This is a genomic window from Chryseobacterium sp. MHB01 (assembly GCF_034651565.1).
GTDB classification, from domain to species: Bacteria; Bacteroidota; Bacteroidia; order Flavobacteriales; family Weeksellaceae; genus Chryseobacterium; species Chryseobacterium nepalense.
Map to the genome: position 1 here is coordinate 461,372 of NZ_JAYEDA010000002.1, position 57,671 is coordinate 519,042.

The window sequence follows — 57,671 nt, forward strand, 5'->3', positions numbered from 1 at the left end:
GTCACTCTCGGCAAAAAAGGAAATATATTTATCCATTGCGATAACAGTTTCCTCATTATAATTGTCATCTCCCTCCATTTCTGAGGGCTTGTTTGCATTATTATAGTGGGCATTTCTGAAAATGCTTTCATTAGGGTAATCACAATAAAGTTTAAAGGTTTTTTCTGCCAATTGAAGGCATTCTTTATCAAACCTGTTTTTCGGTATAAAACGTTTCAAGCGTTGCTCAAAAAAAAGAAGATTCTTAGCATTGGAAATTTTTTGTCCCATCATATCTCCGTTGATTTCCGCCCGTTGAAGTTCTTTTTTGCAGATGTGGTTATCTTCTATTTCTTCGTCCTGCTCTATCCAATCAGTAAGCATTTCGTAATTCCAATAGAGATAAGAATCTTCCTGTCTGTAATATGGAATATCTACATTTCTATACAGATAAGTGCATACGGACAATAGTAAGCAAGCTGCTTTTCTGTGTACCTTATTGCGGAGCAATTGATAAAGCGGTACGACGGGAACATAAAACAAGGTTGCCCCTGTGTTGCATCTTTCTTCTATTGCAAAGCAAGTCTTACTCCCTTTTTCTATCAGCCTAACACTCTGCCAATTTTCAGTCTTGGTTTTCAACTGCGTTTCAATATCTCTCAAAGCAAGGCTGATATTGTATGGATAATTAAAATGCTGTGTCGGCATTGGGGTTATATCATAATGCTTTGCTAATTGAGAAAGGGACTTATAAAAATCCCTTTCTGTTTTAGCAGACTTACGTTTGCCCTGTGTTATTGTTATTTCATTCTCCTTTAATTTCGGCATAAAGCAGGTTCTCAGAAAAGCATTGGAAGTTGGGAGATTGGAACGGATTTCCGTTGGTCTTTCTGAACTTCCGAACTGTCTTTTATCTGATGCATCCATTGTGCGTATTCCCTCAATTGTAAGTGAAGTTGCCTTTGTTTTTTTTCTTCGGGAGGTTGAATTGTCCCCGATATGGTTTTTCGTTGCATTCATTTTATTTTTGTTTGTCAGTTTATGGTTGATGGTTGTTAGCTTTTAGATTGTAATTCTATCAACTGTCAACCAAAAACCATCAACTATTTATTATCCTTTTGTTCCCATCACACTTTCAAATTGATATTCAACAGCATCATCCTTGATTTTCGGTGCTGAAATTTTTGAAGTGGTCAGTATCGGGTACGTGTTGGCGTAAAAGTTCATTACTGATTCTACGCTCCATTTTGGTTCAGGGTCAGGTAAACGTATTTCCTGTCCGTTATCTTTGAGTATAAAAACTCGGTCTAATAGGGTTGCAAGTAACATTTATAATATTTTTAAGATTCAACATTTTCATTGGTCGTTTCAGAGAATAGGCTTGGTGCAAAATGTTTCTCATATTCATCCTGCTTTTTGCGGATGATTTCAGCATAATCGGGAAATTCCGATACTTTTGGAAGAGCTGACCACGCTTCTTTGTATTTGCCGTCTTTTTCGAGTTCTTCGGCTTTTTGCAAGGCTTCTTTGTACTTTTTATCTTTGCCTTCCTTTTCTTTTTTCTCCTTGTCGGATTTCTCCTTTTCCATTGCCGATTTCTTCTTGGCTTCTTCGACCTGTTTCATAAAACTTTCCATATCTACCATTAAGCCCGATGCGGTCTGCAATGGTGTCGAAATACTTTCAAAAAATCCGTTGTCCAATTCTTCCGCTGTCCCCCTTAAATTGAGTGGCGGAATCGTTTTCCTTGCCTCGTCTCCGCATTGCTCATTGTTGAGCAATACGGAAAGAACGAAACTGTTTTCTGCCCCTTGTCGGAGTGTGATTTGCAAATCTCCTGTAAGATTGAGTTTGCCTATCTGTCTGAAAAAATTGGTTTGCATAATTTTGTTTTTAAAATTGATTTTTTACTATTTCTGTTATAATTAATTTTATATTCATTATTTTGAATAATGCTCTGTAATAGGTTTCTTGCGTTTGTGGCATTCCAATCATCTTCTTTGGTCATATCCAAATAGTGTAATTTTTCATATTGTTTTACCATTTTGGCAATAATGTTCAATGCTTTATACTCCGTTTTGTCTGCGAGATTGCTCATATTGTTTTGATTTTAGTAGTTTTCCGTACATATCTTTCCAAAACCTTCTCAGTCTTTTATCTAATTCTGAAAATTCTTTGTTTGTATGTTCATATTCCTTACTCTGCTGTAATTTGGATAGCTTCATCAAGATTGGTTACTTTAATCTTGCAACCGTTTAAGTCTGTTACTCTCATTGTTGTTGAGTTAATTGATATAATGAAAATTCTTCTGTCCAAAATTCTTCGCCTGTCTGTTTTCCAAAAGCGTTGTAAATGGCATTTCCGTTTTTATAGACTTGCATTTGGTAGCAATTCAGATTATTTTCGGGTTGCAAAAATTTTTTCAAATCCTCTTTTTCCAATTCGATAAAAATCCTGCTTCTCTCCGAAAGCCATTCTTCAACTTAGGGATAATTTTCTTCCGAAAATTTGAAAAACTCTACATTGGTATCGGCATAATTCAGCCATTTTAAATCATAGTCATTTTCCAAAGGCTTTACGGCTTCGAGCCTTTTCTTTTGGATTTCTTTCCATTCTCCCGTAATGTGGATAATGGCAAAATCGCCATTATCCCATTCACTGTTGGTCATTGATTTTATCAGTAAATATTCTGTTTGTTGAAGTGATGTTTTCATTTATGCAATTTTTTGTTTGTTATTATTTATTTTCCTGTCTAATAGGATTCTCATAATCTCCTCTTTGTAATCGTAATTTTCACCTTCGAATTCGTAACAATCTGTATCTACATTGTAGATGAAGTCTTGAAAGTCACATTGATTGAGAAAATAATCCTGTAAGATTTGGTTTTCGCATATGGTCTTGCCAAAAACCATACAGCCAGATTCTTCGTAATCCAATACAAATCCGACATCGTAATGATTTGCAACAATCCATAATGCTTCGATATTTGGGCTCCATCTTGTCTCATAATGGAAAGAACATTCATCTGTTTCACTTCGATAAATTTCACAGAAGTAACCGTTTTTGCTCTTGACAAAATCGGGCAGTTGCCCAATATTTCCCTTAGTTTCCTTTTCTATCATTTCTTGAAATACATTCGAGACTTTGTCCAAAACCTCTCGATTTCCTGTGAATGTTACTTTATTGTTGCACCAATTTGCCATAATATTTGTTGTATAATTGTTGTTTTCGTAAATGTATGTTCCGCTTGTTTTGAAAGGTTCTTTTCCCTCTGTAAGGCGGATTTCTGATTTGAATTTTCTTGAAAGACTTTTTGCATACCGTATTGCTGTCGTTCTCTCGCAATAGAATTGGGAAAAGATTTCCACCTTTTCCCAATCATTCTTATCACTTTTCGGCTTCATTTGAAAGTTATATTGTGCTTCCATATTTTGAATGCTTTTAGAATGGTAAATCATCGTCCGTATCTTCCGCAAAAGCATTGGATTTCTGTGGCTGTGAAGCTGGTTGTTCTTCTGTGTCAGACTTTTTTCCGCCTCCGTGTACTTTGATGTTAGAAGTATGGAAATTCAACCCCGATTTTATTTCTCCATCTTTTCCAATCCACGCACTCGCACTTGCTCTGCCTGTAAGCTCTACTAATGTTCCCTTCGTTAAAATCTTAGCTACGTTGGCACTTAGCCAATAGGAGCAGTTATAATAAGTGGTCTGTTCTCTTAGTTCGCCTTGTTTGGTTTTAAATCTGTCATTAATGGCTAGTGAAAAATTCACGACCTGTTTGTCATTTTTTAAAGTGTTGATTTCTGCGTTTTTTGTAATTCTGCCTACGATGTTCATAATGTTAATTTTTGATTGTTAATAATTGATTTTCGAGTTTGTTAAAATTTTCGATTTGATTGATTTGGTTTCGAGGACACTCGTTTTTTTTTCTGCTTATATCCAATTGGAAAAGCAGAATTATTTGTTGTTTTATTTTGTTGTTTTTTCCGTTGATGTCAAAGACCGTCTGCGATTTAATTGATTCGTATAACTGAGGTTCCGTCTTTTTCTTTGCCGATGATCATAGGAAAGTATCAGGCATATAAAACCACAATCCTCCAAAGCTTTGGAGGATTGTGGCTCGAAATATTTTTGTCCGAAGGATTCAGGAGTGTCTGAAAAAATTATTGGAACTCGTGGAAAGAATTTTTATAGAAACCCAAAAATATTTTTTTAGGTGAATGATGCTGTCCTACATTTGCAATAGTAAAAAGCCAAAAATCAGTTAGAAGTGATTAAATAGAGGGTTTTGATAGTAGGAAAAATGTAAAATTAAACATTAGGTAATCTGTTTTTTTTAAGGTTTAACCAGTTTATGATTTTTAAAATTAAATTTCTCTTTAAAATCATTTTCAGAATTTTTACATTTTACTTTGTTGCACAAAACCACTCGTTTAAATCCTTAAAATCTTTGTACAACAAAGAACAATCTTCAACATTTTTATAGTTTTTCCGGATAACCTGTTTGATTGTAATTCCATTATCATCATTATCTAGGAAAAGTGAGGTTTTATAATATGCTCTAAGTTCTTTATCGACTTTGAAAAGCATTGCCGTAGAATTGAGAATCAAACAATCTGAAATTGAACTTTCTGCACTTTCCAAATTTTTAAAAGTCAGATAATCAAAAAAACCTTCAAAAACTACAATTTCATTGGAAGTCTTCAAATCATTTTTTATCAAAGTCACATCTTTTTTGCCCAAACATATCTTTGAATATTTATTTCGGATTTCAACGCCTCCGGAATTATTAAAAAAGCCAATTCCGAAATATTTCTTACCATTCAACATATACTCAATTTCTTTTACCAAATCTTTTTGTTCACAAACTTTTCGGGATTTTAAATATTGGATTAAAGCTGGGTGCTGAATTTCATTTACTTTTATGATTTGATAATTTTTGATTTGGACAGATTCTTCAATCTGAGTATTATTTTGAACTGAGAAGTCAAATTTATCAAGGTACTTCAAAGCATCAGAAACTGAACATTGATTCATTTGCTGAACAATTGAAATAACATCATAACTTTTCCCGGTTCCGAAATCAAAAGCTTTATTTTTCACAAAATCAACAGACAAACTCGGGATTTTTTCCTCTCTGTCGAGCGCAAAATAAAATGCCGTTTTTCGGTTTTCTTTCACGGGAAAGAGATTGAACGATTCCAAAACTGTTCTAATATTTACTTTTTCTTTTGCTTCTTCGCAATTCATTTTTTTCTTTTTTAAAGCAAATTTTTTATCCACATTTTCCTTTTAAATAAAAAAAAACTTTTTAATTACTTTTATAATACTTTTAATGATGCACCGAATCGCCTTATGGTAAAGCATTTGAACCCCATTTTCGGTGAGTGCAATTCCGAATTTCAGTGAGTGCAATTCCGAAAGTGGAGTGAGTGCAATTCCGAAAAAACAACTCATTTGTGGTGAGTGTAAATCCGAATTGTATTTTCTACTTTCATTGATTTTTCGTTTTTTTTCACATTTTCTTACAGTTATCCCTATTTTTAACGGGTTTTGAATTTTGGAGTGAGTGCAATTCCGAATTCTCAATCAAAAATTTCAATATTTTAACATTTTCTTAACTTCAGTGAGTGCAATTCCGAATTTTGGGTGAGTGGAATTCCGAACTCAAATAATTATTGGGTAGCCATTTGGCAGCAACTCTCCCATTTTTGTATTCCTGTAAATCTGTATGATGTGTTCCTGAATTTTATTTAAAAATTCGGTTCCTTGAAATTCTGTCGATTTAATTCCTTGCAATCGTGCTGTTCTAATAAATTCTTCAAAAGCTTTCTCTATCAATACTCTGGTTTGCGGAATATATCTGTATTGATGCGAAAACTGAATCATTTCACTTGTCAGCAGACCATATCTTTTTCTAAAGTAGATCAATCTTCGGCTGATTTCTTGCTTTTCATTAGGATATGCTTTTCTTAATTTCCGTTCTTCGTTACTGTTTTCAGATATATGATCATCTTCCTTCTTTTTTGTCAAACGCGGTATTACAAAAATTGAATCTCTTTTGTACTTATAATCGAAAGAGACCGTATTGAATGTATTAAGACTGCTTCTTGCAGGTTTTAGAAACTTGAAACAAAAATCCTTGGCAGTTTGATAATTCAATCCAAATTTTTTGTTCAGTGTTGACAGTTTTAATACCGTTCCATTTTCAGGGATTTTCGAAAGCCAGATAGCAAATATTATATGTTTGTTGTTTCTTACATTATAGACCAGATTGTACAGCACATAATTATATTCCGGAATGACCATCAATTTTTTCAGCCAATAACTGCTGATTAGAAAAGTGGTGTACCCTCTTTTATCGTAACTCGGTGTTGAAATGAGTCCACCGAAAGTTTTGATTTCTCTTCCTTTAGAATTAAACGATTTATACCAGCTCATTTTGAATTTTGCGAGAAATTCATAAGCATCTATCACTTGTTTTGTGGAACCGCTAGGAGAAATTTTGCTATTTCTGATTTTTATAGAAGCGAAAATATTGTTTTCGGTTTCAAATTCTTCATCAAAAAGTGAAAGCTGTTTTGGTCTGTCTTCCGGACGGAATTGTTCATTGCTGATGATGGAAATAATATTGAAAATCACCCGAAGTGCATTGATAGGAATATCGGCAGCTTCATGATCTTCAAAAATGAAATCGTCCACGAAATGGTTCCCTATTCTGATTTTTTCGGGAACTCTTTCGCTTTTATTGTCAAATTCCTTTCGGATAAGTCTTACATGCGGATCCCCCATGCTGTACATCTTTTTTATGTGTTGAATTTTTTATTTTAGTATTACTTTCGGTCTGGATTTTTAGGACGCTTTATATTTGGAATGCTTGATACGGAAAGCTGAAGGTTTGTATCCTCATTTTTTATGAACGGCAATATACTTTTTAGGGAAGATTTCCAGTTGGTAATACGTCGGTTTGAACTATTTTGCCAATCATTACGTACCCAGACTTCGTACTTTTTTTCTATGACGGAATCTAATTCAGATTCATAAGTTTCTAATGTTTGGGCATATTCAATAAATTCATCAAAACTTGGAATGTTCTTTTGATTGATTACAGGTGGTGATGGCTGTTGTTGTTGTTGTTGTTGTTGTTGTTGTGATGGAATTTCTACACTTCCTGCTGTAAGAAAATCTGAACTTTTTACAATTTTAGCTTTCTTTATTTTTTCGGGTTTAGCAATTTTCAAGGGATAATCTAAAAGCAATCTGTAGTAACATGGAAGTCCGTTCTTGGTTTGAAATTCAATTAATCCAAAGTTCTGGAGTTTCTCTTTTACAGATTTTACGGTCTTTCGGGTTAATCCCAACTCTTTACTCACTGCAACATCAGAAATCTGGAACTCATACCCGTTATTGTCATATCCAATTTTAAGCAAATACAGATACATCGAAATTCCCGTAGAACCTATTTGATTTATTTTATTAAAATCCCAAAATCGGTGTATCAATTCAAGATAAGTCATCTTTATTTTTTTCCGAAAAGCGATAATGCTTTTTCTTTGTCTATGATGATAATGTTTCCGTTTTGGATGATGGCTTCATCCAATAACCCCGATGATTTTACTTCTGAAGCTTTTGAAACAGAACATCCCAATATTTTCGCTAAACCTTTCAGACCATATTCATATTTCTTTTCAGAGTTGACACCGCTCGAAATTTCTAAGAATTCTCCAACAGTCAGTTGCCAGATCGGAGTTTTAGGATCAATTTCTTTCATTAGTTTTGGTTTTGGTTTTGGTTTTGATTTGAATTTTTCAGCTTTGAAATCCAATTTCTTGCTGCAGATTTCCAACACTTCATGGGTTGATCATTGCACAACTTCCAATCCTTAGATTCGTATAATGAATAAAATTGATTCGCTTCTTCAGATTGAAAATCACACTCGTTAAAATATAGTTCAACCTCATACAGCATCGGTACAGAAAAGGAAATCTTTTTGTCGGGTACTATTTTTTGGTCATGTACTATTTTACTTTTTTCAAAATCTTCACTTTCAAAATCAATAATTTCGATTAAGCTTCCTTCATAAGGGTGATAACTAGGGGAATAAATGATAAACCCTGCGCTATGCAGTTCTTTTATACATTTGTGGTAAGTCGCAAAAGATTTTATTTTACCGAGCTTCATCACCTCTTTCCGACTCACACGAAATGGATTTTGGTATTGATGCCTACTCCACAACTGGAAAAGCGAAACATATAAACTGATGTGCGAGGGAACCATCCGATGATCCCTAATGACATTTCCAAAAAAATCAATAATTTTATTAGACTGCTTCATAACTACCGATTTAATGTTTGAAGTCTGTCAGTAGTTTCTCAATGTCTTTGTAATTGTAGTACAGAGTCCCTCCTACCTTACTGTATGATAACGTTCCGTTGATTCTCAGATTTTGTAATGTTCCTGATGAAATGTTCAACAGCTTTTTGACCTCGGAGGTCCGAAGCCATAATTTTTGTTCTGTTGTATTATCGTGTAGTAATTCTTTAATCCCTTCCAGCAATTCAACTTTAAACTGCTGAAGATCTTCTTTGGTGATAATGGATATTGCCATGATTTCAAATTTGTTTTGTCTGACAAATTTTCGAAATCACGCAAAATATCTTTCGGTAGTTTGTCGGTACTACCGAAAGATTCCCTTGTGAAACCTATGAATAAAAGGTTTTAAATTAAAGATTACAATTTGTTTTATCTATCTTCATCCAAATCACACATCTAAATTATCCAGATATTGATCTAAATTCTTTTGAAGCAATGACAAAAATTTAGTTCTTTCCGTTTTACGTAAGCGTATTTCACCTAAAGTTTTATGATAATTGCCTAAATTAATATGAAGTGAGTTTTCTGCCCACCTGAAAATTTCAGCCAGATCTGAGTGACCACCGTTGAAACATTTTGTTTGGTGAAGCGCATACAACAACTCAATCAATGCAACTTTAGGAGCTGTCCATTCCAGATTTCTGATATGTGCGATTGAATTTTCTCTGACTTCTTTCGAATTTATTTTATTAGATAAATAGTGATCCAAAAGATCATTCGCTAAAATCTGAGATACCATATGATCATGGGATGTCGAAAATTCTTCATCATAGCTGTACAGTTCGGGGCTTAACTTCAACTTAAAGTCGAATTTGAACCTGACGAAATATTTCTTATCCAGATAGGTAGATTTTCGGCGGTAGTAACTAATAAATTCTCTCTGCTCATTATAAAAATACAAAAGATTGCTTCTCTCATTTTCGTAGTAGGATTGTAAGGCTTGAGGATCTGCATAAGGTTTTGAGGCTTCTATAGCTAAAACTTTGGAGTAGTAAATATAAACTGCTATGAATTGCGGTTTGGTATTTTTAAAAAAGTAGATTTCATCACTCCAATCTGAAAATTGATATTGCCGAAGGTGATCCTTCAATTGTCTAATGGCAATGTCTGTTTCCATCAGAATCTCTTCAGAACGAATGACAATGTCATTTTCGCTCCTGTTGATCTGATCTACAGTTGTTGTAAGATTTTTCCAAAGCTGGTCATTTTTTTTTCGGAAATTTTGTCCGTTCATACGTATCATTTTTTTGGTAACGTAAAAATCGGGCTAAAAAATAAAAAATCACTTCTTCTGTATTTCATCCAGTCTTTTCCGGATAAAATCGGTAGGTCTGATTCCGTTGATTTCCAAGAAATGTGCTGAAAAGATTTGCCGGTTTGCCATTCCGCATTTTTCCGCCAGGCTGTCAATCTTAAAATTAAGATATTTACTGTCTTCTAATAGTAAATTGGTGATATACCTGATTCTTAAAATTTTTAAATACGTGGTAAATGTTACATCAAGATGAACATTGAGTACGTATGATAGATGGGTACGGTTGCTTCCAATCATTTTAGCCACAATCGGAAGCGTTAAATTCTGCTTCAAAAAGTTTTTTCTCTCTTCAAAAATCTTGAGATTTGCTTTTACTTCTTCAATAATTTCTGCGCTGTAAATATTTTTTTCTTCGGAAGAAACAGGTTTCGATTCTAAAAAATGATCTGTAGGTTGAGAAGTATTAAATTTTTCTAACAATTCCTGATACTTGATCGTCAGTGCTTTTTCTCTCTTGCGGAACTTCCAGATTGAAAAGCATACTATCATCAATCCAAAACCCATAGAATAATATAAAATAATAAACCCATTTTTGTGAACCCTTTGCAATTTATTCTTCTCTTCTAATAAAGTATTGGTATCGTATTCCCTGTGAATTTTTGAAGAAAGCATGGCAAAATCAGCATTGATAATTGAATCAGCCTTTAACAGCTGATTGGTATAATATAATTGCCTTTCATAATTTTTATTTTGTTTGGCATCTTTAATGAGATATTCATAACCGGATCTGATCTCAGGAGTGACAAACCAAAATTTATTGACCAAAGAATCAACTTTGTTGAGATATCGTAAAGATTCTGCTCTTTTTCTATCTGACCAATACGCTTTTCCCATATAAAAATAAACCGTCATTAATGAAGCATCATCCTGATGGTGACTCAAAATATCCTTTGACTGTTTAAAATATTGTAATGCATCATCGGTATTTCCCAATCTTAACAACTGTACCCCTTTTCCTTTTTGAAAATATCCATACTCCGTGGACAGCTGAGCGGTATTGTGAAGTCTTCTTAATCCTATATTAATCAATGAATCTTCCTTCTGATACAACCGTAAGTTCCGGTAACAGGTACTTAACCGGTAAATACTGTTAAAGTATCCTGATTCGTTATTCAGCCTGATGTTAGGATGAACATTCTCTTTGGATTTTTTTTCAAAATAATCTGCTGCTTCTTCAAAATGTACTGCCGCCTCCTTATAATAACCCAAATAGCTTTTAACCATCCCCAAATGATACGTGATCTTATTCTTGAGGTAATCATCTTTCGAATTCTTGGAAAACTTGAAGGCTATTAAATACTGCTCTAAAGCAGGTTTATATTGTTTTCTGTTATAATAGTATATGATCCCCTTTCCAAGATAAGCCCTGGAAATATCATCATCATTTTTGTTTTGTATGGCTGTGATTATCGTACTGTCTGCATATAATAATTTGCGGTTCACATCTCTGCTGTAGTAGATCGCTTCCTCGTATCCTCTTATGAGCTTTTTATAATTATGATCTTTTTTTGCTTTGCTGATGTACAGATTTACAAACACCAAGGCTCTTTCATCATTCTCGGAATACGAATTAAATAAGCCTGAAATATTCTTGTAAGACTGTTCATTTAGATTCTGACCTTGGATTAATGACAAAAAGAAAGTAAATATTAACAATAAAAAGCGATTATGATAACACATAGAGATAACATATTCACAAATTTAATTAAAAAATCATAATTCAAACGATTGTTTGATCTATTCAAAAGTTTTAATGACCTATGAGCTGATTTACAGCGTTATAAGATTCTATTTTGTGGGAATAATGTATCAATTATTCCCTTCTAATGAATCCATAGACCCGCATAAAGCTTTTCTGAATACCCCAACACTCCTAATTTCGACATCAGAATTCTAATCAATATTTCAAACCGGCCGGGATAACTTTTAAAGCCATTTAAAAAATGAAAAAGTGTATCTCAATTTTAAGTTTAATAACTGTATTGCTTATGCAGTCTTGCGAAAGATCTGATGATGATTTTAATATAACAGAACAAAAAAATCTGAAAATCGAAGTTCAAAACTATAATGAATCTGAAAAAATTGGAAATAAAGAATCCGGAGAAAGTGATTCTGAAAATCTGGATACAGGAGATGATGATGACGATCCACCAAGAGATAAGCAGCATTGGAGGATTGAGCAGGATACCACCAGAAATAGAAACCTCTTTAACCGACAAAGTTTCTAAGTGTGGAAAACCAAAAGGTACTGATAAGCACAGGAAAAAAATGCACTGTGAGCGGTGAATGGGAAATTGAAGGGCGGATCAGTACTTCAGTTTTTGTATCAAAAGGTGAACTTATGCCGGCATATTGCGGAAAGAACGTACAATGGATTTTAGTTAGAAAAGGATAAATATTACGATTATGAAAACCGTCAGAACAAGATTTATAGAAATTGTCAGCTATTTTTTCATCCTGCTGTTTTGCTATGCGAGCATCAGTAAGATGATGGATTTTGAAAATTTTCAGATTCAGATTGCACAGTCTCCCCTATTGAGTGCATTTTCAAATGTTATCTCTTACGGAGTTCTAATCATTGAACTTGCAATATGTATTTTATTGATCTTTGAGAGAACCAGAAAAATCGGATTATACTTTTCTTTTGTTCTGATGGTTTTATTCACTGTCTATATTTACATGATCTTGAACTACAGCGAGTTTATTCCTTGCTCTTGCGGTGGAATTTTAGAAAAAATGGATTGGAAAACCCATCTGATATTTAATATTGCCACAGTTATCATAGCTGCTTTTGCAATTGTTTTATATTCAGGTTCTAAACGACAAGAGATTTTTAAATCTGTAAGTCTGCTGATTGTTTTATCGATTGTAAGTTGTTCAGCAATCATTCTGATGTACAGACAATCAGAATTTATGATCAAAAAGGAAAATAATTTTACACGAAGGTTTTTGCAGCATCCTATAACAGAAAAGAATCGTTTCAATCTTCAGATCAACTCCTATTACCTTGCGGGCATTTCAAAAGATTCAGTATATCTGGGCAACTATACTGCTCCATTTCTACTGACATCAACTGATTTGAATTTTAAAGCAATGAAAGATCACAGGATAATACCGGACAGGTACGACTTTGATTTTAAAAGAGCGCAACTGAAGGTGAATGCACCGGATTTCTATCTGTATGATGGAAGCGTACCTGTTATCTATCAGGGAATGCTGGGAAATCATCAGGCAAAGACCTTGAGCTTAGGACAGGCATATTTCAGCCAATTGGTGAATATCAGTAAAGATTCCTTTGCAATCAGCACTTATTTCAAAGATTCAGAAAAGCAGACCTTAGGATTGTTAAATCCTTTGCAGAAAAATCCTCTGAATCTGAAATCAGGAATTCTTGGAAAAACCAATGACGGAATCTTTGATACTGATGGACAACTGCATTTTGACCCAATCACTCAAACTGCTGTTTATGTACACTATTACAAAAATCAGCTCTTGATCATGGATAACCATCTTACCATCAAAGCGAAGTATAAAACCATTGATACGATAAGCATTCCGCAGATTGAGGTTTCTGAACTTTCGGACGGAAAAAAGAAGATGAGCAAACCTCCATTAAAAGTCAATAAAAAAGCATTTGCGTATGCGGGTCTGTTGTTTATCGAATCAAATCTCATCGGAAAATTTGAAGACAGGGATCGGTGGAAAAATTCTTTTATCATTGATGTTTATTCTACCGTAAAACAAGGATACATCGGAAGTTTTTATCTACCAAATCCCAAAAAGGAAAAAAAGATGCAGTTTCATATTGCAGATCAGCATCTTTATGTATTAACAGGAAATGAAATCATTAAATATCGTTTTGCGCAGAACATCACTCAGCATTTCATTGCAGGGGGAAGCCGAAAACCTGAACTAAGAGTAGGCACCAAATTTAATTTTACATCATGAAAAAAATGAGAAAAATCGCATTGCCCTTAGCAGTATTGCTTTTAGGCGCAGGAAGTGCGTACGCTACAAGCGTTGTGAAAAAAAACAGTTTAGTGGAAAACGGCTATCGTTTTGATCCTCTAGCACCTGTTGAAAAATGTATTATGACAGAAAAATCATGTCAGCCAGACGTTATTACGGAAGTATGTACCTGGTCTGATGGGGTCAACACTCATAATCTATTCCAAAATGCAGGTGGAACCTCTTGCGGGAATCCACTGTATGAAATTCCTAACTAATTAAAAAGGTGAAGGGTGCTACAACGCACCCTTCATTTGTTTATCAATCCATTCAACATCTCTTTTATCTTTTAAAAAATAATCCAGCCACTCCAGCATTCTTACAGATAAATCTTTTTGTTCTGCTCTACCGGAAAGAGAATGTCCTTCATCCTGATAAAACAATGCTATCACAGGCTTGCGGTATTTTCTCAGAGCCACAAATAATGAGCGGGTTTCCTCGCGATCTACATTACTGTCTTTTTCACCTGTCCAAAGTAATATGGGAGCTTTAACCTCTGAAGCAAAATACAACGGATTGTTATCCATATATTTTTGTTTATTTTCTACAAAGCTGCCACCCATACGCATTTGACCATATTCATACCGCCAATAGTCAGGACTTCCAAAATCGTAATTGAAAGAAAACGGAGTATGGATAACGTCAGATACCGATGCTCCCGAAATAAATGTAGCAAAGCGATCTGAGTGCGTTGCGACAAAGTTGGTCTGATATCCTCCGAAAGACTGTCCTGTCAAAGCAATTCGCCTCGCATCTACTTGTTCTATTTTTACCAATTCATCTAATACATTATGGATTGACTCCAGTGCAGACAAACCAGATCCTTTATCTCCGTATGTAATATCCGGAATGAGCACCATATAGCCTGATTCCAATAGCAACCGTACATTAAAGCCTCTTCCGTTTTTAAAGGTCGGAAGCAAAAAGGCTGACATGCCTTTCTGTTGTTTTTCGTAAATATTAAGTACGACAGGATATTTTTTACCCGAATTATAATCATGTGGCAAAAATAAAGTTGCAGTTAAAGTTTCTTGAGTTGCTCCTTTGTAATGCAGCTGAATCTTTCTTATTTTTTCCGCAGTTTTATCATGAACATTGGACGTGAATACGACATGATGTTTCTTTCCTTTTTGTTTAAATACAATGGATGGCGCTTCATTGTAATTTTCTTTAGTCCACACAAAATTTGAATGATTATCTGTAAAGATCAAATTTCGTATTTTATCTGTAGTTTCAGCTATAATTTTTTTTATTGTACGATGATCCCACTCTACGTATGATTTCAGCAAATCACCTTTTGAGAGACGAAATAAATAATTATTTTCAGGTACTGAAATAATTTCTCTAGGCAGCCCTTCCGTTATCTTTTGGTGTTGACTGTTGATAATTTCAACATGGTCACCATCTAAATTCACTTTCCTCACCAGTTTGCCGTTCAAAATATTTTGTTCCCATACCTTATTCCCTTTTACCCAGGTAATCAACTCAGTTCCTTTAAAATAGGGTGAAGCTTCACGATCTGATAATTGCTTTTTAGTTTTAAGGGTAATTGTGTTTAAAAGATTCCATCCATCGTTATCAGCCGTAAGAATCCATTTTCTATCCGGTGAAACATACAGTCTTTCATCAATCACACAAAAAAAACGATGTTCATTTGATCTTGAATTCCATACAAACAAGGAATCTCTTTTGGGCATGAAAAAATCATCTTTCTTATCTACAAATGAATGATCTTTTTTTATCTTCAAAAAATCTCCGGAATTGCCAATCGCTATTTCTGTATGAAAAATCGAATCCATCGGGATTACTTTACCTGTTTTGGGATACCACAAAAATTTTTCTTCAACCTGCATATCTTTAATATGATGAGTGAGATCTTTTTCAACGCCATACCAAAACTCTATCATTTTTTTTTCTTTCGGAATCTTTCTGATCAGCTTGATAAATAATGCATCAGGATCTGATGAATAGTCAAGATTTACATAATGATAATTTTTACTCCGCATCAAATCAAGGTTTCGCGGAATCGGCAAACCATCAACATAGTGCTTTAATGTATATTCATGCTTGTCTTTACCAAAGACTGTATATCCTCCTTCCGTAGCAGTGCCTTTCCAAACTTTCAAGACTTCTTCTGAAGTACTTGCAATCAGTTTTTTATTGCTCCCTTCAATCTTCCAAACTTTAATTTCTTGTGCTTTAGAATCGTTTTTCGTCCATAGAATCAATTCATTGTCAACCTTAAGAAATCGTACGACTTGATCAATCGACTGCAGCTGTTTTCCGTTCTTACCATAGATTTCCAGTCTGTTATTCTGATGCTCATCATAATGAATCAAAAATAAAGATTGCGGTTTCATCTGATCAATCGTCTTTATATGATTTTTTGTTTCAATAGTTTGAGTTGCCAAACTAATCAGTTCTAATCGGTCACCACTCAAAAAGGCAAATTTTTCACTGCCCATAAAAAATGAAGTCCTGATTGATTTTCTTTCAAACTTTTGAGTCTTATCATGTACATTTTGTAAAATGTACATCGGCGATTTACTTTCATATTTCATCAACCAGCTTACCCATTCTCCATCTTCTGACATTTTCAGAAAATCCGGGACTTCGGCTTTTTCTGCCAATGCTTCCAATTTTTTCAGGTCATCATGTTGTCCGTTGAATTGTAACGGCAACAACAGAAAAGTAAACACAATGAGGAGCCCTATTTTTCGAATCGTTTTCATCGTCTTATTATTTTCAGGTATGTCTTCCCTATTCTTCCAATTCTTCGAACTTCTGTTCATTATCAATATCCTGTATTTTGTGGATTAAGATTTGGATTGAGAAGCAGTTCTTTCTGCGGAAGCGGCCATTGGGCATGGTAGTTTTTCCAATTAGGTTTTACCGGAATCAACTGGTCAAGCAGTCCCCATCTTTTCAGATCAAAAAAACGGATGCCGTGTTCCACAAAAAATTCCCTGCGCTTTTCCTCTCTCAATTCTGTGGTTGCCGACGAAACGGATAATGAGGTGCTAAGAGCCGGTAATCCTGCCCGTTGGCGGGAACGGTTGATATACAAAACGGCTTCTCCTGCTTTATTTTGCTCGATCAGGCTCTCTGCCATCATGAAATTGACTTCATCCAAACGATAGATTATTGAATATTCATTAGGATTATTGACCGCAAGGTTTTTATATTTTGAAGAGCGGTAATTGATCTGCTGGTTAAAAGGAACTGCCGTTATATAATACTGTCTCCGCAAATCTCCCACAGAAAAGGTATTGATGAGATTCAAATTGAGGACAAACGATAAAGGTGCTCCCGTAAAGTTGTACAGTGATGCCTCTTTCGTAGCATCATTCGTATTTTTGGGCTTCAACTGCCAAATGATATGCGTGCCGCTTTTCTGAAATACTTTGGAAGGATCTGTTTGAAATGTATATTGTGATGATTGCAATATCGTACTGCAAAGCACTTCTGCTTCCGCCCATTTCTTCAACAGAATCTTCATTTTTGCCAATGCCATATATCCCGCAAATTTGTTGGGATAGATTCTTTCTGCATTTCTGTAAGCGGATGGTAAAAGATTGACCGCCTCAGACAAATCGGTTTCCAGTTTTATGAGGAACTGATCTTTATTCATTCTCCCCAAGTGGCTATTTATAAAATAGTTCGTAGTTTCTGTGTAAGCTATTTCTCCAAAAATCTGATAGAGATTAAAGTAAATAATGGATCGAACCAATAATGCTTCACCTTTGATTCGGTCTTTGGATGCCTGACTTAACGATTTTGAATTCGTAACGCCTTCTATAATGCTGTTGGCAGCATAAATCTGCCTGTAAGCATTCGTCCAAGCCGTCGTTACTACGGTATTAGTAGCAACCTGCTGATTGTTAGCAATATCCAAAATACCGTTTGATCCTGATGTGTACACACAGGTCAGGTCGTCTGTATACGTTCCCATCAATGCACCCATTCCATCAATACCTCCCGAAATAAGCGAGTTCGTCCAAAGTCCTGCATACAGTCCTGCCAATGCCGCTTCAGCGGTTTGCTCGTCTTCAAAAACGACTTCTGTCGGAAGCTGGTTATTGGGAAAATCAGTTTCTACGAATTTTTCACAGGAAATAACGGTAGTCAGTACGGCGGATATTATAGTTGCCACAATAGTATGTTCTATTCTTATTTTCATTTTTTCAATTTTTTAAAGATTTAATTTTTATTCAATGCTTAGAATGTGAAAATTTCACATCATCTGATTTTCAATTTTCGCAATGGAAAACATCCATTCATAAAGTCTCAAATTCTTTAAGGATAAGTCTTACATTAGCTAAAGATTTATTCTTAATTCTTATAAAAACTTTTTTTATAATATGGATTCAATTTTGAAATACTAAAAGCTTAACCCTTTTTAAAAAGTCAACTGAAAGCCCATTGAATAGGTCTTCAGTGGCGGTAAATATCCGGTCAGTACAAATTCAGGATCGACACCGAAATATTTTGTAAAGGTCAAGAGGTTTTGTCCCTGCACATAAATCATTGCTTCTCTGATTCCGAATTTCTGAACGGGAATGCTGTAATTAAGCTGTACATTTTTCAGTCTGATGAATGATGCATCACCAATCGCAGCAGTAGAATTCTGGAATAAAACGTGTGAAGCATTCTTTTGAGCATTGGCTCCCGAACTGTACGGCATATACATTCCAGAAGGATTTGAAGGAGACCAAACATCCAAGACTTCCACAGGCTGATTGTTCATTGATCCCGGCACCAGCATCTGACGGTTGTAATTCCAGTTTCTCTGCTTTACAAATTGCCAAAGAAATGATGCCGACCATTGTCCGTAACGGAAATTACTTGACCAGCCTCCGAAAAATCTCACGCCTATTCTTTCAATCACTTTATTGTCATTGGGAGAATTAATCTTTCCGTCTCCGTCAAAGTCGGTAAATTGGTATAAACCGGTGGAAGGATTTACCCCTTCAAACTGATAGACTTTGACGAGTGACATCGGATATCCTAAAACATATTGATTGGCATACGTTGATCCTTCCAGATTCGGAAACTCCAATAATTTACTCTGTGGTACAGAAAGATTGAATGACGTGTCGTATTTAAACTTGCTTTGTCTCAAAACCTGCATTGATGCCTCAAACTCCCAACCTGTATTCTGAACCTTTGCAGGAAGATTGGACTGTATCGTAGCAAATCCTGTCGTAGCAGGCAGTGGAATACCCACCAATTGATTGGATGATGTATTGTTGTAATATGCTGCTGAAAAATTAATTCTGCTTTTCAGAAATGATAATTCCAGTGCTATTTCTTTCTTTAATGTTTTCTCCCAGCTGAAATTGGGATTATAAAGTCTTGAAGGATTCAGAGCTGTGATGTTGTTGTAGATGTTGGATGAGATTGTATAGGTATTGAGATACTGATAATCTCCGATCCTGTCATTTCCGGAAGTTCCGACACTTCCTCTGATTTTCGCAAAGCTCAGCCATCGAACATTTTTCATCCAGCTTTCTTCTGAAATAAGCCATGCTGCACCTACCGCTCCAAAGTTTCCGAAACGATTGTCGGGACCAAAACGGCTTGAACCGTCCCGTCTTCCGGTAAGGTTGACAATGTATCTTTTCATGAATTGATAATTGATTCTTGCAAACGCAGCATTGTAGTAATACTGATTTCTGACCTGGTCGCTGATGACTTTTGTTTTAGCTGCTCCCAAATTCTGAATCAAGGCATTGCTCTCAAAGCCATAGCCCTGTATAGAACCCTGATTGGTTTCAGACTGCTGTAAGGTTGTTCCCAACAACATTTCGAGGCTGTGGTTTCCCCAGCTTTGATTGGCAACCAATTGCGGTTCCAGAATATAAGAGAATGTGGAAGAATTGTTTTTAAAAGATGTGGAATTGGCACTCGTCAATCCTGATGAGGGATTGTACATCGTGTGGGGCTTCAATGAAAACTCTTCAAAATTCTGATACGTTAAACCTCCGTTGAATTTTAGTGTAATGAACGGAAATAAGCGGTACGAAATCTGCGCTCCACTGTTTAAAAAATTGCTAGAATTGAGATATTCGCTTTTGAAAACACCCAGAGGATTCGTAAACGTATTGTTCTCCCAATTCGATGAACCATCCTGATTGTAGAGTGCTGGAGCATTCGGACTAAGAGTTAAACTTCTCTTTGTTAAATCATCATTCAGGACATTGTTACTTTGAAACGAAAAGGTATTGCTGAGATTGACTTCCAGTTTTTTATCAGGTGTTCTGTAACTGAAATTCCCTGTTAGATTATTAGTTTTGTATCTGAAATCTGCAGGAAATACCGTTGTCTGTTCGTTATGTCCGTAGCTGATTAAGTAGGAGGTGTTTTCAGAACCTCCGCTTAAAGAAAGCTGGACTACAGACGCATCTGCCGTATTACCAATGAGTTCTTTTTGCCAGTCGGTGTTTCGGGTCTGATCCCACACACCGTTGAAATCATACGCTGCCGCAGGAATTGTGGAGATGCCGTCATTCTGAAATGCTTCTTTTCTGATCTTAATATACTCATCAGTGTTCAGCAGCTTCAATCGGTTGGCTACCGTACTGAGAGAATAAGAGGTATTAATCTTGAAATCGGTTCTTCCTTTTCTTCCTTTTTTGGTCGTCACAATGATGACTCCGTTGGCACCTCGTGATCCGTAGATTGCCGTGGCATCGGCATCTTTCAATACCTCGAAGCTTTCTATATCATTGGGATTGATGGAATTTAGAGGATTTATGGTAGCGTATGGTAAAATTGCAGCACTGTACAACGAGGGAGTTTCTGAAAGAATTGGAACACCATCAATAATATACAATGGTTCATTTCCTTCTCTTCGGATGCTGTTCTTCCCTCTGATCTGAATATCAAATCCTCCGCCCGGAACTCCTGAATTTTGGGTAATGCTCACGCCCGACATTCTACCCTGTGCAGCGGAAAGCACATTGATAACAGGTTGGTTTTCGATGTCTTTTGAAGAGACTTTGGCAATGCTTCCTGTTCTTTCTTTGTCTTTGACTTTATAATACCCTGCGTTGAGAACGACTTCCTCTATCTCTTTTTCTTTACCTAATGAGATATTGACGTTTATCCTACTGCCTAAAGTGATTTTTCGTTCGGGATAGTCCGGATGGCGGTAAATAATTACGGGGTTCTCTCCCGATACCTGAACACGGTAAACGCCTGCTGCATTGGTCACAGCCACTTCTTCACTACCCTCCTGGAATACGGAAACTCCTTTGACTGGCTGGTTATTTTCCGAGACAGTGCCTGTAATGGTGCGCATCTGCCCTATTGCTACGCCGGAGACGAGCAAGGTGAAGCCAAAAGCCAATTGAAGATGACTTAGGCTGCAAAAGTTTTTTTTCATACTTTTGAATAGGTTTAATTCGTTAGACTTTGCTCTTTCCTACGCTAGCGGTCAACTTTTGTGGAAAGGGCTTTTGTTTTTCTATGGTTACATTCTACTTTCTGTTTCTTGAATATGTTTTCAGCGTATCTACTTGATGATGCTTGGGAGGAAGCTTCAGTAAGGACATATCAAAACCTCCTTCCCAAGCACATCTTGAAATAATATGAATGAAATTGTGTCCCGTGTAAGCTGTAAAGCCGCAATGAGTTTACTCATTGTAAAGTGTCATTTCTAATAAGAAAACATTCTATTGAAATCTAAAAACAGCCGTAACCATCTGCATTATTCAGACCGTTGAATTTTTTTGTCTTCAGTATTAAATTCCCTTCGTTCTGAAAATAATTTGGAATATCAAAAGAAAGCGAGTACTTTTAATGTGCGAGATTAAATTGTAGTCTGGCTTTCCTTTTACTTTTAAAGGAATTTCGGAGTTTGTCGATAATAGCCAGGTAATACCAATCCAGCATTTTGCAAGCAAAACTGGCATAAAGCCGTATTTTTTTTCTGTTATGCTGGCGGACTACTCCGGTGGGCAAATTAGAAGAATGGTTGAAAATGTCGTCCTCATAAATATTATTTTTATATATGGAACGATGCTTTTAGATATGAGAATTATACGCAAAAATAGCATGCGGCGGTCTCACACTCTAGAATCAGGGCGACCAACCCACTTTAAACCGAAGATTAAAGTTTCCACCTAAAGTATACGTGAGAACCGCTCGCATGCCGTATACAAAAGTAAGAAACTTTTAGACATGGAGCGATTTCACGAGGTTCTCGATGGAAAATTGGTCTTTTTGATTCGAGATACATCGTTCATTTTACCTTGTTGAAGGTTAATGATTTATTCGCTAAAGCAAAAATAATAAATATTTATTTAACACCCAACATATTGGGTTATTTTTTTTAAAAATATATGGAACAAATTACTTATTTAGAAACAACACAATTCGATTTGGATTTTATTAATCACGTAAGAAACATTCGCAAAGCAAAAAAACTAAGCAAAGATCAGCTTAGCCTAAAAATGGGTTTGGCCAAAAGTTTTGTTAGTAATGTGGAGTCATTAACACAGCGACATAAATATTCTACTCGTCATATAACATTACTTTGTAAAGCCTTTGATTTTAAAAATATTTCAGATTTAATGAATTTTCCTACTCCTAAGAATGATAAAATTAAAGTTACAATTAGACAGAAGATGAATGATACAAATACAAAAGTGGTTAGTAGTGAGGTAGTAAAAATCGAAGTTATTTAAAGTTAATGAAAAATAATACGGATAACTAATGAACATATATACATACTCTGGAAATATTGAGCATCTAAAAGCTTTTGATAAGGATTATCAATTAAAAAGTATGTATACTCCTCCAATAAATAATCAAAGGCGTCCTCTAAAAAAAATATCAGAAAGAATCTGTCGCTTCTGTGGTAAAAAGTCCGATGCAACAACCTTTAAAAGCAAGCCTCACATTATTTCAAGATTATTTGGAAATAATTCTGGGGTGTCAGATTACGAATGTGATAAGTGTAACAATCATTTCTCAGGTTTCGAAAGTGATATGGCAAATTTTTTAGGTTTGAATAGAAGTGTTAATGCCTTAGGAGCACAAACTCCTCCAACATTTAAATCATACGATGGTAATATTGTAGCTAAAAAAAATAGTTTTAATGGTTTTCATGGCATTGATATAGAATCAAATAAACAAGGGGTAATTAAAAAAAATTAGATGGAGGTATTATAGAATTTAACGTTATACATAATCCTTATATACCGATTAACATTTTTAAATGTTTACTGAAAATTGCCTTGACTGTAATTCCTGATGTTGAAGTAGACAACTATAAATTCTGTTTTGATTTTCTGATGAGAAATAACAATGAGGCTTATTTTGTACAGCATGCCAAACAGATTCATAGGGGGGCATCTGGTTTTAATGTAAAATTTCCCTATGTATTAATTTTCAAAAAAAGAAATTTAGAAAGTAAATTGCCTTCTCACTGGATTAAACTTTATTACCAAGATTCGTACATTCAGTTTTACATACCTTGCCATAAAGAAGATGAAGTTTTACTTCAGGGTGAAGAATTAATTTATTCACTTTGCCCACCATTAATTTTCGCTGAAACACAGCCACAAGGAATTGCAAAGTATTATGAAAAGTTAGATCTATCTTCAAATGTTATGACTAAGGGAAAGACTTCAAAACTCAATTTAACTTTTGATGAAAATCTTTCAAGGGAAGGGAGTAACAACAATCAGGAAACACACAATTCTGATAATTTTAATTCAGATGAAATTATAAAAGTTTTTCTTACCAAAAATTCAGGTTTATTAGAAGAATAAGACCGGCTCATATTATTACTGTGTGTTACCTTGCATATTAGTAAAACACAATTCTTTTATTTTGCCAAATTTAAATATTCTGGTTGCGTTATTGTCGCGACAAACTTTTTTCATATTGAGAGGAAACCGTAATTTTCTAACAATATCTTTTGTATATTGAGGTCTAAAGTGATGGAGAATATCAATATCGAAAAACACAAGTTGATTGTTTAAAGGTTATCCTTTTAGGTAATCAGAATAGCTTGCAAAATTCTAATTTTCTACATTTTATCAACGAATATTTTAAAAACATCCAAAATCGACTTAGATATATGAAAACATTAGCAATTATAATTGGCAATAACAACTACTTTAAAGGAAATGAATTAACTAACGGAGAAAATGATGCAAATCAAATTGCTGGAATCTTTAAAGATTACAATTATGAGGTAAAATTATATCTAAATATCGATCAAAAAAACATAGTTGAAATTTTACAAGAATATAGCGACTTACTAAAAGATTTTGATGCATCTATTTTTTATTTTGCAGGTCACGGATTCGAAGTAGATGGAGAGAATTTTTTGGCGAGTATCGATTCGCAAATTCCTCCTGAAAATAAATATGTGGCAAAACAAAATTGTATTACTTTAAATGATTTATTTGACATATACAGGCAAAATCCTACTAAATTAAACATAGTGATATTAGATGCTTGCAGAAGATCATTTGGTCGCGGGACTGCACTTGGATTTAGTCCAATTATAGCTCCTAAAGGATCACTAATAGCATTTTCAACATCTCCAAATGAAGGTGCTTTAGATGTCGGATATGAGAATAATAGTATTTATACGGGCTCACTAATAAAGCACCTCTCGTCCGAAAGGATAGCTGTCGAAGATCTATTTAAATCTGTAAGAAAGACAGTTTTTGCATTGTCAGGAGGAAGACAAACAACTTGGGAACACACCTCATTAATTGGTGATTTTTACTTTTACAAACATCAAAAGCTAAATATTTTAAGCCTACCTTATAATCCGAATGTTTTGAAAGATGAAAATTATTATGAAGATTCAGAATTTTACAAAAAAATTAAAGAACTAAAGACCTACAATTGGTACAAACAAAATCCTGCAATTGATTATTTAATAACAATACCAGTAAGTCAATTAGATAAGGACCAAATGTTCATTTTAGGAAGAAATTTATTACAATGCGCTATTGGTGGGGCAAATTCCGCTATGACATTTTTTGAAAATCTTAATAGGTCACTACTAGATTTTCAAATAAACTCCGAGAATCATATTCTAAATGGAATTCTATTTGAAATGTATTACGACAGCAAAGGTGAATTCAGATTTAATAATTTTAAAGGAAATTATAGAGAAGAAATTTTTAAATTAAGAGATAATCCAGCATTCAATCAATCATTCGATTTCATAAATGGTATTTTAATTCAACAGGATTACTCTGTATTATTTTTACCAAATTCGCAGACAATAAATATTGAAATTAAATGCAGCCAAAAAACAACAAACGATGGTTTTGGAGATAGAATAGTCCAGGTGATCGAATCAATAATCTTTAACGGAAATGATATTAAAAAAGAAATATCGAAGTATTATATTGATGGGTATAATGAAAATGGATTAAAGACAGTCCTAGCCAAATATCTTAATGCGCCAGTTGAATCGATAAGAATTAATTCGAATTTTGAACTTAGATACATTAGATTTATTATATAAAAAACACATTAAAATAGTTTAAAATTATTTTATCTAAATCATTGAAGATGCTTAAAGCCGGAAAATGAAAACCCAACTACCTGCATAAAAATAGAATATGAATATTGAAAAATACAAAGAAAATGCCCTGAAAATATTATTTCCAATAAAGCAAGTCGATGATAATACAAAAGCAAACGAAAAACTATTATTTTTTGCTGAAAGAAGTGATGCAGGAAGGGAGATACAGGATTACTACTTAGTTTATTTTCTATTTGTAAATTTATTAGGTTTCAAAGACACAGGAAGATCTGAAAAGCTGGCTTGGTCTATTCCAATTGATTTTAATGGTAAAGCATTTCTGATTGAACACAGGAAAATGGGAGTTGGGGTTTTTATTCAAAATAAGGAAGATGAAGAAGATGCGAAAATAATTACTAAGAAAATTAACGGTGCGATAAAATCTTCAAGACCATATTTTAACCACTTGGCAGCAGAGGCTATCAAGAGTTCCGAAATAAATATTGTAAATAATAATGGATATTTATTTGAACGATTTAACTATTTTCTAAATCTATATAAATCAGAAAATAAGAAACTAGAAAAATTATCTAAAGAAAGGATTTCTATTGATGGCACTTTTGTTCTAGGTTCCAAAAATTACTACAAGATACGGCAAAGCACAAAATGGTTAGCAATTTCAACTATTGAATCATTTTTTAGCTGGACAGAACATCTATTTATTCATCTTGCTATCCTTACACAAAAAATAAAAACAGGGGAAGAAGTCACAAAATTAATCGATGCCGAATGGAAAACTAAATTCAATACTGTCATATCTGACGATATGTTAAAGGAATATTATATTGAATTACTGATGATAAGGAATCAGGTAAGGAACTTTGTTGCTCACGGTGCATTTGGAAAAGACGGCAATGCATTCCACTTTCATTCCGGAGCCGGTGCTGTACCAGTAATGATGAACTTTAATAAGACTAAAAATAGGTTTTCTTTTCAAGGCACACTGGAATTTAAAGATAATGAAGTTATATGTTTGATAGAATCTTTTATCTCTGATATGAATAGCAGCAATTTAAAACCTGCACTCACATATACCCAAGGGCAAGGTTTGATCACAATATTACCTTATGCAAGCAATGGGATGTATGAATCTGCAATGCACGATAATGATATTATGGAAAAATTTTGTGATCATTTGCAGGGAATATTTGATAACTCAGCAAATATGGATTGGTAATCTAAATCTATAAATAAACTTACAAGCCAATGACAAAAATTGAAAGGGTAGAGCAATACTTACACGAATTTTTTACATATAATATTTTTGAGTTCAATGATTTTTATAGGAAGTTTATTACTAGAGACTCGTTGTAGTTTATCTCTTAAAAAAATATTGTGGAAAATTTCAATTTGAACGATTAATATCTCACAGATTTCCTACGATATAAAACCTACTTTATTTTTACAAATATTTTTAGATTATATTAATAATAAAACAGACTGAACTTGAATGATGCCGCAGACGGATCAGTCATCACTCTAACAGGATTTACTAATCTGGAAAACTTTATCAACAGCCTGATCTTATAGCAACATTCAATCATCGTAATTGCCCAGCACATAAAATAAAAGGCAGAGGATCTTCGGATCTTCTGCCTTTATTTCAGACCAAAAGAAAAGAATCTTCAGATCTTTCAATGTGAAAATTATTCTCAAGATAATATGTCATTGCTGTTATGGCATTAGATCCTGTCTCTGTGCGGTTTTTCCCATATTTCTTTGGAACATCCTGCTCGGTGAGGAAAGCAACTTTGTAAACCTTGTCTTTTTGTAAATGTCTTCCCTGAAAATAGATTTCCTGAATTCTGTAACCCGGCGGATTTTCAATGCGCATCAAAATTCTCAATCCGTTGCAACGCTTAACATAACCTCCCATTTGTTTCATCGGCTCTGCGGAAAAGGTCCGCTCCAGATTTTCTTCTAACATTTCAAAGATCTCTTTTCCAGTAAGCTCTGTGGTGGAAATAGGCGGATTCATCGGCACGATTTTGTATAAGTCCCAGAGGGTAATATTTCCGACATTTATAGGTGCACCATAGCGCCATCCGTTGGAAAAGGAGATCTCAACGTCCGTCGCAAAATTGACGGCAGACAGAAGAAAGTCATCCATAGTAGAAGACAGCGTGGAATAGCGGTGCAAAATATGTTCTGTCGTCCCCAATACTGTACTTTTCATTTCAGCAAAAGACTGTAGACTTTTTTCCACCAGATCTTTAACTTCTACATCTTCATCAATACTGTCGTCAGTTTCAATGATCTTGTAATCAAAATGTGTAATCATTCCATTTTCGACATCAAGCTTTAGATTTCCTACAAATGATCCGTGGCAGCCACATTGGATGATAATGCAGTTTCCTGCTTTTTCTGCTTCGTACATCCTGTTATGGGTGTGTGCACTGAGACAAATATCGATTCCTTCCACTTTTTTGAGCAGTTCGATATCTTGCGGATAACCATTGTGCGACAAAAGAATAATAATGTCCACAGCATCCTCTCTTAATTCTCTGACGCATTGATTCGTCTCTTCAATTCCATCGGTCACCGTTATGCCTTCACTGAACTTCTCCGGCATTGTCTTATCGATAATATTGGAACAGATCCCGATTATACCAATTTTGAGTCCTCCAATTTCAGATATTTTGTAAGGTAGTAGAAATCGTTTTCCCTGCTCATCAAAAACATTGCAGCCCAAGACGGGATAATTGAGCTGGCTTTCCAGTTTTAACAGATGTCTTGGTGTATAGGCAAAGTCCCAGTGTCCTACCATTGCATCAAATCCAAGTTGGTTAAGTATGGGAATCAAGACCTCTCCTTTCGACTGTACCACCGGAACTGTTCCGTGAAACGTATCCCCTCCGTCAAAGAGCAATGCGTTCGGATTTTCTGCCCTGATCTTTTTGAAGATGGTCTGAATTCTGGCATAACCTCCTGCACTTTTAACATATTCTTTCTGATAGTCATAAAACAGCTCTGGATGGGGTTCCATATAGCCGTGCACATCGTTGATGAATCCTATTGATAATTTCATAATTTCCAATTTTAGGGTTTAACTATTGCCCATCCTTCATCCTGTCTCAAAATCATTTCCCCGTTTCCGCTGGGGGTGTAATTTACAAACTCAAATAATTCGGACTTTTCGATCTTTTTTTCACGAAGGGTATTTTCGCACTGTACCATCACTACCCCCTTATCTTGCAGACCTGTAAGAAGTTCCCCGTAGGGGTTTTTCTTTCTGAACATTTCCACTCCGCCCCCAAAGGCCAGCAGTTCGACCTTCAGTTTGCCTTTCAGCCTGGGATCTTCCATCGCGTTATTGATATTTCTGATAATGACTCTGATTTTCTGGTCATCACCTTCATTGATCACATACAAAGCCTTGTACTCCTTATTAATAGATTTTGCAGGTTCGTAAACTGTTGCCTTTTGCGCAAAACCCATAAACCCTGTCAGGAAAACTGAGAAGGTCAATATCTTAATTAAGTTTTTCATTATTTTTCATTTAAAAGTTGATTGATTTCTTGATAGAATGATTCTTTGCTGTAGTCTGCCATTCCCGCATGATGCATCCTAATTTTTCCTGATCTGTCCAAAACGACGGTCGTAGGAAGTGAACCATTAAAAAAAGCAGTTGGAATCGAACCTTCTGCAACTAAAAACGGAACAGTGAATTGTTCTTTTTCAAGATACATCTTACCCAAGGCGGTCTGCTCATCCAGATTGACTGTAAGAAAAACAAGATCTTTATTGGATTTAAATCGGTCGTAGAATGTCTGAATCGAAGGGAATTCCGCACGGCAAGGCGGGCACCAGGACGCCCAGAAGTTAATAAATACCACTTTTCCCTTGAGGTCAGAAGTATTGATGATCTCACCTTTATCATTTCTGACACTGAAGTTTTCAGTACTGGACAAAGGAGTCGACTCAACGGCCGGCTCTGTTTCCTTTTCTTCAATCTTTGAGTTCATAAGACCGGTAGAGATGATCTGGCGCATCAGCCAGGCTTTTGCATCGGGACTCACAAGCAACACGATGAATATTGACACCAAAAGTGCCGTACTCCAGTTCTTCCGAAGCCATATTTTAAATTTTTCCATTGTTCTTATTTTAATAAATTATTGTCCGGTTAACTTTTTCAGCGCTTCATAAATCTCAGGTCGGTCAAAATCTTGCCCTCCCTGCATCTGTGCTTCGAGTTCTCCTTTTTTATTAAAGATCAAAGTCGTCGGAATTGCTCCCTGAAAGTACTGCGAAGGAATAGTGTCTGCTGCTACATACACCGGAAGATCGTAGTTTTTATCCTTCATAAATTTCTTAGACTTTGTCAGGTTGGCTTCCACATTGAGAAGGACAAAAACGATATTGTCATTTCCCTTGAATTTGTCTTTCAGGTCTCTGATGCTCGGCATTTCTTCGACACAAGGCCTGCACCATGTGGCCCAGAAATTTACAAAGACCACCTTCCCTTTCAGTTCACTCAAAGCAATTTTCTTTCCGTTCTCATCGATTAAGATGATATCCTCATTATCATTTACATTATTTTGTGGGATGGGCCCATCCTGATTCTCAACTCTTGATTGCATCGCACTCAAAGAAAAAGAAAACAGGGTCATCATAAGAATGAAAATAGGTGTTTTAAATTTTAAGGTCGTTATCATTATTTATTTTTTTTTGGGGTTGATATCTTTCCTTCCTCAATTTCTTCGGAAGGTTTTACTAGAACTTTGTCATGGCCGAATAGTGCACCAAAGACCTCGGTCATTTTTTCGTAGGTGATTCCTTCTTTCACAGCAACTCTGCTTACCGTATTATCATTGAAGGTCATCACAAAGGTTCCGGATTGAGTCTGCAGAATACTTTTCGTGGGTACAAAAAATGTAGGTGCACTTCTTTTCAGATTGAGCTGGACCTGTGCATATTCCCCCCCTTTTAAGACAGTGCCCGGATTTGGAACGTCAAACTCAAGGGTCATCGAACGGTTTTCCTGACTGATAACACCGGAATTCCTTGAAAGATGCGCTTCAAAATTTTTTCCCGGGATAGAGTTGACCGTAAATTGCGCCACTATCCCCTCATTGACACTTGATGCATGTTTTTCAGGAAGAGATACCGTCAGTCTCAGCTTATTTTTCTGAGCAATACTGAAAAGAGCCATTCCTGAATTGGGACCAACCAAGGCTCCTACCGACAGATTCCTATCCATTATCACACCACTGAAAGGTGCCGTGATCCTAAGGTACTGATTCATCTGTGAAGACCTACCGGTGCCCGCTTTTGATGCCTCGTATGTTGCTTTGGAACTCTGCATAATGCTTTTAGCCCTATCCAGTTCTATGTCGGCAACAGCTCCTTTTGTACTGGCCGCGTCCTGCAATCGCTCAAAAGCCTGTTTAGCATAAAGATAGTCGGTGTATGTTTTCTGCTGTGAAGATTTATCGGATAGGTAATCCTGATTCATTTCTGGTGCTTCCAGAACTGCAAGAAGCTGACCTTTGGTCACAACTGAACCTCTGTCAACATAAATTTTCTTGATAAATCCGGCAACCTTCGCAAAGATCTGCACCGATTCATAAGGTTTCAGTTCGCCTGGAACGGAAATCTGATAAGTGGGATTTATCAGCTTGATTTCTGTGGTCACGAAAGACCGAGCAGGCTGAACTGTTTTTTTTGTTTCATTTTTACTTTCCTTTTCGCCCGAGCAGGAAGCCATTCCCAAAAGAACGACCGGAATGAAGATGTATTTTATTTTATTGATGATTTTCATTATTTTTTAATTATTTAAGATTGTACGAAAAATTTACTTTCCTCATCTTCCGGATCCAAGGAAGGATTTGAATGTCCTGCATTGGACATTACTGCTGCAAAAAAATGCGGAACCAAAAGCAGAATGGTAAGAGTGGATGCGATGATACCACCGATAACAGCTCTACCAAGTGGAGCAACCTGCTCAGAACCTTCCCCGATACCGATTGCCATAGGAATCATCCCGGCAAGCATCGCCAAAGCGGTCATCAGTACAGGGCGGAGTCTGGACGCCGCTGCCATTCTCGCAGAATGAAGCGCACTGATATGGTAATGTTTACGGTAGTACTCTGCCTGATTGATAAGTAATACGGCATTTGAAACCGAAACACCGATGGACATAATCATCCCCATATATGACTGGAGGTTGAGCGTACTGCCGGTAATGAAAATCAAAACAAGACTTCCCACGATCACGGAAGGAATCACGGAAAGAACAACAAAAGGTACTTTAAATGACTGATAATAAGCAGAAAGCATTAGGAATATCGCTAGTACTGCCGCCAAAAGTCCCATTGCAAGACTGTCGAGTGTATCATCCAGTAGCTGCAGTGTGCCTTCTGTCCAGACAGAAACACTTTTTGGAGGTTTTCCGGTCTCACTGATGGCATTTTTTACCGCTTTGGAAGCAGAGCCCAGGTCTTTTCCGTACAAATTTCCGATAATTGTTACATATCTCATAGGTCCCTTTCGGTTGACCTGTGCAGGTGCGGTCGTTTTTTTAACTGTAGCGATATCTTCAAGAACGGGTCTCGGGCTGTCTTTTTTCAGTGGAAGTGATTTCAGGATCTCTTCAGAGTTCATTATACTTTCTGGAATCTGGACCTGTGTCTGAAAGACAAGTCCTGATTTTGGGTCGACCCAGAGGTTCTTGTCGGTGTAGCGGGTTGAAGAGGTAGCGGTCACAAGACTGCGTGTCACATCCTGCATCGTCAGTCCGAACTGCGCAGCGAGATTTCGGTCTACGTTGATCTGTAACGTCGGATATTGAAGTGGCTCTGCAATGCGGACGTCTCGCAGGAAATCGTTGCTTTTCAGCTTTTCCTCTATTTTTTTTGCGTGAGATGCCGCCAGTTTCAGATTCGGAGATCCTACCTTGATTTCTATCGGGGTCATCGATCCCTGTCCAATAATTTTTTCGGTAAGTTCCATCGGTTCAAAATTGATTTGTGCTTCAGGATGCTTTTCAGCAATCTTCTTGCGGATCTTTTCTTTCAGATCTTCCATAGACCCTGAAAAGATCTCCTTATTTACAGAAACCTGCAAAACAGACTGGTGTGTTCCGTTGGTGAAAAGAAATATGGGATTGATCGGCGTTGCTGCCGGATGTAAACCGACATAGGCCGAACTGATGCTGACCGCATTTTCCGGCAAAATACCTTCAATATCTTTGAGAATATCCTTCACCAGCTTTTCAGTTTTCTCCAGACGGCTTCCCTGTGGCGCATCAATTCTCATCTGAAAATCACCGCTGTTGGAAAGAGGCATAATATCGGTTCCCAATGAGCGCATCATTAAAAATATTAAAAGGCCCGAGAAAATGATATAGGCCGAAAACAATACCAAAGTCCTTCCCGACCATTTTCTCATTTTGTGACTGTAGCCCGTTCTGAATCGATAGAAAAAACTCCTGTTTTTAACATAATGCTTCTCAATATGCTTATTCTTCATCATCCAGTTAGCCAGGATCGGAACGAAGGTCTGGGATGCCAGAAAGGAAGCTATCATTGCGAATGCAACTGCAAAAGAAAGCGGAAGAAACATATCTTTTGGAATGCCCGTCATAATGAAGGCAGGCGTAAGAACGGCCAGAATACATAATAATATCAGCACCTTCGGAATGGAAATTTCAAGTACTGCATCAAGAATGGCTTTGGGTTTGGTTTTCCTCATTTCCATATGCTGGTGGATATTCTCGATCGTGACCGTAGCTTCATCTACCAAAATTCCGATGGATAGGGCTAACCCACTCAAGGTCATTATATTAATAGTATATCCTGCAAAATAGAGCACACAGACGGCTGTTAATATTGCTATGGGAATTGTAAAGACCACGATCAGTGCACCTCGAAGGTCACCAAGGAAAAGAATAATGACCAGTCCTGTAAAAAGTGCACCCAAAAGTCCTTCATGAATTAGATTTGAAAGGGAACGTTCAATATATTTTGACTGGTCAAATTCATAACTCACCTTCACATCATCCGGAAGCTGATCTCTCAGTTTTGGCATTGCTTTTTTTAGATTTTCAACTGCTGTCAGTGTTGAAGCATCTGATTTTTTGATCACCGGGAGATACACAGAGCGTTTCCCATTGACCAATGCATATCCAGATGTCTGGTCAGCTCCATCCTGAACATTGGCTACATCACCCACGTAAAGAGTTCTACCGTCTTGGGTCTTTATCGGGATTTTAAGAAACTCCGCAGGATCTTTGGCTATGGAATTGATCGGTGCCATATAATTCGTTTCGCCCATTCTGATATTTCCTGCTGGCGAAGGATGGCTGCTTTTTGTGATCGCCAAAGTAATTTCTTCCGGACTTAGTCCGTTACTCTGCATTGCAGCCGGGTCAATATTTACAACGATCGAACGGATGTTACCCCCAAAAGGTGCCGGAGCCGTAATACCGGGAATCTCAACAAACATCGGCCGGATTTTGGTTAGGACCATTGTCTGAAGCTCTGTTACAGAGTGATTGTCACTTTCAAAGACAAGTTGACCGACCGGGAGTGAATTACCGTCAAACCGCACAACCATAGGCGGTACTGCACCGGGTGGTAAAAATCCCATTGCCCGTGAAACCTGCGTGGAAACCTCACCTGCAGCCTGCGCCATATCGGTGCCTGGATAAAAGGTCAGTTTCATTAAGGTCAGTCCCTGAACACTTTTGAAATCAATATTCTTGACACCATTCACAAAGAGTAAAACTTTTTGAAATTCATTGGACATAAAACCATCCATATATTGAGGTGAAAGCCCTCCGTAAGGCATCGCAATATACATTGACGGCAACTCTACCTCCGGGAAAATATCTACTTTTATTTTTTTTATAGCTGTAAGCGAAAGCACAATGACCGACAGGAAAACGACCATGACGGCAATGGGCTTTCTGAGCGCAAAACGTATTAAATTCATTCTAAAATTTTAAAGTTGGGTAAATAAATAATCAAAATCGCCGGTGAGTTCAGCCTTTGCTATGACCTGCTCCCAGAATTCTTTTGCGGCATCGATCTGACTTTTTTCTGCATTTTCAAGAATCTGACGGATCTGTAACAGTTCAGTGAGGGTAATAAGACCACTCTTGTATCTTGCTACATACATTTCGTAGGCATCTGATGCGCCTTTCACAGAAGCACTTTCTTTCTTAAGTTGTTTTTGCTGTTCTACAATCCTGCTTTCAAGGGCTTTAATCTCAGTCTGCATTGATAGCTGATACTGGTTTTCGAGATAACCCAGACGTTCCGCTTCTTTTGACAGCATATTGGCTTTTTGCCTGTTCGTATGAAGACTGCTGATATTCCACGTCAATCCAAGTCCAACAAGAGCATTGTTGGCAGAATTGGAGAAACCATCGGTAAATTTCCCTGAGACATTGCCATATGGATCGGATCCTGAACCTCTGTAAGCATAACCTCCCAAGATCTTAAGCGACGGAAGTGATGATCTTCTCTCTGTTTCCGCTTTGGTCTGATAGTATTCGGACTCCTGATGGATGGACTTTAAAAAAGGATGTGATGGATTAACCTTCTCACTGTTAAAAGAATTTATTTCAGGGTCAAGAAAATGACTGACCTGGTAATCCTCTACTTTAAAATTATCAATGTAAAATTCCTTAAGTTTTTCTGTGGCTGCCTGCTGCTTTCCAAACCAATTATCTTGCATTGCCAATGCCTGAACGTACGATGAATAGGTAAGTACAGAATCTGCTTCCGGTTTGAGACCGGCACGCGAAAGGGCTTTGCTTGAACTGTGGATTTCTTCGAGCCTCGTCGAGTTTCTCTCTGCCCATCTGAGCTTGGCGCCATTAAAGACATAGTCAAGATAACGTTGTGATAGCAATTTTTTGAGCCTCAGCAAATAGGATTCTTTATCTGTCCTGAGCTTTTGTGTGAACTCATTTGCTGATCTTTCCTCGGATCTCTGACGCCCGAAGTTGTAGATCTCGTACTCCGCAATGGCTGAGCCGAAATTGTTTGAGGATAAAGAGGAGCCCGAATTCCTGTTTCCGGAAACATTAAAAAAACCGGACTGTGGGAAAAAACCACCACTGCTTCCCTCTAATGTTCCGTAGGTATTTTGATATTGAAGCTTTACCTGTGGTAATGCCTTGGATTTTACTGTCTCTTCGTTATATTCTGAAGATTCTATTGCAGACTCGGCTGCACGGATCCCTGAATAGTTTTTTTGTGTTTCTGTCCATATTTTACCCAAAAGTGATTCTTGCTGGGCATAAAGGACAGACTGCTGAGTAATCAGCCCAAAAATAAGGACTGAAAGACTTTTTCTTATCATTGTATGAAAGATTAACAGTTACCGAAATGATTCCGATAAGGATTAATAAAAATTTAAAATCAATCGTTTGAGTCTCTACAAGAAGAGACCAATTAAATTTTAAATCAAATGATAAGTTTGCGGTATTGTATGAAGATGGGAACCGTAATTCCAATTTTGGAAGTACTGTAAAATGGATGTTCTCTAAGATTTATAAACAGAAATGCCCCTGCAAATAGAATGAATGTAAATGCAGCAAGCTCCTGAAATTCCGCCACTGAAAAATGGGTATCATTTTTAGCGGTAATTTCTCTTTCCTTGCAAAAGTTGCAGACAGAGGCCGTGGTTGTGTTGGTGGTAAATTTCTCCTTTGGTGCGGAGGTATGACTTTTAGCGGAAGGCTGCAGACTGAGTAGGTTTTTGATACCGTATTTTACAGCGCAGGAAGAAATTAAAATACATATAATGAAAAACATTGCAATAACGCTTTTCATTATATGATTGGTATTTAATTTCTGATAAGTCATTCCTGCAAATATAAATTTTTAATTACTAAGGTCAAAAACATTAACAGAATTTATATGAAATACATTATTGTGCAATCTTGTTTTTCACTTCCTGCTCTGTTGCAAAACCTAAATTATCCCAGACTAATTTATCGTTTTTATACAGCTTCAGGACCGGTAGTGCAGAAACATTCAGTTCTTTGCAGAGTTCTGTATTTGCATCTGCATCTATTCTTAAAATTTTCACCTTATCCGGCATTTCAGCAGCCATCTTTTTAAGGTAAGGCTCCATCTTTTTGCAGGGAGCGCACCATTCTGCATAAAAATCCACCAGAACGGGAGTATTGCTTTTCAACATTTCCTTATACTGGGCAAGACTAATTCCTGTAGCAGTTGATGCTTTGATCTCCGGAAGCTCAGCGTTCCTCCACTTCATCATTCCTCCCTGCATTTCATATACATTTTTAAAACCGATTTCCTGAAGTTTTGCAGCGGCGGCCGTACTTCTGGGTCCGCTCATACAATACACAAATACAGGTTTATCCTTATCGAGCGCTTTTGCTTTCTCTGTGAAGTCATCTGCATTCCAGTCGATGTTCATTGCACTTTTAAGATGACCGTTACGAAATTCTCCAGGTGTTCTTACATCAACCAATTGTGCATCTTTGGTCTGGTCCAATTTTTTAGAAAATTCTTTGGCAGGAAGACTGCTCTCGCTTTTGTTACTCTGAGCTTTTCCGCATCCTGTAATTGCGATGAGAAAAAATACAACGATTAGGTTTTTATACATTTTAAAGGTTTTGCTTGATTAATCTTTCCAGTTCATCCGCCTGAAAAACACCGGATTGTTTCCATTTTACTTCTCCATTTTTCAAGATCATCAAAGTAGGAACACTTCGGATTCCGAATTGCGAGGCAACCGCCTGGTTTTTGTCGATGTCAATTTTAACAATGCTTGCTACATCACCAATATTCTTTTTGAGATCCTGAAGAATAGGCGCCTGCATTTTGCATGGACCGCACCATTCTGCAAAGAAATCTACCAATACGGGTTTCTCCTGACTGATTAGTTCCTGAAATTTATTCATTTTTCAGATTTTATTTGATTTCTTCATATTCAACCTTATCCCCATTTTTTTTTGAATTTCTTGTTGGGACAGAACAGTTTCCCGCAGCACAACAGCCGATATTGAATAGTGGCATTACAACAAAAACCATTCCGACAGCCACCAAAATCCACATTCCAGATTGTGTGGCTTCTACAACAAGGAAAATTCCCATTGCCAGACGAAGCAACCTTACAAAGTTCCAGTTTTTAAATAAATTATCCATACTTTTCTTTATCTTTTTGTACCAAAAAAGCGTACAACCGAAGCTTTTCCTTTGTGATAAGCGCCTTCACTCAGTATGGTTTCGGAAATATATGCTTCCTGAAAATCGAAATCGGAAAAATCAGTTTTCAGTTCTTCTAAATCATAAAGCATTTCCCAATGTTTTGGTCCGCCTGCATTTGGATTTTCGTCTTGAAATTTAGAATGCTCTTTACTGAAACCTTCCAGAATAATTCCCCCACCTTTCTTCACAAGCGATGAAAACCATCTGTGCAAATCCCGCCTCAATATTTCAGGAAAATGGGCAAAAACCATTACTAAAAGGTCAAAACTTTCTTTTTTATAACCTATTGTATCTGCCGAAACCGTTGTGTAATTTATTTTCACCGAGTTTATTTCAGCAAGCTGCATCGCTTTCTTTTTGCCTTCTTCACTTTGGTCAAAAGCCTCAACTTCAAAACCCTGAATTGCCGCATAAACAGCATTCCTACCCTCTCCTTCAGCAGGAAAAAGAGCTTTTCCGGGAGTGAGTTCAGCCAATTTTTCGGCAAAATAGATATTTGGTTGATCTCCGTACACAAAATCTGACTGGCGGTATCTTTCGTCCCAAAAATCTTTCATTATTGTTCCGTTAGTTTTATCATATTCTGTACACTGCCACCGTTGAGAACATTCGTGATTCCGTTTCGTTCCAATGTTCCTTTTGCCATTGCGCTACGGTTTCCACTTCTACAGAAAACAATGATGTTTTTCTTATTCCTGAACTTGGAAATCTGGTCTTTGACGACATCCAAAGGTATATTAACAGCCCCTTCAGCACTTCCCGAAGCAAATTCTACGGGCGTTCTTACATCTACCAAAAAAGCACCTTCTCCCAACGCAGTTTCCAGCGCAGCATTGTCTTTTTTTCCGAATAACATTGATAATAAATCCATCTTAATTTTTTACAGGGTTTGCTTTTTCTGTCCATTCTTTCATTCCGCCAGAGAAATTTTTGACGTTCTCAAAACCGTTTTTCTTCAGTAGAGAATAGGCAATTGCTGCTCTGTCGCCACTTTGACAATGAATTACAATTGGTTTTTCATGGGAAATTTTATCCAGATTATCCTCCAAAGTTCCCACAAAGACATTCTCAGCATTCTCAATACGTCCTGCGTCATATTCGGTTTTATTTCTTACATCAACCACCTGAATATTATCTCTGTTCAGATAAGATTTGAATTCCTCAATATCAATAATATCGGCAGTCTGTAATTCTAAGTCTAAATTTTTCACGTCATCAATATAGCCCATCATTTGATCCATCCCGATTCTCATCAGTTTTCTGGTAAGATCTTCCATTTGTTCTTCCTGAGCAACCAAAATAAACGGCTCGGAATAATTGACAATCCATCCCATCCACGTGGAAAATGAATTATTACCCTGAATATTGATGCTGTTTGGTATAAAACCTTGGGCAAAATCTACTTTATTTCTCGTGTCTATAATTTTAACTCCATTTTGATAAGCTTTCAAAAATTCTTCTTTGGAAAGTTTCGGATGTTTTGGAACTTCTTTTAATAAAGGTCTTTCCACTTTGTTGAGTTTTTTCATCATTGCAAAATATTTTGGAGGTTCCGGCTGTCCTTCCAGCAGATATTCTACAAAACCTTCCTCATCTTCTTCATATTGAAAAGCCCAGTTTCTGATTTTTTCATAACCTACCGTTGAACTCGGAACTGCACCCAAAGCTTTTCCGCAAGCCGAACCTGCACCGTGTCCCGGCCAAACTTGGATAAACTCCCGCAATCTGCTAAAATCCTGAACAGAATGAAACATTTCTTTCGCTCCTTTTTCCTGAGTTCCTGTAATTCCGGCCGCCTTCTCCAATAAATCTGGTCTTCCTATATCTCCCACAAAAACAAAATCTCCTGTAAAAATCATCACCGGTTCGTCCGTTGCAGGATGATCGGTCAATAAAAAGCTGATGCTTTCCGGCGTATGTCCCGGCGTGTGAATGACTTTTAAAGTTAAATTTCCAACTTTAATGATATCTCCATTCGTTAATCCGGTATGTGGAAACTGATATTGCCAATCTTCACCACCTTCATCCGAAAGATACATTTTTGCACCCGTCACTTCCGCAAGTTCTCTAGAACCCGACAAAAAATCGGCGTGAATATGAGTTTCTGTAATATGTGTAATCGTGAGATTATTTTCTTTGGCAATCTGAAGATAGGTATCGATATCTCTTTTGGCATCGATAACAATGGCTTCACCTTTTGCCTGACATCCTATTAAATAGCTAGCCTGCGCAAGGCTCTTATCATAAATATGCTGAAAAAACATAATGTAATTTTTTAGGGTTATACTTTTTTAATATTATAGTACAAATTTCGGGGTTTACAAAGTGTTATACCGCTACTTTTGTTACATAAGTTAAATTTTTCAAAACCAATAATTCGTAATTAAATTTAACTGATTATAATTGGTCTTTTGATAGACTGCAATTGGGTTTGAGCTTTGCAGATTTCTTTTAAAAATGTAAAGCAAATCAACTTCCAGTTTATGACTGACTTTGTAAGCGACAAAGCTATTCCATTGCAAAAAATCATCTGTATTGTACTTATTATTTTTAAAATCATTTTCGGAAACTCCGTTGCTGATGCTAAAATCTGAGTGAGCCGACCATTTTCCATGATGAAATAAGACCGAAACTTTTATAATATCAACATTTCCAAAACCTTCCAATCTGCTTCTCGGAAGCGATGTGAAAAACTGATCTCTTCCCAATTCTTTCGGAAATAAAAATCTGCCGGTATCAAATGCTTTAGAATAAGCAAACTCCAAAGCGAAATTTTTGATCTTATATCGAAACAAAAAACTTGCAACCTGACCGTTTTCATCTGGCTGGACATATCTTTCGTAATATTTTAATCGACTTTGGTAAGAATCCGGAATCTGATAACTGTAAATCAACCCAAAATCCCATTTAGGAAAATTTAAACCCAGCTGAAACCAAGATGTATTGAGTGTTTTATCTAAATGTATGTTGTAAAAATTAATATCTGCAATTCGAAATTTTCTTCCGTAGTGAAAGATGGCAACACCTGTGCTGTTATTTTCACTGAGATAATCTGCTTTTGAGCTGTCTGGTTGAAATCCGTTATCCAATACTCCGATTGCGTCTTTCATTTTTGACCATTCTGAATTTGAACGCATTGAAACAGAATTCAGCAATGCTACATCAACCTGTGATTTACCGGAAGTAAAATTCCAGCTCAATCCGCCATATTCTATAGGTAACATTCTGCCGTCACTTGGATTGATAAGCGGAGAATATTTAATCGGAATTTTTCCTATCGTAAATTTTGATTTCCCTTTCTCGTATTGTAAATACAACTGATTAAGCCTTGAAACGGCATAAAGATTCTGAGGAGAAGATAAGTCAAAAAGTTCCCGTTCCCACTTGGAAGATTTTCCGGATTTCAAATCCTTTTCTTCCAAATCTGATGATGCAACTTTAGAAAGATACGAAGCAGAAACTCCAATGGAAATACGTTTTACGGGTTTGTATTCAACCTTTAAATTTCCTGCTAAAGCATCTGCCCAATAATCGGTACCTGTAAGATTGTCTGTTGACATCAAAAAGTTTCGTAGATTTCCTGAGATGATGACTTTATCACGATTATCTAAATTAACAGATTGCGTTTTAACCATTGAAAAAGCAAACACCAAAATTATTGACGTAACTTTTTTGGTATACATTTCAAACTTCTTTTCCTTTCAGCATTTTGTTCCAATAGAGATACGGGAGAATATATTTCTTGAGAATCCAAAGTCTCCAATGCTCTTTTGAACTGTCTGAAATGAGCATCTTTTTGAGATTCGGGTCTGGTGTGAACTCATTTTTATAGTTAAATTCTGCCAAAACCATTTTTCCGTAACCTGTTACAAGCGGGCACGAAGAATATCCATTATAAGATTTGTTATCTGGTTTTGCACCTAAAATCATATTGATGAGATTAGAAACCACTACAGGAACTTGTTTTCGAATTGCAGCACCAGTTTTTGCAGTTGGAAGTCCGGCTACATCTCCTACTCCGAAAATATTTTGAAATTTATTGTGCTGAAGACTGTTAATATCAACATCAAGCCAGCCTGCCTCATTAGCTAAAACTGAATTTTTAATAAAACGTGGAGCTTCCTGTGGCGGCGCAAGATGAAGAAAATTAAACGGAATCTCAACAATACGATCTTCGTTTTTGAAATAGGCAATTTTATTCACCGGGTCAATCTTAAAAAGTCCGTGCAGTGTTTTTAAATCGATATGGTAACGGTAAATGACTTTCATCAACGTTTCAGCGACTTCTTTTACGCCAAAAATAACACCACCGGGAAGCGCAAAAGTAATTTTTACCTTATCTGAAATACCTTTTCTCCTAAAATAATCTGCGGCAAGATACATTATCTTTTGCGGCGCGCCTCCACATTTGATGGGCGTTGTAGGCAAAGTGAACAGCGCATTTCCTCCTTTAAAGCTCTGAAGAGATTTCCACGTAAACTCGGGATCTATATAGTTACTGCAAACAATACCCGTTTTCACCGCCTCTTCTAAACCTTCTACCAGAGAAAGATTATTCACCAGCCCAGGTGCAACCACGAGATATTCGTAAGAATAACTCGTGCCATTATCTGCAGAAATCTTGTTTTGTTCGGGATGAATTTCTGTAACCTTGTTTTTAAGCCAGGTTACACCATTGGGAATTAAATCTTTTGTCTGTCTTGCTGTGTCTTTAAAATCGTAAGTTCCAGCTCCTACGAGAGTCCACGCTGGTTGGTAATAATGTTTCTCGGAAGGGTCTATGATGAGAACATTGAGGGATTCATTGGTATTTATGAGAGAAGCAGCAGTCATAATTCCTCCTGTTCCTGCTCCGATAATGATGATTTGAAAATGATTTTCCATAGCCAGACTTTTTGATGATTTGTAAAGCTAAATAATCTGATAAAAACAGTAAGTAACATTTGTTACATAAGCTAAAAACTAAGCATAAAATATAAAATAATTTAAAAATAAACTCAAAATACCTCAATATTAACAACAGTCATCAAATAATATTGTAAAAAAGAGACTGATTCAAAATTGAATCAGTCTCTTACGATTAGATTTTTACTGAAAATATATTAGTGGGGCAATTTATCCCTCAAATATCCATAGACCCAAGTTCCAAAAATGGCACTCAGCAAAGTAACTCCAACAGCCAATGCACCTGTTCCAATCTGTGCGAAAAGAGGTCCCGGACAGGCACCCGTCATTGCCCAGCCAAATCCAAAAATCAGCCCGCCATAGATTTGTCCTTTGTTAAATTTCTTCGGTGTAATTGAAATCCTTTCCCCGTAAATTGTTTTGATGTTGAATTTCTTAATAATAAACACTGAAATCATTCCTGTAAGAACTGCACTACCGATTACGCCGTACATAAAAAACGACTGCAAACGGAACATCTCCTGAATCCTGAACCAGCTGATGATTTCTGCTTTTACAAATACAATCCCAAATACAATTCCTACCAAAAGGTATTTAAGATTGTAATACCATTTGTGAGTAAGATGACTTTCGTTGGTGCAAACGCTGTCCTGATGACGTATATCTTTTTCTGTTGCCATATTTTTTTAAATTAAAGTGAAAGAATTATCGGCAAAATCACGTTCGCCATTAGAAAACCTCCTGCCATAAAGCATATTGTGGCAATAAGTGATGGTAACTGCAAATTTGCCAATCCCATAATGGCGTGTCCACTGGTACAACCACCTGCATAACGGGTTCCGAAACCTACCAAAAATCCACCGACAACCATAGTAATGAAACCTTTTATCGTTAAAAGACTCGCAAAATTCATCAATTGAGCAGGAACGAGATTGCTGTAATCGGTAATTCCGTAGGTTGCAAGTTCGGCTTTCAGATTCGGATTAATCGATAATTCTCCAGGATTCATAAGGAATTGAGATGCGACAACTCCACCGAGCAAAATCCCAAAAACGAAAAACAAATTCCAGAGTTCTTTTTTCCAGTCGTATTTGAAAAAAATAATGTTGGCTGGAATACACGCTGCGCAAATATGCCTTAAAGATGAACTGATTCCAAAAGATTTGTTACCCAGTATCAGCAAAGCCGGAACTGTAAGCCCTATTAACGGACCCGCAATATACCACGGCCAGGGTTGTTTTATAACTTCTATCATTTTAATTAATTTATTTCAAAAATATATGTTTAAGATTACATATACGGTTACTTTTGTTACAGAGCAGTTTATTTCTCTTTTCTAAAATACAAAATAGATTTTTCGAATAAAAATAACTGAATTCTTTTATTGAGAATCAGCGAACCTGGATGCAATAATTTTCCGACAAACTCACGCTGCAAAAGATGCTCAAAAGCTACATTAAAAGCTCTCTTACAATAATGTAAATTCCCATTATTAAGATGAACCAGCCGAAAGCAGGTTTGAGTTTTCTACCGTCTATTTTTTTTGACAATTGTGCTCCTATAATAATCCCCACTATGGAAATGGATGAGACCGTTGCAAGTAGTTTCCAGTTGATCGGGACGTTGTGCATTGAAGTGAAAAATCCGATAAGGGAATTCAGGGAAATGATGACAAGCGAGGTACCGATGGCTACCTTCATTGGTGTCTTGAGCAAATTGACGAGTGCAGGAATAATCATAAAGCCACCACCCGCACCGACCAAACCAGTAAGCACCCCGACAACCGACCCTTGCCCTGCTGCCAAAAGATTGTTATTTTTATTAAAATGAATCGATTCTATCTGCGGCGCTACTCTACTTTGAATCATTTTGTACGATGCGAGAATCATTAATAATGCAAAAATCAGAAGTAATAAGATATCTTTGGTAACCACTAAAGTACTGATTGTAAGAACTTCATCAGGAATCAGTGGCAAAATAAAATTTCTGGTCAAAAAAATAGATATTATTGACGGGACACCAAAAACCAAAGCTGTTTTTATATTAACCAGCCCTTTCTTAAAGTAGGAAAATGAACCTACCACACTGCTGATTCCAACTATGAAAAGTGAATATTCTGTGGCTACGAAGGCATCTATACCAAAGAGATATACTAAGACAGGCACAGTAAGAATACTTCCCCCTCCTCCTATCAGCCCTAAGGAAATACCAATAAATATTGCGGCAATGTATCCGAAAATTTCCATCTCTTTAATTTTATATGACAAAAATGGATATTTCTATTTTACTGCACCGCTACTTTTGTTACATAAGAAAATTTTAGTTCAGATCTGAAAAAATAATTTTGTTTCTTCCCAATTTCACTTTTCCAGAATCTTCCAATTGCTTTAGAAGTCGGGAAACAACAACTCTTACTGTTCCAAGTTCATTCGCAAGCTGCTCGTGAGTAACGACTATAGTATTTGAATTTGCTATTTCTGCTTTTTTAGTAAGAAGATTTAGTAGTCGCTCATCTACCTTTTTAAAAGCTATAGCATTAATAATATCCAGTAATTCTTCAAAGCGTTTGTGATATAGTCTGAAAATATAGTCCAGCCATTCCGGATATTCTTTGATAAAGAGCGAAACCTTTTCTACAGGTAAGAAAAGTATCTCGGAATCTTCTTCAACTTCTGCCTTTACAATACTCTTTTCATTATGCATTCCACCAAGAAAAGACATAATGCAGCTTTCACCTGCTTTAATATAGTATAATAATATTTCTCTTCCATCTTCTTCCGTTCGTATTACTTTCAACAATCCCTTCATTACAATTGGTATAGATCGGATCGAAGCATTTTCATCTAAAATGATTTCACCTTCCCGGTAGGTTTTTATATTACCATTTTGGTAAAGCTTATCAAGTAATTCCTGTGAAGAAATGACATCGGAAGAAAATTCAGTATGTTCCATTGCAAAAATATTTCTTCTAATATAATATATTTCTTCTGAATATAAACCGTCAATATGTAACCTAGAACATTTTATTTTGTTGCAAATTGCTAATAGATAAAAAATCTATTTCAAACTTAATTTGTAAATTTGGTATTGTTAGCTATTGTAGGCATAAGATAAATTTTGAATAAGATATGAATAAAGATAAACCAAATCATACCAGTGAACATTTGGCAAATGAAAGAACATTTCTTGCGTGGATGCGAACATCGATAGCATTGATGGGTTTCGGATTCATACTAGTTAAATTTTCCCTATTTCTTAAGCAGATACCTTTAGTTGCAGAAGCTAAAAACACAGTGCACGCTCAAAATGGACATTCCAGTCTTGTAGGGATTGTAATTGTCATTGTTGGAGCTATAGTTTTATTATTTTCATATATTAATTACTACAATAACAAAAAACGTATTAATAATAATACATTTTACGAGAACAACATTTTCTTGCTCATAGTCACCACTGTTTTATTTTTGCTGAGCATTTTTTTAATACATTACTTATTAAATAACATATAAATGATACTCACAGATTTCAATTAATTAGCTATTATAAATCAATAAAAATCGAAAGAGTGTTTCACATAGATGATGGGAAAACGCAGTCCGATTTCCTTGAAATTAAGGTTTTTTCCAGAGTTCAGTAGATAATCTTTATTATTACAATTATCAAGAATCCTTCAGCAAAAATGAGTTACCTAAAAAATTACAACAATTTCCTTATTAGTAAATTTTTGCTTCAATTCCATCATATCCTCACTGACTTTTTTATCAAGTATTTTCGCATAATGCTGTGTTGTCTTAATGCTCTTGTGACCTAGCATTTTACTAACACTTTCAATGGAAACCCCATTAGATAAAGTTATCGTTGTTGCAAAGGTATGTCGTGCAATATGATAGGTCAATTCTTTGTTAATTCCGCACAGGTCGGCAATCTCCTTAAGATATGCATTCATCTTTTGATTACTCAGAATAGGCAGCAACTTTCCATTATTAAGACATACTGGATGATTTTTGTATTTTTCAATAATTTTCTCTGTTTGAGAAAGTAAGGGAATATTAGAAGTAGTTTTAGTTTTCTGACGTTTTGTATAAATCCATTGAGAGCCATCAAGTCCCAAATTGATATTTTGATATGTTAGTTTTTGAGTATCAATGTACGCTAGTCCGGTGAAACAGCTGAACAGAAAAATATCTCTTACCAAAGACAATCTCTCATTTTTAAAATCTTTGGCAAAAAGTACTTCTATCTCCTTTTCATTAAGGAACATTCTTGTCACTTCATTAAACTTAGAATGATAGTTCATAAAAGGATCTCTTTCCATCCATCCATTTGCAAGACAGATACGTATAATCTTACCAAAATTCTTGATATATTTTACTGCAGAATTATTATTACAGGATCTTTCAGTCCTTAAAAAAAATTCAAAATCGTTTAGAAAAGCATAATCGATCTTTTTTATTTCAATGTCGGTAATACTATATTTCCATTTCAAAAAATCTTTGGTATGTTTCAGACAGGTCTTATAACGGGTTAACGTTCCTTGGGCAAATTCTTTGTCTATAAGTTTCTCCATTCGATCATTATGATCCTGAAAAACGGGAATGAGTGTTCGGGTTATTCTACCTCTACCTACTAACTTATTCTTAATAGCCTCAGAAGTTACGGCTTCCTTATCTCTGATTAATTCGTGATAGGTATCGTAAACTTTTTGCTCAAATGTTTTCAAATAATAATTAAGGGATCTGCATTCTTCCGAAGAGCCACTAACCTTCTGCATTGCAGAATTCCATTTCGTAGGCTTTACTGTACGCTTTGTGCTTATTTCGGTTATTTTGCCGTCGATGGTAATCCGCAAATAAATAGGAGACTCTCCTACAGAATTGATTTTCGATTTCTTCACATAGAAAAGTAAATTGAATGTCTTGTTCATATCGTTTAGCTTTTGAGATTTAAAATTAACCTTAGTAAAAACTTAACACAAGATGTTCAGTTGCTGAACCAGCTGCTGAAAAGGGTTTGTCTGAATTTCCAGTGACCTTTTTAACCTATTTCAACAGGTCACTGAATAGGTCACTTTCAGATTATGCTTTTTTAGTTCTCTTTGAACAGACATAAAACAAAAAAAGCTTTAAAACATACGTTTTAAAGCTTTTTGTACTACTTTGATATTGTAGTTGCGATCCGGACGGGACTCGAACCCGCGACCTCCGCCGTGACAGGGCGGCATTCTAACCAACTGAACTACCGGATCAATTTTTTAAAGAAATTGATAAAACTTCTGCGATCCGGACGGGACTCGAACCCGCGACCTCCGCCGTGACAGGGCGGCATTCTAACCAGCTGAACTACCGGATCATTTTTTAAAGAACGTTGTTTCTTTTTTGTGATTGCAAAACTACAACTTTTTTCCTTTCCTGCAAATTATTTTTGAAAAAAAAGCCTTCCAAAAGTGGAAGGCATTCATTATCAAACTTATTATTTTACAAGTGTGCGCTTAATTTTTGAGCGATCACATCCTTTGGAGCTACACCAACTAATTTATCAACAACTTCACCATTCTTAAAAATAAGTACTGTTGGAATATTTCTAATCCCATACTGCATTGAGATTTCCTGGTTGTTGTCTACATCTACTTTTCCCACTACCGCTTTCCCTTCGAAATCTGTTGCAACCTCTTCGATAATTGGTCCCAACGTTCTACAAGGTCCGCACCATACTGCCCAAAAGTCTACCAATACAGGCTTATCTGATTTTAAAACCGTTTCCTGAAATGAGCTGTCTGTAATTTCTAAAGCCATTTTAATTTCTTTTATTTAATTAATATTATATTCTTGTTTACTTATAAACTATCACCAAAATTACGCCATTTGAGTAATAGAGTTATCTATGCTCAACATTTGTATTTTCTATAACAAAATCTCTGGAAATTTCATGCAAAGCATCCGCTAAGGCATCAATATCTTCGGTAGTAGTCATATGGCTAAATGAGATCCGTAAAGGAGTACAGTGGTCCATTTCATCTTCAGAAAGTACCATCATCATTACCATAGATGGTTTGGATGCTCCTGAAGAACATGCGCTTCCCTGAGAAATTGCTATTCCCTTCATATCCAGCTGAAGACCAATTAAAGGATTTTTATATGGTAATAATGCGCTTAAAACAGTATAAAGACTGGTGTCTTTTTCTGCGCTTCTTCCATTAAATTTAATTCCGGGAACGGTTTGTTTAAGCTTTTCTACAGCATATGCTTTAATATTCTCCATATGAGCTGCATATTCTTCCAAGTAATTCAGAGAAAGTTCCAATGCTTTTCCCAATCCTACAATTCCGGCTACGTTTTCTGTTCCGGCTCTCAGGCTTCTTTCCTGCGGACCTCCGGTAATAATTCCTTTTAATCCGCTTGATTTTCTGATAAAGGCAAAACCTATTCCTTTCGGCCCATGAAATTTATGCGCACTGCATGATGCAAAATCTACCTGAATATCGGAAAAGTCCAGCTGCATATGTGCCATGGTCTGTACCGTATCCGAATGGAAAAGTGCATTATTGGCTTTACAAAGTTCTGCCACCTTTTTAATATCGGTAAGATTTCCGATTTCGTTATTGGCATGCATCAGGCTTACCAATGTTTTTTTATCTGAAGATTTCAGTAATGCTTCCAGCTTTGTAAGATCAATGTCTCCTTTCTCATCAGGACGGATGTAGTTTACTTCTACCCCTTTTCTGTTTTTCATATCCAGGATACTCTCGGAAACACATTTGTGTTCCAAAGGAGAACTGATAATTCTCTGTACTCCAAGATGATCAACGGCAGATTTGATAATCATATTATTTGATTCCGTCCCGCAGGATGTGAATATGATTTCGGCCGGAGTAACATGAAGATAATCTGCAACCTCCCTTCTTACGTTTTCGATAAGAATTTTTGCTTCCTGTCCGAAACTGTGTGTTGAAGACGGGTTTCCAAAATTCATTTTCATGGTATCTACCATTGCATCGATAACTTCTTCTGCAAGAGGCGTTGTAGCAGCGTTATCTAAGTATATTTTATTCATTTTACTTTGAAGATTTTATTTCTACGGAATCAGTTTATTACCGAAAACAGCAGGTTAAGGATTTATTTTTCAGCTTTAAAGCCTAATCCTCATGCTGAATTTCATTTCCCAAAATTAGTGAAAAAATTGATAATGTCCTTCATTTGCCCATTGAAGCATCTGCCTGTCTCCTGAGGTATCTCCGAAAGCAATGATTTTATCATATTTACGGTTGGTAATTTCCGCCTGTATGCGAATAAGTTTTTCTTTCCCGTTACAGTTTTTTCCTAAAAAATTACCCGTGAAAACCCCGTTTTTAAATTCTGCTCTTGTTGCTACAAGCTCCATCTGGAAAGCATCTGCAAAGGGTTTTGCCCAGATATCCAATGAAGCGGTTACCAAAAGACTGTGTGTATGCTCACGATCAATATTGCTGATAAAATCCAAGGCATTTTCGCGAATAATTTTCGGGTAGTAATGCTCAAAAAACTGGTTGGATTTTTTTTCTATTTTTTCCTGCGTCTGGCCTTTAAGAATAGAACCTATAAAACTTTTTTTCACCTTTTCGGTATCGGCAAGTTTTAATTTAAGTAAAACAAATAGCGGAATATGTTTCAGAAACTGCAATCTGAATTTTACAGGATCATAAAACCGCAGGTACATAAACATGGTGTCTTTGTAGGTAAGTGTCCCGTCGAAATCAAAACAATACAATTTCTTCATTGAATTTTCTTTAATGTATCTTAACGCAAATGTCGGAAAGATATTTTTAACTGTACATAATTTAGAGCTTAAGCTTTTTAAATATAAATTCCGGAATATTCCTGATGATGAGCATAATCACTCCCCACACCGGCAAGACGTACATTATATTTTTTCTTTTTTTATAGGCTTTGAAAATATATTCAGCAGCCTGATCAGGACTCGCTGTAAGTGCGGGATTCAGGGGAAGCCCTTCGGTCATTTTAGTAGCCATAAATCCGGGTTTCACAGTCATCACGTGCACTTTTTTATCTGAAAGATAATTCCTGAGACCGCTCAGGTAAGCCGTAAAAGCTGCTTTTGCGCTGCCGTAAATAAAGTTGCTCTGTCTTCCACGATCACCGGCCACCGATGAAAGCCCGATAATTGTTCCGGATCTTCTGCTTTCAAATTTCTGTGCAAAATAATTAAGTACCGGAACAAGTTTCGCATAGTTGATGTCGATGATTTTTCCCGTATTCTTATTATCGTATAATCCCTCTTCGGTTCCTTCGCCCAAATATCCTACGGCACAAAACAAAAGATTGGAATTGATCTGTTCAAATGCATTGTAATCTGCTTCTTTCATCAGATCCATCCCGATTACTTCCGCCTGCTGAAGAAATTTCACATCAATATGCCTTGCAAATCTTTCTGCGGTTTCCACATTTGAGGTAATAAGATAAATTTTTTCAAACTTTTCTCCCTGTTTCAGGGCTTCTTCCACAAATGCCTGTGCTACTTCCGATGTACTTCCTAAAACGATCATCTGGGTTAACTATTATTTATGATTCTTTTGTGCTGTAAAGACACAAATTTTGAACTCTGAACATTCTTGAGGTAATTAGTAAGCGATGATCTGCTCATGCTATCTTTCGTAAGATAAATCTTTCCATGATATTCTTCTACGATATCATCCAGCCTGTCGATTAACTTTCTTAGTTTTGAATTTACTTTAAAATCTAATGCTAATGAATAGCCTTCAAAAGGAAAAGAATTATAAGCCTGTGGATTTTCTTTCCCGTACAGCTTTAACACTGCCAGAAATGAGCCGTTTCCGCTATTGGCAATTGTTTCAAGGATTTTTCTCATCCCCTCTTTACCTTTTTCTTTGGGAATCATCATCTGGTATTGAATAAACCCAGATTTTCCATAGATCCTGTTCCAGTCTTTTACAAAATCAAGAGGATAAAAAAATGTTTCGTAATCAATAAAGTCTGTTACTTCTTTTTTAGATTGCTTTTTAAAGTAAAAATAATTAAAGATCTTTACGGTAAAAGCATTTAAAACAAATCCCGGAAAATAAAAAGGGACTTTGGGTTCAAACTTTTTTTTAAGCCTTAGAGGCTGATCTCTGAATTTTTGAGGCAGTTCATGCTGAAAAGCGTGTTCTCCTCTCATCAAAATACTTCTTCCAATATTTTTACCTTTTTGAAGACAGTCGATCCATGCTACATTATAGGTCCAGCTTTCACTTTCTTCGAAGAGTCTGAAAATTTCATCAAGATTTTCCGCTTTAATACTTTCCTGACGAATATATGCCGTCTGAATATTTTTAAGCCTGAATTTTGCAGTAAGAATAATTCCCGTAAGTCCCATGCCTCCAATGGTAGACCAGAATTTTTCAGAGTTTTCCTCTCTTGAGCAGGTAATAATATCGCCGTTTTCAATCATTAATTTAAACTCAATGACGTATTCTGAAAAACATCCTTCGCTATGATGATTTTTACCATGAACATCTGATGCAATGGCTCCTCCTACCGACACGAATTTTGTTCCCGGAGTAACATAGAGGAAATATCCCTGTGGTACGGCAATTTCCAGGACATCAGAAAGCAAAACTCCGGATTCGCATTCGATAATTCCGTTTAACCGGTCAAAGCTTATGAATTTATTGAGCTTTTTTGTTGAAAATATATATTCTCCCAGTGAAGCATCTCCGTAGCATCTTCCGTTGCCTCTTGCGATCACTTCATTATGGGTAAGCACAAACTCTTTTATTTTCTGGAAACTGTCTTCAGATCTCATTTCCTTTTCCACAATGGGATAATTTCCCCAGTTGGTTACTTTCTGTACAAAATCCGGCTTCATTTTTTAAAATATATTTGAATTAAAAATGCAGCTACCCACAATAATAAAGTAACCTGAATATATCTGTCACGATACACAATTTTGGTGGGAGATTCTGTTCTGTTATAAACCAGCGTCTGCTGTAAATATCTTAAAAAAGCAAAAACAACGAAAATTACTGTAAAAAAAACGCGCTGATGAAATTTTGCCTGCACTTCCGGTGAAAGCGTAAACATCAGATAACATACTATAGCAAGCGTTACAGAAATAGAAAGTGCAATATCTGCAAACTGAACATTATATCCGTCCAAAGCTTTTCTTGTTTTACCCGAGATCTGTGCATTGATGAGTTCCCCTCTTCTTTTACCTATAGCCAATACAAGGGCAAGTACGAAAGTCAGTAAAATAGCCCACTGAGAAATACTGATCCCGGTAATATATCCTCCTGCTAAAACCCTGAGTACAAATCCCAGAGCAATAATGGAAATATCAATAATAGGAACGTGCTTCAGCCTGAATGTATAAGCAAGATTCATCAAAAAATAAGAAGCGATGATGGTAGCAAATTTCCATAGATTTTGTTGAAAATAAGCCTGCGAAAAAAACATCAACGCAATATCTGCTGCAATAAGCCCAATAAAAATTGCTATTGCCTGAGATTTTGAAATGGCCCCGCTGGCCAAAGGTCTTCTTCTCTTTTCGGGGTGTTTTTTATCTGCTTCAATATCATTATAATCATTCAGGATATAAACGGCACTTGCTGCCAGAGAGAAAATAATGAAAGCGAAAATACTTTTGGAAAGCAGATCGATATTTTTAATATTACCAGAAAAAAATAGCGGAACAAAAACAAACAGGTTTTTTACCCATTGCTCTACACGGAGCAGTTTAAAATATTTCTTCATTTATGTTATTTCAAATACAAAAATAATAATTTTAAAGAAAGCCAGCATAAAAATACAAAAATAACCGCAAAAGCGGTTATTTAAGAAAATATTTATATGTGATTACTATTGTCCGTTCTGTGCGTCATTGATCATCTTTTCATTCGCTGTGATCGCAAATTCAACCCTTCTGTTTTTTGCTCTTCCTGCATCCGTATCATTAGAAGCTACCGGCATTGCTTCACCTTCTCCTTTAGCAAATAATCTGCTGGAAGCAATTCCTTTTCCCATCAAATAAGATTTTACGGAGCCTGCTCTTCTTTCTGAAAGTGACATATTATAGGAATCCGATCCTTTGCTGTCCGTGTGTCCGTAAATATTGATGTTCGTATCTGGATTATTAACAAGGACCTGTGCCAGCTTATCAAGGTTGGTTTTAGCAGTAGTTGTAAGGGCAGATGAGTCGAAATCAAAATTAACAATACTTTCATTTAAAGTAATTTTGATACCGTCTCCCACTCGTTCAACCTCGGCTCCAGGTAAAGTTTCTTTAATCTCTCTTGCCTGCTTGTCCATTTTAGAACCGATTACATTACCGGCTACACCGCCAATAACACCTCCTAAAACAGCACCAATAGCTCCATTTCCTCCTCTTCCTACATTGTTACCGAGAATACCTCCGATTACAGCTCCTGATGCTACACCTACTGCAGTACCTCTCTGCTGATGGTTAGAATTCTTTACAGCTTCACAACTTGTAAGCAATAAAGCTGAAGATAAAAAAAGGCCCCCTATATATGTTTTTGTAAATTTCATTTCTCTTTATTTTAATGTTAATATTAATTCGGCAGTACCGATTATTTCATTCCTGTTCTTTCGAAGTTATATACAATCCTTACATTTTCTCCGTCTGATGGAATATTCTGTTCCAGTGAAAACTGATCTGTGGTTTGATTTGTAAGTGTAAGGGTGTATCCGGCCGTATTTTGTTTGGCTTTCGTACCTTCGGCAATTTTTTTAAAGCTAAAAGTATTCCCGTTTGCCACATCAATTTTAATCGGCTGTGTAAAACCTGCTCCACAAGTTCCGCCCCCATTAACAGTGTAAGCACCAGTCCAATTGTTAGGAATCAATCTCCAGTGGCTTCCTACGAAACATTGTGCATCAATTCCATCATCAAACGGCTTTACTTTGAACTGTTTATCATAATTTACACTGACAATTTGCCAGTCTCCTTTCATTTTAAGAAATTCTGATCTTTGGTTTTGAGCCGTTTTCGCATTTTTAACCCCGGAACAAGATACTGCAAAAACTGAAGCTCCCAGCATCGCTGTAAATAGTAACTTTTTCATATTGTAGTTTATTATTTTTTGTTAAAATAAAATTACAAAAAACCGTGCCAAAAATATAAAATAGCAATAAAAAAAGTCCGAAAATTTCGGACTTTATATGAATTAAGGCTTAATATAAGCAGATAAACTATTTTTTAACAGTCTTTTTTATGGATTTTGTAGCCTTTTTAGATGAACCGGATTTCCCGTTATAGAAATTGGTATATGCATATTCCGCAGCTTTTTTCAGGTCGATAACTCCACCAGCTTCAGAATAGGTACCAAACTCATTTGACGTGCTCGGATTGCTTGATTTAACTAAAGATTCAATAACCTGAGCCGGTGTAAGACCAGGCATATAAGCTAACAGAACAGCTGCTGCACCTGCTACTACCGGAGAAGCCATTGATGTTCCCTGAAGATATTTATATTCGCTGTGAGGAACGGTAGAATAAATTTCCTGCCCCGGTGCAAATACATTTACCATTTTTTTATTGTAATTGGAAAAACTTGCTCTTAACGCATTATTGTCGTTGGTACTTGCTCCTACCACCAAAACGTTATTTACAAACGGCTTATCATCTGTTACATTTTTGAAATTTGTAGGATAAGCAAGATGTTCTGCAACGTCTTCATTTTCATTACCGGCTGCTTTCACTAATAAAACGCCTTTATCCTGAGCATATTTGAATGCATCCCAAACTACATTTTTACCGGGAGAAACCGGTTTTCCGAAGCTCATATTTAATACTTTCGCTCCGTTGTCTACAGCATACCGAATCGCATTGGCTACATCTTTATCCCTCTCATCACCATTAGGAACGGTTCTTACAGACATGATTTTGGCAACTTTTGAAGCTACTCCATACTGTGTTTCATTTCCGTTTGGCAATCCTGCAATAATTCCGGCAACGTGTGTTCCGTGTTCTGCATCAGGACCTTCGTAATGATTGTTTCCATATTTTTTTTCGGAATAATCATCATAATTATCGCCTACGATTTCTTTTCTCGGATCGTAATCAAGATTATACTGCTTTTCCTGTGGACCGAAATAATCTAATGCTTCTTTAATTTGTCCGCTCATCGCCTTTTCGAATTCTGCGGCAGATTTGCCTTTAAATTCCGGGCTTTGTGCTACCTGAGCCAAGACCTGTGCAGCCATTGCTTCTTTTTGATCAGCAGGTTTTATTGTCGCCACATTTTCAGGAGTAACAGGTTTTCCATTCAACAGCTTTACCATTGTAGGAATTGCTTCATTGATCATTGTATAAGTTTGGAAACCTTGTCTTGCCTCCATACTTTTTTTGGTGAAGATATCCTTCGATTTCATATACATCGCAAATTCTTCCGGCATTTTTGCCTGGTTTGCTTTGTTTTTGGCAGAATCCTCACCTTCGAAAACAGGTTTGTATTTAGCAACAACGCGTGTTACTTCCATATTGTCGATATCAATATCTCCGTTTTTTCCACCGATGAAATTCCATCCGTGAACATCGTCAATGTATCCGTTTCCGTCATCATCTTTACCGTTACCAGGAACTTCATTCGGGTTGCTCCATACATTTTTAACAAGCCCGGGATGATCTACCTGGACACCGCTATCTAAAACGCCTACAACAACGGTTTTAGGTTTAAGCCCTTTGGATTCTAAATATTTATAAGCATTGTCTGTGTTAACTCCATAAATTTTTGTAGTAGCAAAATCTTTATGATACCATGTCATAAGATCCTTATCTTTCATCGGATCAGAGTCCGCTTTGGCTTCCTGCGCGTGCGAGAAACCGAATCCCACTAAAAAAATAGCGGCTAATAATACCTTTTTCATGTTAGTATGATTGTTTAATATTTTTAATATAAGTAAGAGATTCGGGTCCTTTGTTACAAATAAGATCTAAAATTGATAAATCTTTTAAGAATCCTGATTTATCGGAAAATGTCTGATAATATTCTTCCATCTCAAATTCTGAATTTTTTTTTGCTGAAAATTTTTCCCTGAAATTTAGTTCTTGAGGATTTTTGATGTATTCTACATTCAAAGAGTATGCCTTTTCGGTTTTAAGAATCTGTTGAATGATTTCAAGTGCTTTCAGATTAAAGTCCAGCAGGTTTTTTTCTTTAATTTCAAAAATTTTCCTAAGCTTATCTTCATAGAACTCGAAATACGGAGAACTTTGATACGCTGTTTTAATAGACTTCCAGTGGAGGTTTTGCCAATCTTCCCGGTACGAAATTTCAATATCTTTATATTCTCTTTTCCCGTTATGGGAAATAGGTATAATTAAAGATAGTTTACCATTTGCTCCGTATATATTGGCTCTGTTTCTGTAGGTCTGCTTCGGAAAGCTTTCAAACTGTTCAAATATAATTTCATTTTCAGAATTCAGAAAAGCTGAAAACCATGAGATAGGTGGTAAATAAAATACCGGTAATAATATTGTGTTCATAATTTTAATTTTTAGGATAAATAACGCTTCCCGTTATTTCACTTTCATCAACAAATCCAATAAACCTTGAATCCAGACTTGCATTTCTATTATCTCCAAGAAAAAACACTTTTCCCGGAGGAATCGTAACCGGTCCGAAATTATCTGCCGTCCAATTTTTATGGTAAATTTTCACAATATCCTTATCTTGATTGAGATTTATGAACCTTTCGTAAAAGAAGTGGTCACTAAGTTGATTTTCGCTTAGATTAGTCAGGAAGTAGTTATCATCGATCTGATAGAATTCATTTTCAGAAACTCCTTTTAACATTAAATCATTAACAAAAGCTCTGTCAATTTTATATAAATGTTTTAAACGAATTCCCTTATCAGCCAATTCGTTATTTACAAATAGATTACCATTTTTAATCTGAATCTTATCTCCCTCTGTACCCACTAGTCTTTGAATATAGACACCTTTACCAAATTTTTCTGAGTTTTGATTATACGTCAATAATTTAAATTTTTCATAAGGAAGGATATTGGTAACAATCACAAATGAACCTTTTTTTATGTTTGGTTCACAACCAGCCTGGGGTACATAAGCATATTGCAAAACTCCGGAGAGTTTTGCAATAATTAAAAGCGTAATAATAAAGCTTCCTGTAAGGAGAACTCTATTGTAAATTTTATTTTTAAACATCAGATTTATTCGTCGTCTGTTTTTTTCTTTCTGAATAATTTCACAAAATATTCCCATCCGAAGAATAAGATAAGAATCATTGCTGCGATCCACCAGTAAGAAGTTTTGTTGGCTTCTCCGGTGTTTGTTGCTTTGAACATTCTGTCCCAACGAATT

Annotated in this window: 60 protein-coding genes and 2 tRNA genes (2 of these 62 running past the window's edge); 9 read left to right on the forward strand and 53 right to left on the reverse strand. The window is 36.2% G+C overall.

Annotation, left to right across the window (positions count from 1 at the left end; all coding sequences use genetic code 11):
• The 15 genes from U9K52_RS05715 to U9K52_RS05785 all read right to left on the reverse strand — a co-directional run.
• Positions 1-999, reverse strand: partial view of a hypothetical protein gene (locus U9K52_RS05715; RefSeq protein WP_034741379.1) — the 5' portion only. 177 nt of this gene lie to the left of the window's left edge; 999 of the gene's 1,176 nt are visible here — the first part of the coding sequence; it begins with the start codon at positions 997-999; its stop codon lies beyond the left edge, outside the window.
• Positions 1,000-1,089: 90 nt separating this feature from the next.
• The gene (locus tag U9K52_RS05720) at positions 1,090-1,308 is read right to left on the reverse strand and encodes a PRTRC system protein C (RefSeq protein WP_027379053.1); all 219 of its coding nucleotides are present in this window, start codon (positions 1,306-1,308) and stop codon (positions 1,090-1,092) included.
• An 11-nt stretch (positions 1,309-1,319) separates the two neighbouring features.
• The gene (locus U9K52_RS05725) at positions 1,320-1,862 is read right to left on the reverse strand and encodes a PRTRC system protein E (protein WP_028122592.1); all 543 of its coding nucleotides are present in this window, start codon (positions 1,860-1,862) and stop codon (positions 1,320-1,322) included.
• On the reverse strand, positions 1,835-2,077 hold the full coding sequence (locus U9K52_RS05730; protein ID WP_028122591.1) for a hypothetical protein: 243 nt from the start codon (positions 2,075-2,077) through the stop codon (positions 1,835-1,837). The genes U9K52_RS05725 and U9K52_RS05730 overlap by 28 nt, the downstream gene beginning before the upstream one ends.
• A gap of 385 nt (positions 2,078-2,462) precedes the next feature.
• A complete protein-coding gene (locus U9K52_RS05735) occupies positions 2,463-2,693 on the reverse strand; it encodes a hypothetical protein (RefSeq protein WP_051889993.1) in 231 nt (76 codons plus the stop codon).
• Positions 2,694-3,407, reverse strand: a complete 714-nt coding sequence (locus tag U9K52_RS05740; protein WP_159437613.1) for a hypothetical protein — start codon at positions 3,405-3,407, stop codon at positions 2,694-2,696. It abuts the gene before it with no gap.
• A 13-nt stretch (positions 3,408-3,420) separates the two neighbouring features.
• A complete protein-coding gene (locus U9K52_RS05745) occupies positions 3,421-3,816 on the reverse strand; it encodes a single-stranded DNA-binding protein (RefSeq protein WP_028122590.1) in 396 nt (131 codons plus the stop codon).
• Between the two features lie 570 nt (positions 3,817-4,386).
• On the reverse strand, positions 4,387-5,082 hold the full coding sequence (locus tag U9K52_RS05750; RefSeq protein ID WP_322925636.1) for a toprim domain-containing protein: 696 nt from the start codon (positions 5,080-5,082) through the stop codon (positions 4,387-4,389).
• 564 nt (positions 5,083-5,646) lie between these two features.
• Positions 5,647-6,771 carry a hypothetical protein gene (locus U9K52_RS05755; protein WP_117590634.1) on the reverse strand — a complete coding sequence of 375 codons (1,125 nt, stop codon included), beginning with the start codon at positions 6,769-6,771 and terminating at the stop codon, positions 5,647-5,649.
• 41 nt (positions 6,772-6,812) lie between these two features.
• Entirely contained in the window at positions 6,813-7,496 is a 684-nt protein-coding gene (locus tag U9K52_RS05760; RefSeq protein WP_322925637.1) for a hypothetical protein, read from the reverse strand.
• A gap of 2 nt (positions 7,497-7,498) precedes the next feature.
• Positions 7,499-7,750: a DUF3853 family protein gene (locus U9K52_RS05765; protein WP_034741388.1), complete on the reverse strand. Its 252-nt coding sequence runs from the start codon at positions 7,748-7,750 to the stop codon at positions 7,499-7,501.
• Entirely contained in the window at positions 7,750-8,313 is a 564-nt protein-coding gene (locus tag U9K52_RS05770) for a hypothetical protein (protein ID WP_074231889.1), read from the reverse strand. The genes U9K52_RS05765 and U9K52_RS05770 overlap by 1 nt, the downstream gene beginning before the upstream one ends.
• Positions 8,314-8,323: 10 nt before the next feature.
• Positions 8,324-8,587, reverse strand: coding sequence for a helix-turn-helix domain-containing protein (locus U9K52_RS05775; RefSeq protein WP_034741391.1), 264 nt, complete (start codon positions 8,585-8,587; stop codon positions 8,324-8,326).
• 153 nt (positions 8,588-8,740) lie between these two features.
• A complete protein-coding gene (locus U9K52_RS05780) occupies positions 8,741-9,586 on the reverse strand; it encodes an RteC domain-containing protein (protein ID WP_034741394.1) in 846 nt (281 codons plus the stop codon).
• A gap of 48 nt (positions 9,587-9,634) precedes the next feature.
• Complete coding sequence (locus U9K52_RS05785) at positions 9,635-11,302, reverse strand: helix-turn-helix domain-containing protein (RefSeq protein ID WP_322925638.1); 1,668 nt, start codon at positions 11,300-11,302, stop codon at positions 9,635-9,637.
• A 308-nt stretch (positions 11,303-11,610) separates the two neighbouring features.
• Here U9K52_RS05785 and U9K52_RS05790 point away from each other — a divergent pair, with 308 nt between their 5' ends.
• The 3 genes from U9K52_RS05790 (at position 11,611) to U9K52_RS05800 (ending at position 13,893) form a co-directional block, all read left to right on the forward strand.
• On the forward strand, positions 11,611-11,895 hold the full coding sequence (locus U9K52_RS05790) for a hypothetical protein (protein ID WP_322925639.1): 285 nt from the start codon (positions 11,611-11,613) through the stop codon (positions 11,893-11,895).
• Positions 11,896-12,073: 178 nt separating this feature from the next.
• Positions 12,074-13,615 carry a MauE/DoxX family redox-associated membrane protein gene (locus tag U9K52_RS05795; protein ID WP_034741403.1) on the forward strand — a complete coding sequence of 514 codons (1,542 nt, stop codon included), beginning with the start codon at positions 12,074-12,076 and terminating at the stop codon, positions 13,613-13,615.
• 5 nt (positions 13,616-13,620) lie between these two features.
• Positions 13,621-13,893 carry a hypothetical protein gene (locus tag U9K52_RS05800; RefSeq protein WP_139326203.1) on the forward strand — a complete coding sequence of 91 codons (273 nt, stop codon included), beginning with the start codon at positions 13,621-13,623 and terminating at the stop codon, positions 13,891-13,893.
• Positions 13,894-13,911: 18 nt separating this feature from the next.
• Here U9K52_RS05800 and U9K52_RS05805 read toward each other — a convergent pair whose 3' ends face one another.
• The 3 genes from U9K52_RS05805 to U9K52_RS05815 all read right to left on the reverse strand — a co-directional run bounded on the left by U9K52_RS05805 (position 13,912) and on the right by U9K52_RS05815 (position 21,062).
• Complete coding sequence (locus U9K52_RS05805; protein WP_164462451.1) at positions 13,912-16,407, reverse strand: alpha/beta hydrolase family protein; 2,496 nt, start codon at positions 16,405-16,407, stop codon at positions 13,912-13,914.
• A gap of 62 nt (positions 16,408-16,469) precedes the next feature.
• Positions 16,470-17,855: a RagB/SusD family nutrient uptake outer membrane protein gene (locus U9K52_RS05810; protein WP_322925640.1), complete on the reverse strand. Its 1,386-nt coding sequence runs from the start codon at positions 17,853-17,855 to the stop codon at positions 16,470-16,472.
• A gap of 219 nt (positions 17,856-18,074) precedes the next feature.
• Positions 18,075-21,062, reverse strand: coding sequence for a SusC/RagA family TonB-linked outer membrane protein (locus tag U9K52_RS05815; protein WP_322925641.1), 2,988 nt, complete (start codon positions 21,060-21,062; stop codon positions 18,075-18,077).
• 958 nt (positions 21,063-22,020) lie between these two features.
• Here U9K52_RS05815 and U9K52_RS05820 point away from each other — a divergent pair.
• The 5 genes from U9K52_RS05820 (at position 22,021) to U9K52_RS05840 (ending at position 26,415) form a co-directional block, all read left to right on the forward strand.
• On the forward strand, positions 22,021-22,365 hold the full coding sequence (locus U9K52_RS05820; protein WP_034741419.1) for a helix-turn-helix domain-containing protein: 345 nt from the start codon (positions 22,021-22,023) through the stop codon (positions 22,363-22,365).
• Positions 22,366-22,393: 28 nt separating this feature from the next.
• Positions 22,394-22,837 (forward strand): HNH endonuclease, encoded by a 444-nt coding sequence (locus U9K52_RS05825; RefSeq protein WP_034741422.1) that lies wholly within the window; start codon positions 22,394-22,396, stop codon positions 22,835-22,837.
• An 80-nt stretch (positions 22,838-22,917) separates the two neighbouring features.
• The gene (locus U9K52_RS05830) at positions 22,918-23,454 is read left to right on the forward strand and encodes a hypothetical protein (RefSeq protein ID WP_034741425.1); all 537 of its coding nucleotides are present in this window, start codon (positions 22,918-22,920) and stop codon (positions 23,452-23,454) included.
• A 311-nt stretch (positions 23,455-23,765) separates the two neighbouring features.
• Positions 23,766-25,178 carry a caspase family protein gene (locus tag U9K52_RS05835; RefSeq protein ID WP_034741428.1) on the forward strand — a complete coding sequence of 471 codons (1,413 nt, stop codon included), beginning with the start codon at positions 23,766-23,768 and terminating at the stop codon, positions 25,176-25,178.
• A gap of 97 nt (positions 25,179-25,275) precedes the next feature.
• The gene (locus tag U9K52_RS05840) at positions 25,276-26,415 is read left to right on the forward strand and encodes a hypothetical protein (RefSeq protein WP_034976031.1); all 1,140 of its coding nucleotides are present in this window, start codon (positions 25,276-25,278) and stop codon (positions 26,413-26,415) included.
• Between the two features lie 426 nt (positions 26,416-26,841).
• Here the strand turns inward: U9K52_RS05840 and U9K52_RS05845 are convergent, their stop codons facing one another.
• The 20 genes from U9K52_RS05845 to U9K52_RS05940 form a co-directional block, all read right to left on the reverse strand.
• A complete protein-coding gene (locus U9K52_RS05845; protein ID WP_034741432.1) occupies positions 26,842-28,266 on the reverse strand; it encodes a bifunctional metallophosphatase/5'-nucleotidase in 1,425 nt (474 codons plus the stop codon).
• An 11-nt stretch (positions 28,267-28,277) separates the two neighbouring features.
• Positions 28,278-28,727 (reverse strand): DsrE family protein, encoded by a 450-nt coding sequence (locus U9K52_RS05850; protein ID WP_034741435.1) that lies wholly within the window; start codon positions 28,725-28,727, stop codon positions 28,278-28,280.
• Positions 28,727-29,332, reverse strand: coding sequence for a TlpA family protein disulfide reductase (locus U9K52_RS05855; protein ID WP_034741437.1), 606 nt, complete (start codon positions 29,330-29,332; stop codon positions 28,727-28,729). Before U9K52_RS05855 ends, U9K52_RS05850 begins: the two co-directional genes overlap by 1 nt.
• A gap of 18 nt (positions 29,333-29,350) precedes the next feature.
• On the reverse strand, positions 29,351-29,893 hold the full coding sequence (locus U9K52_RS05860; RefSeq protein WP_034741440.1) for a TlpA family protein disulfide reductase: 543 nt from the start codon (positions 29,891-29,893) through the stop codon (positions 29,351-29,353).
• Positions 29,893-30,999 (reverse strand): efflux RND transporter periplasmic adaptor subunit, encoded by a 1,107-nt coding sequence (locus U9K52_RS05865; protein WP_042279168.1) that lies wholly within the window; start codon positions 30,997-30,999, stop codon positions 29,893-29,895. The genes U9K52_RS05860 and U9K52_RS05865 overlap by 1 nt, the downstream gene beginning before the upstream one ends.
• Positions 31,000-31,013: 14 nt before the next feature.
• On the reverse strand, positions 31,014-34,172 hold the full coding sequence (locus tag U9K52_RS05870; RefSeq protein WP_322925643.1) for an efflux RND transporter permease subunit: 3,159 nt from the start codon (positions 34,170-34,172) through the stop codon (positions 31,014-31,016).
• A gap of 9 nt (positions 34,173-34,181) precedes the next feature.
• Positions 34,182-35,549 carry a TolC family protein gene (locus tag U9K52_RS05875; RefSeq protein ID WP_034741446.1) on the reverse strand — a complete coding sequence of 456 codons (1,368 nt, stop codon included), beginning with the start codon at positions 35,547-35,549 and terminating at the stop codon, positions 34,182-34,184.
• A gap of 104 nt (positions 35,550-35,653) precedes the next feature.
• A complete protein-coding gene (locus U9K52_RS05880) occupies positions 35,654-36,022 on the reverse strand; it encodes a hypothetical protein (protein ID WP_123851096.1) in 369 nt (122 codons plus the stop codon).
• A gap of 97 nt (positions 36,023-36,119) precedes the next feature.
• A complete protein-coding gene (locus tag U9K52_RS05885; protein ID WP_034741451.1) occupies positions 36,120-36,824 on the reverse strand; it encodes a thioredoxin domain-containing protein in 705 nt (234 codons plus the stop codon).
• Between the two features lies 1 nt (position 36,825).
• The gene (trxA, locus tag U9K52_RS05890) at positions 36,826-37,122 is read right to left on the reverse strand and encodes a thioredoxin (protein ID WP_034976039.1); all 297 of its coding nucleotides are present in this window, start codon (positions 37,120-37,122) and stop codon (positions 36,826-36,828) included.
• 10 nt (positions 37,123-37,132) lie between these two features.
• Entirely contained in the window at positions 37,133-37,366 is a 234-nt protein-coding gene (locus tag U9K52_RS05895; protein WP_034741459.1) for a hypothetical protein, read from the reverse strand.
• Between the two features lie 8 nt (positions 37,367-37,374).
• A complete protein-coding gene (locus U9K52_RS05900) occupies positions 37,375-37,986 on the reverse strand; it encodes a class I SAM-dependent methyltransferase (protein WP_034741462.1) in 612 nt (203 codons plus the stop codon).
• Positions 37,986-38,300 (reverse strand): rhodanese-like domain-containing protein, encoded by a 315-nt coding sequence (locus U9K52_RS05905; RefSeq protein WP_034741465.1) that lies wholly within the window; start codon positions 38,298-38,300, stop codon positions 37,986-37,988. Before U9K52_RS05905 ends, U9K52_RS05900 begins: the two co-directional genes overlap by 1 nt.
• Position 38,301: 1 nt before the next feature.
• Positions 38,302-39,693, reverse strand: coding sequence for an MBL fold metallo-hydrolase (locus tag U9K52_RS05910; RefSeq protein WP_034976041.1), 1,392 nt, complete (start codon positions 39,691-39,693; stop codon positions 38,302-38,304).
• Between the two features lie 99 nt (positions 39,694-39,792).
• Positions 39,793-40,989, reverse strand: a complete 1,197-nt coding sequence (locus U9K52_RS05915) for a hypothetical protein (protein WP_040995549.1) — start codon at positions 40,987-40,989, stop codon at positions 39,793-39,795.
• 124 nt (positions 40,990-41,113) lie between these two features.
• The gene (locus U9K52_RS05920) at positions 41,114-42,313 is read right to left on the reverse strand and encodes an NAD(P)/FAD-dependent oxidoreductase (RefSeq protein WP_034741473.1); all 1,200 of its coding nucleotides are present in this window, start codon (positions 42,311-42,313) and stop codon (positions 41,114-41,116) included.
• A gap of 218 nt (positions 42,314-42,531) precedes the next feature.
• The gene (locus U9K52_RS05925; protein ID WP_034741476.1) at positions 42,532-43,014 is read right to left on the reverse strand and encodes a DUF6691 family protein; all 483 of its coding nucleotides are present in this window, start codon (positions 43,012-43,014) and stop codon (positions 42,532-42,534) included.
• A gap of 11 nt (positions 43,015-43,025) precedes the next feature.
• The gene (locus U9K52_RS05930; RefSeq protein ID WP_034741478.1) at positions 43,026-43,589 is read right to left on the reverse strand and encodes a YeeE/YedE family protein; all 564 of its coding nucleotides are present in this window, start codon (positions 43,587-43,589) and stop codon (positions 43,026-43,028) included.
• 196 nt (positions 43,590-43,785) lie between these two features.
• Positions 43,786-44,580, reverse strand: coding sequence for a sulfite exporter TauE/SafE family protein (locus U9K52_RS05935; protein ID WP_034741481.1), 795 nt, complete (start codon positions 44,578-44,580; stop codon positions 43,786-43,788).
• Positions 44,581-44,653: 73 nt separating this feature from the next.
• Positions 44,654-45,286 (reverse strand): Crp/Fnr family transcriptional regulator, encoded by a 633-nt coding sequence (locus U9K52_RS05940; RefSeq protein ID WP_034741485.1) that lies wholly within the window; start codon positions 45,284-45,286, stop codon positions 44,654-44,656.
• A gap of 263 nt (positions 45,287-45,549) precedes the next feature.
• Between U9K52_RS05940 and U9K52_RS21385 the strand changes: the two genes are divergently transcribed.
• On the forward strand, positions 45,550-45,843 hold the full coding sequence (locus U9K52_RS21385) for a DUF202 domain-containing protein (RefSeq protein WP_346986600.1): 294 nt from the start codon (positions 45,550-45,552) through the stop codon (positions 45,841-45,843).
• A gap of 179 nt (positions 45,844-46,022) precedes the next feature.
• On the opposite strand, the gene U9K52_RS05945 is transcribed toward U9K52_RS21385, so the two are convergent.
• From U9K52_RS05945 to lepB (U9K52_RS06015), 15 genes are all read right to left on the reverse strand, one after another.
• Positions 46,023-47,258, reverse strand: a complete 1,236-nt coding sequence (locus U9K52_RS05945; RefSeq protein ID WP_034741491.1) for a site-specific integrase — start codon at positions 47,256-47,258, stop codon at positions 46,023-46,025.
• A 247-nt stretch (positions 47,259-47,505) separates the two neighbouring features.
• Positions 47,506-47,579 (reverse strand) — tRNA-Asp (locus tag U9K52_RS05950).
• 30 nt (positions 47,580-47,609) lie between these two features.
• Positions 47,610-47,683, reverse strand: a tRNA-Asp gene (locus U9K52_RS05955).
• A 125-nt stretch (positions 47,684-47,808) separates the two neighbouring features.
• A complete protein-coding gene (trxA, locus tag U9K52_RS05960) occupies positions 47,809-48,126 on the reverse strand; it encodes a thioredoxin (protein WP_029296722.1) in 318 nt (105 codons plus the stop codon).
• A gap of 82 nt (positions 48,127-48,208) precedes the next feature.
• Positions 48,209-49,384 (reverse strand): cysteine desulfurase family protein, encoded by a 1,176-nt coding sequence (locus tag U9K52_RS05965; RefSeq protein WP_322925644.1) that lies wholly within the window; start codon positions 49,382-49,384, stop codon positions 48,209-48,211.
• Between the two features lie 114 nt (positions 49,385-49,498).
• Positions 49,499-50,086, reverse strand: coding sequence for an HAD family hydrolase (locus U9K52_RS05970; RefSeq protein ID WP_263602532.1), 588 nt, complete (start codon positions 50,084-50,086; stop codon positions 49,499-49,501).
• A 61-nt stretch (positions 50,087-50,147) separates the two neighbouring features.
• Positions 50,148-50,873: an SDR family NAD(P)-dependent oxidoreductase gene (locus U9K52_RS05975; protein ID WP_322925645.1), complete on the reverse strand. Its 726-nt coding sequence runs from the start codon at positions 50,871-50,873 to the stop codon at positions 50,148-50,150.
• Positions 50,874-50,878: 5 nt separating this feature from the next.
• Positions 50,879-52,195 (reverse strand): FAD-binding oxidoreductase, encoded by a 1,317-nt coding sequence (locus tag U9K52_RS05980; RefSeq protein WP_263602530.1) that lies wholly within the window; start codon positions 52,193-52,195, stop codon positions 50,879-50,881.
• Complete coding sequence (locus tag U9K52_RS05985) at positions 52,192-53,079, reverse strand: decaprenyl-phosphate phosphoribosyltransferase (RefSeq protein ID WP_322925647.1); 888 nt, start codon at positions 53,077-53,079, stop codon at positions 52,192-52,194. Before U9K52_RS05985 ends, U9K52_RS05980 begins: the two co-directional genes overlap by 4 nt.
• A gap of 105 nt (positions 53,080-53,184) precedes the next feature.
• Positions 53,185-53,874 (reverse strand): OmpA family protein, encoded by a 690-nt coding sequence (locus U9K52_RS05990; protein WP_248394388.1) that lies wholly within the window; start codon positions 53,872-53,874, stop codon positions 53,185-53,187.
• Positions 53,875-53,915: 41 nt separating this feature from the next.
• A complete protein-coding gene (locus U9K52_RS05995) occupies positions 53,916-54,410 on the reverse strand; it encodes a hypothetical protein (RefSeq protein WP_322925648.1) in 495 nt (164 codons plus the stop codon).
• Between the two features lie 127 nt (positions 54,411-54,537).
• Positions 54,538-56,214: a S8 family serine peptidase gene (locus U9K52_RS06000; protein WP_322925649.1), complete on the reverse strand. Its 1,677-nt coding sequence runs from the start codon at positions 56,212-56,214 to the stop codon at positions 54,538-54,540.
• Between the two features lies 1 nt (position 56,215).
• The gene (locus tag U9K52_RS06005) at positions 56,216-56,833 is read right to left on the reverse strand and encodes a WbqC family protein (RefSeq protein WP_248394395.1); all 618 of its coding nucleotides are present in this window, start codon (positions 56,831-56,833) and stop codon (positions 56,216-56,218) included.
• Between the two features lie 4 nt (positions 56,834-56,837).
• Positions 56,838-57,515, reverse strand: a complete 678-nt coding sequence (lepB, locus tag U9K52_RS06010; protein ID WP_322925650.1) for a signal peptidase I — start codon at positions 57,513-57,515, stop codon at positions 56,838-56,840.
• A gap of 5 nt (positions 57,516-57,520) precedes the next feature.
• Positions 57,521-57,671, reverse strand: the 3' end of a protein-coding gene (gene lepB, locus U9K52_RS06015; RefSeq protein ID WP_322925651.1) for a signal peptidase I. It continues 1,523 nt past the right edge of the window; the window shows 151 of its 1,674 coding nt (coding positions 1,524-1,674); the start codon falls outside the window, past its right edge; the stop codon is at positions 57,521-57,523.

Bases quoted from the DNA above. Each gene is read 5' to 3' on its own strand.
- U9K52_RS05860 (WP_034741440.1), bottom strand. From the start codon at position 29,893: ATGATAACGACCTTAAAATTTAAAACACCTATTTTCATTCTTATGATG.
- U9K52_RS05780 (WP_034741394.1), bottom strand. From the start codon at position 9,586: ATGAACGGACAAAATTTCCGAAAAAAAAATGACCAGCTTTGGAAAAAT.
- U9K52_RS05850 (WP_034741435.1), bottom strand. From the start codon at position 28,727: ATGAAAAACTTAATTAAGATATTGACCTTCTCAGTTTTCCTGACAGGG.
- U9K52_RS05845 (WP_034741432.1), bottom strand. From the start codon at position 28,266: ATGAAATTATCAATAGGATTCATCAACGATGTGCACGGCTATATGGAA.
- U9K52_RS05875 (WP_034741446.1), bottom strand. From the start codon at position 35,549: ATGATAAGAAAAAGTCTTTCAGTCCTTATTTTTGGGCTGATTACTCAG.
- lepB (WP_322925650.1), bottom strand. From the start codon at position 57,515: ATGTTTAAAAATAAAATTTACAATAGAGTTCTCCTTACAGGAAGCTTT.
- U9K52_RS05900 (WP_034741462.1), bottom strand. From the start codon at position 37,986: ATGAAAGATTTTTGGGACGAAAGATACCGCCAGTCAGATTTTGTGTAC.
- U9K52_RS05775 (WP_034741391.1), bottom strand. From the start codon at position 8,587: ATGGCAATATCCATTATCACCAAAGAAGATCTTCAGCAGTTTAAAGTT.
- U9K52_RS05880 (WP_123851096.1), bottom strand. From the start codon at position 36,022: ATGAAAAGCGTTATTGCAATGTTTTTCATTATATGTATTTTAATTTCT.
- U9K52_RS05720 (WP_027379053.1), bottom strand. From the start codon at position 1,308: ATGTTACTTGCAACCCTATTAGACCGAGTTTTTATACTCAAAGATAAC.
- U9K52_RS05765 (WP_034741388.1), bottom strand. From the start codon at position 7,750: ATGAAAGAAATTGATCCTAAAACTCCGATCTGGCAACTGACTGTTGGA.
- U9K52_RS05975 (WP_322925645.1), bottom strand. From the start codon at position 50,873: ATGATCGTTTTAGGAAGTACATCGGAAGTAGCACAGGCATTTGTGGAA.
- U9K52_RS05945 (WP_034741491.1), bottom strand. From the start codon at position 47,258: ATGAACAAGACATTCAATTTACTTTTCTATGTGAAGAAATCGAAAATC.
- U9K52_RS05920 (WP_034741473.1), bottom strand. From the start codon at position 42,313: ATGGAAAATCATTTTCAAATCATCATTATCGGAGCAGGAACAGGAGGA.
- U9K52_RS05795 (WP_034741403.1), top strand. From the start codon at position 12,074: ATGAAAACCGTCAGAACAAGATTTATAGAAATTGTCAGCTATTTTTTC.
- U9K52_RS05995 (WP_322925648.1), bottom strand. From the start codon at position 54,410: ATGAAAAAGTTACTATTTACAGCGATGCTGGGAGCTTCAGTTTTTGCA.
- trxA (WP_034976039.1), bottom strand. From the start codon at position 37,122: ATGAATAAATTTCAGGAACTAATCAGTCAGGAGAAACCCGTATTGGTA.
- U9K52_RS05915 (WP_040995549.1), bottom strand. From the start codon at position 40,989: ATGTCAACAGACAATCTTACAGGTACCGATTATTGGGCAGATGCTTTA.
- U9K52_RS05825 (WP_034741422.1), top strand. From the start codon at position 22,394: ATGAACATATATACATACTCTGGAAATATTGAGCATCTAAAAGCTTTT.
- U9K52_RS05985 (WP_322925647.1), bottom strand. From the start codon at position 53,079: ATGAAGAAATATTTTAAACTGCTCCGTGTAGAGCAATGGGTAAAAAAC.
- U9K52_RS05810 (WP_322925640.1), bottom strand. From the start codon at position 17,855: ATGAAAATAAGAATAGAACATACTATTGTGGCAACTATAATATCCGCC.
- U9K52_RS05800 (WP_139326203.1), top strand. From the start codon at position 13,621: ATGAGAAAAATCGCATTGCCCTTAGCAGTATTGCTTTTAGGCGCAGGA.
- U9K52_RS05925 (WP_034741476.1), bottom strand. From the start codon at position 43,014: ATGGCAACAGAAAAAGATATACGTCATCAGGACAGCGTTTGCACCAAC.
- U9K52_RS05735 (WP_051889993.1), bottom strand. From the start codon at position 2,693: ATGAAAACATCACTTCAACAAACAGAATATTTACTGATAAAATCAATG.
- U9K52_RS05730 (WP_028122591.1), bottom strand. From the start codon at position 2,077: ATGAGCAATCTCGCAGACAAAACGGAGTATAAAGCATTGAACATTATT.
- U9K52_RS05770 (WP_074231889.1), bottom strand. From the start codon at position 8,313: ATGAAGCAGTCTAATAAAATTATTGATTTTTTTGGAAATGTCATTAGG.
- U9K52_RS05885 (WP_034741451.1), bottom strand. From the start codon at position 36,824: ATGTATAAAAACCTAATCGTTGTATTTTTTCTCATCGCAATTACAGGA.
- U9K52_RS05840 (WP_034976031.1), top strand. From the start codon at position 25,276: ATGAATATTGAAAAATACAAAGAAAATGCCCTGAAAATATTATTTCCA.
- U9K52_RS05940 (WP_034741485.1), bottom strand. From the start codon at position 45,286: ATGGAACATACTGAATTTTCTTCCGATGTCATTTCTTCACAGGAATTA.
- U9K52_RS05725 (WP_028122592.1), bottom strand. From the start codon at position 1,862: ATGCAAACCAATTTTTTCAGACAGATAGGCAAACTCAATCTTACAGGA.
- U9K52_RS05870 (WP_322925643.1), bottom strand. From the start codon at position 34,172: ATGAATTTAATACGTTTTGCGCTCAGAAAGCCCATTGCCGTCATGGTC.
- U9K52_RS05970 (WP_263602532.1), bottom strand. From the start codon at position 50,086: ATGAAGAAATTGTATTGTTTTGATTTCGACGGGACACTTACCTACAAA.
- U9K52_RS05790 (WP_322925639.1), top strand. From the start codon at position 11,611: ATGAAAAAGTGTATCTCAATTTTAAGTTTAATAACTGTATTGCTTATG.
- U9K52_RS05745 (WP_028122590.1), bottom strand. From the start codon at position 3,816: ATGAACATCGTAGGCAGAATTACAAAAAACGCAGAAATCAACACTTTA.
- U9K52_RS05980 (WP_263602530.1), bottom strand. From the start codon at position 52,195: ATGAAGCCGGATTTTGTACAGAAAGTAACCAACTGGGGAAATTATCCC.
- U9K52_RS05895 (WP_034741459.1), bottom strand. From the start codon at position 37,366: ATGGATAATTTATTTAAAAACTGGAACTTTGTAAGGTTGCTTCGTCTG.
- U9K52_RS05855 (WP_034741437.1), bottom strand. From the start codon at position 29,332: ATGGAAAAATTTAAAATATGGCTTCGGAAGAACTGGAGTACGGCACTT.
- U9K52_RS05905 (WP_034741465.1), bottom strand. From the start codon at position 38,300: ATGGATTTATTATCAATGTTATTCGGAAAAAAAGACAATGCTGCGCTG.
- U9K52_RS05760 (WP_322925637.1), bottom strand. From the start codon at position 7,496: ATGACTTATCTTGAATTGATACACCGATTTTGGGATTTTAATAAAATA.
- U9K52_RS21385 (WP_346986600.1), top strand. From the start codon at position 45,550: ATGGGTTTCGGATTCATACTAGTTAAATTTTCCCTATTTCTTAAGCAG.
- trxA (WP_029296722.1), bottom strand. From the start codon at position 48,126: ATGGCTTTAGAAATTACAGACAGCTCATTTCAGGAAACGGTTTTAAAA.
- U9K52_RS05740 (WP_159437613.1), bottom strand. From the start codon at position 3,407: ATGGAAGCACAATATAACTTTCAAATGAAGCCGAAAAGTGATAAGAAT.
- U9K52_RS05965 (WP_322925644.1), bottom strand. From the start codon at position 49,384: ATGAATAAAATATACTTAGATAACGCTGCTACAACGCCTCTTGCAGAA.
- U9K52_RS06000 (WP_322925649.1), bottom strand. From the start codon at position 56,214: ATGAAAAAGGTATTATTAGCCGCTATTTTTTTAGTGGGATTCGGTTTC.
- U9K52_RS05815 (WP_322925641.1), bottom strand. From the start codon at position 21,062: ATGAAAAAAAACTTTTGCAGCCTAAGTCATCTTCAATTGGCTTTTGGC.
- U9K52_RS05990 (WP_248394388.1), bottom strand. From the start codon at position 53,874: ATGAAATTTACAAAAACATATATAGGGGGCCTTTTTTTATCTTCAGCT.
- U9K52_RS05820 (WP_034741419.1), top strand. From the start codon at position 22,021: ATGGAACAAATTACTTATTTAGAAACAACACAATTCGATTTGGATTTT.
- U9K52_RS05805 (WP_164462451.1), bottom strand. From the start codon at position 16,407: ATGAAAACGATTCGAAAAATAGGGCTCCTCATTGTGTTTACTTTTCTG.
- U9K52_RS06005 (WP_248394395.1), bottom strand. From the start codon at position 56,833: ATGAACACAATATTATTACCGGTATTTTATTTACCACCTATCTCATGG.
- U9K52_RS05755 (WP_117590634.1), bottom strand. From the start codon at position 6,771: ATGGGGGATCCGCATGTAAGACTTATCCGAAAGGAATTTGACAATAAA.
- U9K52_RS05865 (WP_042279168.1), bottom strand. From the start codon at position 30,999: ATGAAAATCATCAATAAAATAAAATACATCTTCATTCCGGTCGTTCTT.
- U9K52_RS05910 (WP_034976041.1), bottom strand. From the start codon at position 39,693: ATGTTTTTTCAGCATATTTATGATAAGAGCCTTGCGCAGGCTAGCTAT.
- U9K52_RS05935 (WP_034741481.1), bottom strand. From the start codon at position 44,580: ATGGAAATTTTCGGATACATTGCCGCAATATTTATTGGTATTTCCTTA.
- U9K52_RS05835 (WP_034741428.1), top strand. From the start codon at position 23,766: ATGAAAACATTAGCAATTATAATTGGCAATAACAACTACTTTAAAGGA.
- U9K52_RS05930 (WP_034741478.1), bottom strand. From the start codon at position 43,589: ATGATAGAAGTTATAAAACAACCCTGGCCGTGGTATATTGCGGGTCCG.